Source organism: Kitasatospora sp. NPDC048722 (assembly GCF_040650235.1).
Lineage (GTDB): Bacteria > Actinomycetota > Actinomycetes > Streptomycetales > Streptomycetaceae > Kitasatospora.
Genome location: NZ_JBEZGX010000049.1, coordinates 6,305 through 63,056, shown reverse-complemented (window position 1 = coordinate 63,056; position 56,752 = coordinate 6,305). Strand labels below are relative to the sequence as shown.

Genomic DNA, 56,752 nt, shown 5'->3' with positions numbered 1-56,752 from the left:
CGCCGCGCGCGGGCCCGGGCACGACGACCTCGACGAACTGGCCGGGCTGCGGACCGTCCCGGCCCGGCACCCCTGGCGGCTCGTCGCCGGGCTCGCCGCGGTCGTCGTCCTCGCCCAGTTCGTCCACGGCCTGGCCACCAACCCGGGCTGGGACTGGGGCACCTTCCGGCTCTACTTCACCGCCGACGTGATCGTCCGCGCGGTCGGCCGCACCCTCGAACTCACCGCCTACGGCACCGTCCTGGGCTTCCTGCTGGGCGCCGTCGTGGCCGCGATGCGGCTGTCGCACAGCCGGATCCTGCGGTCCATCGCGTGGGCGTACGTGTGGGCGTTCCGCTCGATCCCGCTGATCGTCCAGCTGGTGTTCTGGTTCAACCTCTCCTACCTCTACAAGCGGTTCGGCTTCGGCATCCCGTTCGGCCCGACCTTCGGCGGCTTCGAGACGATGAACGTGCTCAGCGCGCTCGGGGCCGCCGTGCTCGGCCTCGGGCTGCACCAGGCCGCGTTCGCCGCCGAGATCATCCGCGGCGGCATCATCGCCGTCGACGCCGGCCAGCGCGAGGCCGCCGCCGCGCTCGGCATCCCGCGCCGGCGCCAGGCCTGGCGGATCGTCCTGCCGCAGGCCATGCGCGGCATCCTGCCGTCCGCCGCCAACGAGGTGATCTCGCTGCTCAAGGGCACCTCGGTGGTCTACGTGATGGCCATCGGCGAGCTCTTCTACCAGGCCCAGGTGGTCTACGGGCGGACCGGCCGGGTGGTGCCGCTGCTGATGGTCGCCACCGTCTGGTACGTCCTGCTGACCACCGTCCTGTCGATCGGCCAGTACTACGTCGAGCGCCACTTCGCCCGCGGCGCCGAGCGCACCCCGCCGCCCACCCCGCTCCAGCGCGCCCGGACGTTCCTCCGGGGCCCCGGCGCGGCCCGCAGCCCGGAAGGACAGTCGTGACCACCCTGACCGAGACCGAGCCGACCGGCACCGCCGAGGCGGCCCCCATGGTGCAGGTCCGCGGCCTGCACAAGAGCTTCGGCCCGCTCGCGGTCCTGCGCGGCGTGGACCTGGACGTCCCGGCCGGATCGGTGACCGTCGTCCTGGGCCCCTCCGGTTCCGGCAAGTCCACGCTGCTGCGCTCGATCAACCACCTGGAGAAGCTGGACCGCGGCTTCGTCGCCATCGACGGCGAGCTGATCGGCTACCGGCGCTCCGGCGACCGGCTGCACGAACTCAGGGAGCGCGAGGTGCTGCGCCAGCGCACCCACATCGGCTTCGTGTTCCAGGGCTTCAACCTGTTCCCGCACCTCACCGTGCTGGAGAACCTGGTCGAGGCGCCGGTCAGCGCCCTGCGCAGGCCGAAGGCCGAGGCCAGGGCGGCAGCGCTGCGGCTGCTGGAGCGGGTCGGGCTGGCCGACAAGGCGGACGCCTACCCGCGGCAGCTCTCCGGCGGGCAGCAGCAGCGGGTGGCGATCGCCCGGGCGCTGGCCCTGGAGCCCAAGGTGCTGCTGTTCGACGAGCCGACCTCGGCGCTGGACCCGGAGCTGGTCGGCGAGGTGCTCGACGTGATCAAGGACCTCGCCCGCAGCGGCACCACGATGATCGTCGTCACCCACGAGATCGGCTTCGCCCGCGAGGTCGCCGACACCGTCGTCTTCATGGACGGCGGCGTGGTGGTCGAGCAGGGCCCGCCGGCCGTGGTCCTGGACCGCCCCCGGCAGGAGCGCACCAAGGCGTTCCTCGCCAAGGTCCTCTGAACCCGAACCTCTCCCGAAACCCATCACCCGTACAGGAGTTCCGCCATGTCCCTGCCTCGCCGCGCCCTCGTCGCCGCCGTCGCCACCGTCTCCCTCCTCGGCCTGGCCGCGTGCGGTGGCCCCGCGGGTGCCGAGGCGGAGCTCGCCCCGGCCAAGGGCAGCACCGCGCCGGACGGCACGACGGTCAACCTGACGGCCGACCAGAAGCGCGTCACCACGCCCAAGGTGGACGCCGTCGCGGCGCTCGTCCCGGAGGAGATCCGCAGACGCGGCACGCTGACCGTCGCCGACAACCTCGGCACCACCCCGCCACTGGAGTTCTACGCCAACGACGACAGGACCGTCATCGGCGTCGAGCCGGACATCGCCTCGCTCATAGGCAACGTGCTCGGCCTCAAGGTCGAGTTCAACCCGGTGTCCTGGGAGAACATCTTCGTCGGCCTGGACGCCGGCAAGTACGACGTCGGCCTGTCCAACATCACCGTCACCGAGGCCCGCAAGGAGAAGTACGACTTCGCCACCTACCGGCTCGACATCCTCGGCTTCGAGGCCAAGAAGGGCAGCGGCCTGAAGGTGACGGGCGCCAAGGACCTCGCGGGCCGGACGGTCGGCGTCTCCTCCGGCACCAACCAGGAGAAGCTGCTGATCGCCTGGAGCGAGGAGGACGTGCGCAACGGCCTCAAGCCCATCGACATCAAGTACTTCCAGGGCGTCGAGTTCTACCTCGCGCTCTCCTCCGGCCGGATCGACGCCTACGTCGGCCCCAACCCCAGCCTGTCCTTCCACGCCAAGCAGAGCGGCGAGACCGAGGTCGTCGGCACCTACTCGGGCGGCGGCGCCGACGTCCTCGGCAAGATCGCGGCGACCACCAAGAAGGACAACGGGCTGGTCAAGGCGCTCAACGCGGCGATCGAGGAGACCATCAGGAACGGCACCTACGCGCAGGTGCTCAAGCGCTGGGGCCTCACCAACGAGGCCGTGCAGAGCTCCGAGATCAACCCGCCCGGCCTGCCGAAGACCGCGTCCTGATCCGTTCACCCGTTCGCCTTCCCCCGCCGCTATGGTGGTCCGCCCGGCGGCGAACGCCGGGCGGAGGAAGCGGACTTGGGGGGAAGGCATGCAGGCGGGGGACCTACTCGACGGCCGCTACCGGTTGGTGGCGGAGCTCGGCCGGGGTGGCTTCGGCTCGGTCTGGCTGGCCACCGACGAGCGGATGGGCCGCAAGGTCGCGGTGAAGGTGCTGCTGGAGGAGCACGCCGCCGACCGGGAGGCCGTGAGCCGGTTCATCCGCGAGGCCCGGACAGCGGGCGGCCTCGCCAGCCCGCACATCGTGACGGTGCACGACTTCGGCCGGGTGCCGACCGGTTCCGGTTCCGGCGCCGGATCCGGGGAGACGCACTACCTCGTCATGGAGTACGTCCGTGGCCGCTCGCTCGCCGACGTCCTCAAGAAGGACGGCCCGCCGGAGCAGCCCGACGCCCTGCGCTGGGCGCGCCACGTGTGCCGGGCGCTGGACGCCGCGCACCGCGAGGGCATCGTCCACCGGGACATCAAGCCCGAGAACGTCATGATCGCGAAGGACACCGGCAAGGCCAAGGTGCTCGACTTCGGCATCGCCCGCCTGCTCACCCAGAGCGCCGTGCTCACCTCCACCGGCAACATCGTCGGCACCGTGCCCTACCTGGCCCCCGAGGTCTGGTCGGGCGCCGGTGCGGACAGCCGGGCCGACCTCTACGCGCTCGGCGTCATGCTGTACCAGCTGTGCACCGGCCGGCGGCCGTTCCAGGCGTCCTCGGCCGCCGAGTACATGTACAAGCACCTGGAGGAGGTCCCGGCGAGGGTCCGCACCGCCGACCCGGCGCTCGCCGACCTCATCGCCCAGCTCCTCGCCAAGGACCCCGCCGACCGGCCCGCCGACGCCGCCGAGGTGCACCGCCGGCTGCGCGACGTGCGCCCCGGCGTGCTCGGGCACGGCGATCCCCACCCCGATCGGCTTCGCCGGGACGCCGACCAGGCCTGGCGACTCGGCGCGGGCGGCGTGCCCGGGGAGGCCGTGGCCGTGCTGCCCGGGATCATCCGCGACCTCGCCCGGATCTGCGGCCCGGCCGACCTCCGCACCCTGCGCACCTGCCACGACCTGGCGGTCTTCCTCGCCCGCGACGGCAGCAGGGCCGCCGCCGTCGCGCTGCTGCGCGAGCTCGTCCCGGCCCTCGCCGCCGCCCCGGAGGCCCGGGCCGACGTGCTGCGCGACCTCGACCACTGGGAGCGCGAGCTCGCCACCGAAGGCCCGGGCGAGCCGCGGGCCGTGATCCTCGACGACCTGCTCACCGGCGGCCCGCGGAGCGGCTGAGGCACCAGCGGGGCGAAGGGTGTCAACCGTGCGGGACGCCGATTCGGGCGTTCCCCCGGTTGTGGGAATTGATAGGAATTCGCCCACGGGGACCGTCTGGATCGCCCGCGGAGCCGTTGATATACCTCGTTGCCAGACTCGGGACCGGTGTGCGGCCGGCCCGGTGACCTGCGACGAAATGGTGGTGACGGATCGATGAAGCTCCTCCGTGTCGGACCCCCGGGCGCCGAGCGCCCGGTCGTGCTGGGGCAGGACGGCACCGGTTACGACCTCTCCGGCCGGGCCCGGGACATCGACGGGTCCTTCCTGGCCGCACTGGACGCGGCCGCGCTCGCCCGGGACGTGGCGGCGGGCCTGCTGCCCGAGGTCGACCTCGCCGGGCAGCGCGTCGGCGCCCCGGTGGCGCGGCCGGGCAAGGTGGTCGGGATCGGGCTCAACTACCGCGACCACGCGGCCGAGGCCGGGGCCGCGATCCCGGAGGAGCCGGTGATCTTCCTCAAGCCGAGCTCGACCGTGGTCGGCCCCTACGACGAGGTGCTGGTGCCGCGCGGCGGCGACAAGACCGACTACGAGGCCGAGCTGGCCATCGTGATCGGGCGCCGGGCGAGCCACCTGGCCGGTCACGCCGAGGCGGCGCAGGTGATCGCGGGCTACACGATCGCCAACGACGTCACCGAGCGCGCGTTCCAGCTGGAGCGCGGCGGCCAGTGGGCCAAGGGCAAGTCGGCGGAGACGTTCACCCCGCTCGGCCCGTGGCTGGTCACCGCCGACGAGGTGGCCGACCCCCAGCGGCTGCCGCTGCGGCTCTGGGTCAACGGCGAGCTCCGGCAGGACGGCAGCACCGCGCACATGATCTTCCCGGTGCTCGAACTCATCTGCTACGTCAGCCAGTTCATGACTCTGGAGCCCGGCGACGTGATCGTCACCGGCACCCCGGCGGGCGTCACCCTGGGCCACCCGGGCGCGGCGTTCCTGGCCCCGGGCGATGTCGTCGAGATCGAGATCGACGGCCTCGGCCGCCAGCGCCAGGTGCTCGGCAAGGCCTGAGCACCCGCCGCCCGACCCCAGGCACGGGGGTCGGGAGGCCACCCCGGCTCCACCGCTCCACCGCGGCCCGCGCCCCCTACCGCCCGGCCGCCAGCACCGCCCGCAGCCGCTCGGCCCGCGGCGCGTCCGGCCCCTCCAGCGCGAGCAGCGCGGCCAGCACCTGCGCCGTCTGCGGATCGTGCAGCGCCGTCGCCGCCGCCATCGCCGTGAACTGGTCGACCAGCCAGTCGCGCAGCTCGGCCACCGGCAGCGCGCGCCCCTCGTCCAGCCAGCTGAGCGAGGCCCCCTCGACCACCGCGATCCACGACCGCACCAGCAGCGTGAGCCGCGGGCCCGCCTCCCGGACGCCCAGGTGCCGCAGCGTGCGCCGCAGCGCCGCCCGCCGGACGTCGTCGACGATCGCCGAGGTGCGGGCCGTCTCCACCACCGAACCGCCGCGCAGCAGCGCCGAGTAGCCGGCGTCGTGCTCGGCGACGAACGCGAAGTAGCCGTCCAGGACGGCCGACAGCTGCTCGGACGGCGTGCCGGTGAGCGGGACGGCGAAGCGGCTGGTCAGCTCGTCGGCGGCGGTGCGCAGCGCGGCCTCGTAGAGCTGCTGCTTGCCGCCCGCGAAGTAGCGGTAGACGAGCGGCCGGGAGGCCCCGGCGGCCTCGGCGACGTCGTCCAGGCCGACCTCCTCGGGCGCCCGGGAGGCGAACAGTTCCAGGGCCACCGCGATGAGCTGCTCGCGCCGCTGCTGGACCGGCAGCCGCCGGTAGCCGGTGCGGCGCGGCCGCGGCTCGGGGTCGGCCGGGCCGGATGCGGTGGCGGGGCGGGCATCCATGGCGCTCATGGCCGTCAGCGTAATGGGCGTCCGGACGATCGGATCCTGTCGCGCGCCGATGTTCTCGAACGGTCGTCTGCGGGTGTCTTCCGAACGGTTGTCGCGGCGCGCGGCCGGTCGCCGCCCTCCCGTGGGCCACCCGTACCGGGGGGCAAGGGGGTTGCATTCGGCCCGTGCCGCGAAATGATGTCCGAATGGTTGAAGAACTGATCACCTCCGACGGCCCCACCCCGCGCCGCATCGCCGACGGCTACGTCCGCGACCTCGCCGAGCTCGACCCGCTGACTGCGGTCTACCTGGGGCTGAACCCCGAGGACGACCGGCTCCCCGACCTGTCCCCGGCCGGCGCGGAGGCGGTCGCCGACCTCGCCCGCCGCACCCTGGACCGGCTGGCCGAGGCCGAGCGGGCCGGCGCCGCGGAGGACGAGGCCGAGCGCCGCTGCGCCCGGCTGCTGCGCGAGCGGCTGACCGCCGAACTCGCCGTCCACGACGCGGGGGAGGGCTACCGCGCGGTCCGCAACCTGGGCTCGCCGGTGCACAACACCCGTGACGTCTTCACCCTGATGGCCACCGAGACCGAGGAGCAGTGGGCGGTCGTCGGCCGCCGACTGGCCCGGGTGCCGGTGGCGCTGGCGCAGTACCGGGAGACGCTGGAGGGCGGCATCGAGCGCGGTCTGCTCTCCGGCCCCCGTCAGGTCGCCACCGTGGTCGGGCAGTTCGGCGAGTGGCTGGCCGGCGACGTGCCCGGCGGGTGGTTCGGACAGTTCGTGGCGCAAGCGCCGGAGGCCCTGCGCGAGGAGCTGTCGGCGCACGCCGTCGCCGCCGCGGGCGCGCTGGCCGAACTGCGCGACTGGCTGCGCGACGTCTACGGCCCGGCCGCCGCCGGCACCCCGGACACCGCGGGCCGCGAGCGCTACGGCCGATGGGTCCGCTTCTGGACCGGCTCCGACCTGGACCTCGACGAGGCCTACGCCTGGGCCTGGGGCGAGTTCCACCACCTGCTCGCCCAGATGGAGAGCGAGGCCGAGAAGGTCCGCCCGGGCGCCGGCCCGATGGAGGCGATGAAGTGGCTGGAGACGGACGGCGAGGGCATCACCGGGGCCGAGGCCACCCGTGAGTACCTCCAGGGCCTGATGGACCAGGCGATCAGCGACCTCCAGGGCACCCACTTCGACCTGGCCGAGCCGGTCACCCGGGTCGAGTCGATGATCGCCCCGCCCGGCAGCGCCGCCGCGCCGTACTACACCGCCCCTTCGCTGGACTTCACCCGCCCCGGACGGACCTGGCTGCCGCTGCTCGGCCGCGAGCGCTTCCCGGTGTGGGACCTGGTGTCGACCTGGTACCACGAGGGCGTACCCGGCCACCACCTGCAGCTCGCGCAGTGGAACTACGTCGCCGACCGGCTCTCCACCTACCAGGTCAGCCTCGGCGGCGTGAGCGCCAACATGGAGGGCTGGGCGCTGTACGCCGAGCGCCTGATGGACGAGCTCGGCTACCTGACCGACCCGGGCCACCGCCTGGGCTACCTCAACGCGCAGATGATGCGGGCGCTGCGGGTCATCGTCGACATCGGCATGCACGCCGGCTTCGACTTCCCCGCCGAGTCCCCGTACCGGCCGGGCGAGCCGGTGACCCCGGAGGCCGCCCGCGAGTTCTTCGGCCGCTACTGCGGCCTGTCCGCGGACTTCCTGGACAGCGAGCTGGTCCGCTACCTGGGCATGCCGGGTCAGGCGATCGGCTACAAGCTGGGCGAGCGCGCCTGGTTGCGCGGACGGGCGGCGGCGAAGGCGGCGCGCGAGGCGCGCGGCGAGGAGTTCGACCTCAAGGCCTGGCACATGGCCGCGCTGTCGCAGGGCTCGCTCGGCCTGGACGACCTGGTCGAGGAGTTGTCGGCGCTGTAGCGGCCGGGCCGTCCGGGCCCCGGTCCGCCGGGGCCCGGACGTAGGCCGACGGTCGCAGGGCCCCGGTCGTACGGCCTGGTCCTTTCGTCCGGAAAAGGTCGATTTGGTGAGGTTTTTCCTTGCCATTCGTCCGCATGAGCGTTTGGCTGGAAGGCGACTGCGTGACCTCTCCGTAAGCACTCCGGAAGGCTCGACCAGTGTCTGCGCAAACCGCCACCGGTCATGACGCCGCGGACAGCCGCCGCTGGTGGGCATTGGCGGTCATCGCCATCGCCCAGCTCATGATCGTCCTCGACATCACCATCGTGAACATCGCGCTGCCGTCCGCCCAGCGGGACCTCGGGATCTCGGACGCCGACCGGCAGTGGGTGATCACCGCCTACACGCTCGCCTTCGGCGGCCTGCTGCTGCTCGGCGGACGGCTGGGCGACCTCTTCGGCCGCAAGCGCGTCTTCACCATCGGTCTGCTGGGCTTCGCGCTCGCCTCCGCCCTCGGCGGAGCCTCGACCGGTCCGGCCATGCTCTTCGGCGCCCGTGCCCTGCAGGGCGCGTTCGGTGCCCTGCTCGCCCCGTCCGCACTGGGGCTGCTCTCGACCACGTTCACCAACCCGAAGGAACGCAGTACGGCCTTCGGGATCTTCGGCGCGATCGCCGGCAGCGGCGCCGCGATCGGCTTCATCGCCGGCGGCCTGCTGACCGAGTACCTGAACTGGCGCTGGTGCCTGTTCGTCAACACCCCGATCGCCGTCGCCACCGCCTTCGCCGCCTTCTACGTCCTGGACCGCGACCACATCGCCAAGGGGCGGCGGGTCAAGCTGGACCTGCCGGGCGCGGCTCTCGGCTGCACCGGTCTGCTCGCGATCGTCTTCGGCACCTCCGAGGCCGTCACCCGCGGCTGGAGCGACGGACTGGTGATCGGCTCGCTGGTCCTCGGCGTGGCGCTGCTCGCGGCGTTCGTCATGGTCGAGCGGCGCACCGCGCACGCGCTGCTGCCGATGCACATCGTCGCGGACCGCAACCGCGGCGGCGGCGCGCTCTCGGTGGGGCTGGCAATGGTCGGCATGTTCGGCCTGTTCCTCTTCCTCACCTACTACCTGCAGGTCATCAAGCACTTCTCGCCGGTGGTCACGGGCGTCTCCTTCCTGCCGATGACGGCCGCGATCGTGCTGAGCTCGACGGGCGTCGCTGCCCGGCTGATGACCCGGGTGCCGTCCCGGCTGCTGATCGGCCCGGGGCTGCTGCTCGCGGCGGCCGGCATGGCCTGGCTGACCCAGATGAAGGTGGACAGCCCGTGGGCCGCCATGGTGCTCCCGGCGGTGCTGCTGCTCGGCTTCGGCATGGGCCTGGTGTTCATGCCGTCGATGAGCCTGGCCACCCTCGGGGTCGCCCCGAACGAGGCCGGCGCCGCCTCGGCCACCATCAACTCGGCCCAGCAGGTGGGAGGTTCGTTCGGCACGGCGCTGCTGAACACGGTCGCGGCCAGTGCCACGGCGACGTACCTGTCCACCCGGCTCGTGCGGACGCCGCTGGTCCAGGCGCAGGGCGCGGTGCACGGCTACGTCATCGCGACCTGGGTGGCGATGGGCGTGCTGCTGCTGGCGGCGGTGATCGCGTTCCTGATGATCGACCACCGGCCGGCTCCCGGTGAGGCCACGGGCGTCCCGGGCGGCGCCGAGGCCGCCGAGGCCGCCGTCGTGGACGGGCAGCCCAGGGCCGAGGCGGGTGCGACCGCCCCGACGGAGCGCCAGCGCACCACCTGAAAGTTTCCGCAAGGTCTTGCAGTCGGCCTCCGGCGCCTGCTTGACTCCTGGCCACCGTCCAGGGATCGAGGAGGCGCCGCCGTGCTGCCCGAAGCTGATCCGGCCGTGTCCGGGCCGGCCGAGTTCGACCTGCTCGTCGTCGGCGGCGCCGGTGTGGACACCGTCGTCCGCGTCGACCAGCTGGCGATCCCTCCGGGGGACTCGCAGTACGTCGGCCCGGTGCGCGACCACGCCGGCCACACCGGCACCGGCGTCGCCCTCGGCGCCCACCACCTCGGCCTGCGCACCGCCTTCATCGACTTCCTCGGCGACGACCCCCAGGGCGAGCTGCTCCTGGAGTCGTTCGCGCGCCACGGCCTGCACTTCGCGCACCTGGTGAGCCCGCACGGCACCCCGCGCGGGGTCAACCTGGTGGACGCCGACGGCCGCCGGTTCTCCTTCTTCGACGGCCGCCACCCCGCCGACCTGCGGCTGCCGCGCGCCTTCTACCTCCCGTACGCCGAGCGCAGCCGGCACGTCCACCTGTCCATCACCGGCGTCAACCGCGACATGTACGGCGACCTGCGCCGACTCGGCCGCACCACGTCCACCGACCTGCACGACTGGGACGGCCGCAACCCGCACCACCGCGACTACGCCGTCGGGTCCGACCTCGTCTTCCTCTCCGTGGCCGGGTGCCGGGGCCGCCACGAGGAGGTGATGCGGGCGATCCTCGACGGTGGCCGGGCGTCCGTCGTGGTCGCCACCGCCGGCGCCGACGGCTGCTTCCTGCTCACCAGGGACGACCCGGCGCCGCGCCACCTCCCGGCCGTCGACCCGGGCCGCCCGGTGGTCGACACCAACGGCGCGGGGGACGCCTTCGTGTCCGGCTTCCTGTACGCGTGGTTCCGGGGCCGCCCGCCGCTGGACTGCGCCCGGGCCGGCGCCGTGGCGGGCGCGCACGCGTGCACCGCCGCGGGGACGCACACGGCCTTCGTCGGTGCGGAGGAACTGGAGCCGACCGCCGCCGGGTGACGGCTTTTCTCATGGAGCTTCAAGTCTCGGGTAACAACTTTTCCAGCCGGAGGCGTCATAGTCGGTGACCGGACAACGCCGCCTCCCTGGCAGGAGAGACTCGCATGGGCCAGCACAGCCGCCGCACGACCCCGCGACGCAGGTTCCTGGCCCCGACCCTGTTCACCGCGCTCTCGGCGCTGACGGTGGCCGCCGTGGTGACCGGCATGCACTCGCTGAGCCCGTCCGAGGCGACGGCCGCGAGCAGCCCCGCCCGCACCTCCCCGACGGTGACGGCACCCGCGTCGCCCTCGGCCACCGCGGCTCCCACGACCCCCGCCCCCGCGGCCCCCGCGTCGACGTCACCGCTCGCCGAGCCCACGCCGTCGAGCACCCCGACGCCGACCGCCGACACCCCGACGCCCACGCCGACCCCGACTCCGACGGCCACCGCCACCAAGGCCCCCGGCACCCGCACGGTGAGCCTCGGCACCACCGTGGCCGCCCCGGCGACCTCCGAATCGTCCACCGTCGGCGCGCTGTTCAGCGGTTCCGTCGCGGCCGGCAACCACTTCTGCACCGCCAGCGTGGTGCACAGCGCCACCGGCAACCTCCTGCTGACCGCCGCGCACTGCCTCACCAGCACCGACGGCGTGGTGTTCGTGCCGGGCTACCGCAACGGCACGGCCCCGTACGGCACGTGGCAGGTGACCGCGATCCACACCACCGCCGGCTGGTCCCAGAAGGGCGACGTGGACGAGGACTTCGCGATCCTGGAGACGGCCCCCAGCAACGGCCGCAAGGTCGAGGACGTGGTCGGCGCCAACCGCCTGGGCACCGACGAGTCGTTCGGCGCGACCGTCCGCCTCTACGGCTACCCGGCCGACTCCGAGTCCCCGAGCGTGTGCACCAACGCCACCGACAAGCAGAGCACCTACCAGCGCGTCATCGACTGCCCGAGCTACCCGGCCGGCACCAGCGGCGGCCCGTGGATCAACACCGCGACCGGGGACGTGGTGGGCGCGATCGGCGGCTACCAGCAGGGCGGGGACACCGACGACGTGTCCTACAGCGCCTACTTCGACCACACGATCGCGACGCTCTACTCCCAGGCCGAGGCCGCCGCCTCCGCCTCCTGAAGCCCGCCGCCCGACCGCCCACCCCGCGGCCGGGCGGCGTCTCCGCAGGGCGTTCCGGAAAAACGACAGAGGCCCAGATCCGTGGATCAACTCCACTGACCTGGGCCTCGGTTGCAAGTGCCCCCGGTAGGATTCGAACCTACGCACCCGCCTCCGGAGGGCGGTGCTCTATCCCCTGAGCTACGGGGGCCTGCTCTTGCCGTCGGGGCCTGCGCTCCGACGTGGAGAACACTACCAGGCTCCGGCCGTGGTCCGTGCACGGGTTTCGCACCGGGCCCGCCGGGCGGAAGTCGGGAAAGGCCGGACGGGGCGGCGGCCTCGCCGATACCCTCGGTGAGGTGTCGGGAGAGTCCGGGCGGGTCCTCGTGGTGGACGACAGCGAGGTGATCCGCCAGCTGATCAGGGTCAACCTGGAACTCGAGGGCTTCGAGGTGGTGACCGCCGCCGACGGCGCCGAGTGCCTGGAGGTGGTCCGCCGGGTGCGGCCGGACGTGGTGACGCTGGACGTGGTGATGCCGCGTCTGGACGGCCTGCGGACGGCGGCCCGGCTGCGCGCGGCGCCCGGCACCAGCGCGCTGCCGATCGCGATCGTGAGCGCCTGCACCCCGGCCGACCTGGACCTGGGGGAGACGGTCGGGGTGGACGGCTACCTCGGCAAGCCCTTCGACCCGGCGGACCTGGTGGCGCTGGTGCGCCGGCTGATGACCCTGGGCGGGCGGCCCGGTGGGTTTCGCCCTGAGCGAACAGAGCGCACCGATCGAGGCTGACACCGCCGCCGGGGCGCCGCACGGGCGTCTCAACCGGCAAACCGAGTGGCGGGCGGGCACCCCGTCTCGCCTACGCTTGGCGTCGTGACCCCCGCAGAGCTTTCCCAGGCAGTCCAGGCCGCAGTGAGCGCCGCCGTCGAGGCGGGCGAGCTGGCCGTCGCCGTGCCCGAGCACGTGACGGTCGAGCGGCCCAAGAACAGGGACCACGGCGACTACGCGACCAACGTGGCCCTCCAGCTCGCCAAGGCGGCCGGCAAGCCGCCGCGAGCCGTCGCCGAGGCGCTGGCCGACCGCCTGCGAGGGATCACCGGCGTCGCCAAGGTCGACATCGCCGGTCCGGGCTTCCTGAACATCACCCTGGACACCGCCACCGCCGGTGCGCTCGCCCGCACCGTCGTCGAGGCCGGCGAGGCCTACGGGCGCAACGAGGCCCTCAAGGGCCTGAAGATCAACCTGGAGTTCGTCTCCGCCAACCCGACCGGCCCGATCCACATCGGCGGCGTCCGCTGGGCGGCCGTCGGCGACTCGCTCGCGCGCGTCCTGCGGGCCTCCGGTGCCGACGTCACCACCGAGTACTACCTCAACGACGCCGGCGTGCAGATCACCAAGTTCGCCGCCTCGCTGCAGGCCGCCGCGAACGGCCGCGAGGTGCCCGAGGGCGGGTACGTCGGCGAGTACATCGTCGACATCGCCAAGGCGATCACCGAAGCCGTCCCGGGCCTGCTCGACCTGCCCGAGGCCGAGCAACTGCAGGTCTTCCGCACCGAGGGCCTCGAGCTCATGGTCGCCGAGATCAAGCGCTCGATGGACGAGTTCGGCACCCACTTCGACGTCTGGTTCTCGGAGAAGTCGCTGCACGACTCCGGCGCCGTCGAGGAGGCCATCACCCGGCTGCGCGAGCAGGGCCACGTCTTCGACCAGGACGGCGCGGTCTTCCTGCGCACCACCGACTTCGGCGACGACAAGGACCGCGTCCTGATCAAGGCCGACGGCGACACCACCTACTTCGCCGCCGACGCCGCCTACTACCTGTCCAAGCGCGACCGCGGCACCGACGTCGCGCTCTACATGCTGGGCGCCGACCACCACGGGTACGTCAACCGCCTCAAGGCCATCTCGGCCTGCGCGGGCGACGACATGAACCACAACATCGAGGTGAAGATCGGCCAGTTCGTGAAGATGCTTCGCGACGGCGAAGAGGTCCGCATGTCCAAGCGGGCCGGCAACATCATCACGATCGACGACGTCGTCGAGTGGATCGGCGTGGACGCGGCCCGCTACACGCTGGCGCGCTCCTCCACCGACTCGACGATCACGCTCGACATCAACCTCCTGACGAGCCAGACCAACGAGAACCCGGTCTTCTACGTCCAGTACGCCCACACCCGGATGTGCGGCGTGGCCCGCAAGGCCGCCGAGCTGGGCGTGGACAAGGGCACGGCCGAGCAGTTCAAACCCGAGCTGCTCGCCACCGAGTGGGAGTCCGACGTGCTCGGCCACCTCGCCGAGTTCCCGCGCGTGCTGGCCACGGCCGGCGAGCTGCGCGAGCCGCACCGGGTCGCGGTGTACCTGGAGAAGCTCGCGAGCAAGTACCACCGCCTGTACGAGAACTGCATGTTCCTGCCCAAGGGCGACGAGGAGCTCAACGACACGCACCGGGCCCGCCTCTGGCTGGTCGAGGCGACCCGTACGGTGCTCGCCAACGGTCTCACGCTCCTGGGCGTGACGGCGCCCGAGCGGATGTAGGCACCACCCCCAAGCGCACAGCGGGGGGCGGCTGACGGTCAACGGGGACCGTCGCCGCCCCTCGCCATAGGTCTCGAAGGACTTAGGACAGATGAGTCGTTCCGCACACCCCGCAGGCCCCCGGCACGGGGACGTGCTGCCCGAGGGCCACTACCAGGCCCCGCCGGCCGACCTGAACGCGCTCGACCCCAAGGTCTGGTCGCGCACCGTGGCCCGCAACGCCGAGGGCGTGGCCACCGTCGCCGGGATCGACGTCAAGGCGCTGGCGGCCGAGTTCGGCACCCCGGCCTACGTCATGGACGAGGAGGACTTCCGCACCCGGGCGCGCGCCTGGCGGGACGCCTTCGGCGCCGACGCGGACGTCTACTACGCCGGCAAGGCGTTCCTCTCCAAGGCGGTCGTGCGCTGGCTGCACGAGGAGGGCCTGAACCTCGACGTGTGCAGCGTCGGCGAGCTGGTGGTGGCGCTGGCCGCCGGGATGCCGGCCGAGCGGATCGCGCTGCACGGCAACAACAAGTCGGTGGACGAGCTGGAGCACGCCGTGAAGGCGGGCGTCGGCCACGTCGTCGTCGACTCCTACGAGGAGATCGAGCGGCTGGCCGCGATCGCCGCCCGGCACGGCGTCCGCCAGCCGGTGCTGATCCGGGTCACCGTCGGCGTCGAGGCGCACACCCACGAGTTCATCGCGACGGCGCACGAGGACCAGAAGTTCGGCCTGTCGCTGACCGGGGGAGCGGCCGCCGAGGCGGTGCGCCGGGTCCTCGCTCACCCGACGAGCCTGGAGCTGCGCGGCATCCACTCGCACATCGGCTCGCAGATCTTCGACATGGCCGGCTTCGAGGTGGCCGCCCGCCGGGTGGTCGGTCTGCTCGCGCGGATCCGCGACGAGCACGGCGTCCAGCTGCCCGAGATCGACCTGGGTGGCGGCCTGGGCATCGCCTACACCAGCGACGACGACCCCCGCGAGCCGGCCGAGATCGCCGCCGCGCTGGCCGACATCGTCCGCCGCGAGTGCCGGGCGGCCGAGCTGGACGTGCCGCGGCTGAGCGTGGAGCCGGGCCGGGCGATCGTCGGCCCGACCGCGTTCACGCTGTACGAGGTCGGCACCGTCAAGCCGCTGGAGGGTCTGCGCACCTACGTCAGCGTGGACGGCGGCATGTCCGACAACATCCGCACCGCGCTGTACGACGCCGAGTACTCGGTGGCGCTCGTGTCGCGCACCAGCGACGCCGAGCCGATGCTGGCCCGGGTGGTCGGCAAGCACTGCGAGTCCGGCGACATCGTCGTGCGGGACGCCTTCCTGCCGGCCGACCTCGTCCCGGGCGACCTGCTCGCGGTGCCCGCCACCGGCGCGTACTGCCGCTCGATGGCGAGCAACTACAACCACGCCCTGAAGCCTCCCGTGGTGGCCGTCAAGGACGGTGCGGCGCGGGTGATCGTCCGGCGCGAGACGGAGGAGGATCTCCTGCGACTGGATATCGGATGACGAAATTCTTGTCTCAGATCATGGAACGACCGTAGATCCGTGCGGAAAGTCCCCGAGACTGGTACGGACCGAAGTTCCCGGCGGCCCGAGATAACCGCCGGAATTACCGAAGCACGATGAATGCAGAGCGGAGTCGGATGATGCGTACGCGCCCGCTGAAGGTGGCGTTGCTGGGTTGTGGTGTGGTGGGCTCCGAGGTGGCGCGCATCATGACGACGACGGCCGACGACCTCGCCGCGCGCATCGGTGCCCCGGTCGAGCTCGCCGGCATCGCGGTCCGCCGGGCCGGCCGGGAACGCCCCGGCGTGCCCGCGCACCTGCTGACCACCGATGCCGAGGCCCTGATCAACCGCGGCGACATCGACGTGGTGATCGAGGTCGTGGGCGGCATCGAGCCGTCCAAACACCACATCCTGTCGGCGTTCAAGCAGGGCGCCTCGGTGGTCAGCGCCAACAAGGCGCTGCTCGCCCAGGACGGTGCCGAACTGCACGCGGTCGCCGCGGCGGCCGGGGTGGACCTGTACTACGAGGCCGCGGTGGCGGGGGCGATCCCGCTGCTGCGCCCGCTGCGCGAGTCCCTCGCCGGCGACAAGGTGAACCGGGTGCTCGGCATCGTCAACGGCACCACCAACTTCATCCTCGACAAGATGGACAGCACCGGCGCCGGCTACTCGGAGGCGCTGGAGGAGGCCACCGCGCTCGGCTACGCCGAGGCGGACCCCACCGCCGACGTCGAGGGCTTCGACGCCGCCGCGAAGGCCGCGATCCTGGCCGGGATCGCCTTCCACACCAAGGTGACCGCGGCGGACGTCTACCGCGAGGGCATCACCGAGGTGACCGCGGCCGACATCGCCTCGGCCAAGGCGATGGGCTGCGTCGTCAAGCTGCTCGCGATCTGCGAGCGGGCGGCCGACGGCGAGTCCGTCACCGCGCGCGTGCACCCGGCGATGATCCCGCTGTCGCACCCGTTGGCCTCCGTCCGCGAGGCGTACAACGCGGTGTTCGTCGAGGCCGAGGCGGCCGGGCGGCTGATGTTCTACGGCCCGGGCGCCGGCGGCTCGCCGACCGCCTCGGCGGTGCTCGGCGACCTGGTCGCGGTGTGCCGCAACAAGCTCAACGAGGCCACCGGACCCGGCGACTCGGTGTACACGCAGCTGCCGGCCAAGCCGATGGACGAGGTCGTCACCCGCTACCACGTCAGCCTGGACGTGGACGACCGCGCCGGTGTGCTCGCCCAGGTGGCCTCCGTGTTCGCCGAGCACGGCGTCTCCATCGACACCGTGCGCCAGCAGGGCCGCGACGGCGACGCCTCGCTCGTCGTGGTCACCCACCGTGCCACCGACGCCGCCCTGTCGGCGACGGTCGACAAGCTCCGCGCGCTGGACAGCGTGCGGGACGTGGCCAGCATCATGCGGGTCGAAGGGGAGTAAGGAACTAGCCATGAACGCCGTTGCCGAGAACGTCGTCCGAGGCGCGCACACCCACCAGTGGCGCGGCCTGATCGAGGAGTACCGCGACCGCCTGCCGGTCACCGCGGCCACTCCGGTGGTCACCCTGCTCGAAGGCGGCACGCCGCTGGTCCCCGCCCAGGTGCTGTCCGAGCGCACGGGCTGCGAGGTCTACCTGAAGGTCGAGGGCGCCAACCCGACCGGCTCCTTCAAGGACCGCGGGATGACGATGGCCATCTCCAAGGCCAAGGAGGAGGGCGCGCAGGCCGTCATCTGCGCCTCCACCGGCAACACCTCGGCCTCCGCCGCCGCGTACGCGGTGCGGGCCGGGATGGTGTCGGCGGTGCTCGTCCCGCAGGGCAAGATCGCGCTGGGCAAGATGGGCCAGGCGCTGGTGCACGGCGCCAAGATCCTCCAGGTGGACGGGAACTTCGACGACTGCCTGACGCTCGCGCGCGAACTGTCCGAGAAGTACCCGGTGGCGCTGGTGAACTCGGTGAACCCGGTGCGCATCGAGGGCCAGAAGACGGCCGCCTTCGAGATCGTCGACATGCTCGGCGACGCCCCGGACATCCACGTCCTCCCGGTCGGCAACGCGGGCAACATCACCGCGTACTGGAAGGGTTACCGCGAATACGCCACCGACGGCCTGGCCTCCCGCACCCCGCGGATGTGGGGCTTCCAGGCCTCCGGCTCGGCCCCGATCGTGGACGGCGCGCCGGTGCTCAAGCCGCAGACCATCGCCACCGCGATCCGGATCGGCAACCCGGCCTCCTGGGACTTCGCGCTCGCCGCGCGGGACGAGTCGGGCGGCCTCATCGACAAGGTGACGGATCGTCAGATCCTGGCCGCCTACCGGCTGTTGGCCTCGCAGGAGGGCGTCTTCGTGGAGCCCGCATCGGCCGCCTCGGTGGCCGGTCTGCTGGCCAAGGCGGAGGCCGGCCTGGTCGACCCGGGCCAGCGGATCGTCTGCACCGTGACCGGCAACGGCCTCAAGGACCCGGACTGGGCGGTGGCCGGCGCGCCGCAGCCGCAGGTCGTCCCGGTCGACCCGGAGGCGGCGGCCCGGCGCCTGGGCCTGCTCGACTGACCCGCCGGAACGGGCCCATCGGGCCCATCGGGCAAAAGGCCCGATGCCCCACCGGACCGCGACGGGCCGACCCTTTCGGGGGTCGGCCCGTCGAAGTTCTCCACTGACACTTTTGTGTCAATTCCGCTGCGCATTCCGAACCGATTCCACCCCTCCCTTTGACCGGGTGGGGTGTGCATTCCGGCCAGAAGCGGCAACACACCAGATCGAAGGCCCACGGGGTGTACCACTGGGGAACCTCTCTTCGATACTCTGGGTCCGGCCGTGTGGCACATGCCCCGGGTCCGGCCCCCTCGCGGGCCGCACCGACGACTGTGACCGCCCGCCCCGGTACGGGGCCCGCGGCCCGCCTCCCCACCCTCGCACCGACGCGCTCCGCGCCGCCCGATTTCCCCAGGAGAGTCCACCGCATGGCCGGTCCCGCGTTCCGTGCCGCCGCCGTCCGGGTCCGGGTCCCCGCGACCAGCGCCAACCTCGGTCCGGGCTTCGACGCCTTCGGACTCGCGCTGGGCCTGTACGACGACGTGGTCGTCCGGGTCGCCGACTCCGGCCTGTCCGTCGACATCGCCGGGGAGGGCGCCGACTCGCTGGCCCGCGACGAGCGCCACCTCGTCGTCCGCTCGATGCGCGCCGCCTTCGACCGCCTCGGCGGCCAGCCGCGCGGCCTCGAAGTGGTCTGCGCCAACCGGATACCGCACGGCCGGGGCCTCGGCTCCTCGTCGGCGGCCATCTGCGCGGGCCTCGTGGCCGCCCGCGCCGTCACCATCGGCGGCCCGTCCGCGCTGGACGACGACGCGCTGCTGGACCTCGCCTCCGAGCTGGAGGGTCACCCCGACAACGTCGCGGCCTGCCTGCGCGGCAACTTCACCGTCGCCTGGACCGACGAGGAGTCGGCCAAGGCGGTCGTCCTGGAGCCGTCCGAGCGGGTCGTGCCGGTCGTCTTCGTGCCCGCCACCGAGGTGCTCACCAAGACCGCCCGCGGCCTGCTGCCCAAGACCGTCCCGCTCGGCGACGCCGCGGTGAACGCGGGCCGCGCCGCGCTGATGGTCGAGGCGCTGACCCGGCGCCCCGAGCTGCTGCTCGCGGCCACCGAGGACCGGCTGCACCAGGACTACCGCGCCTCCGCGATGCCCGAGAGCGCCGGCCTGGTGGGTGCCCTGCGCGCGGAGGGCGTCCCCGCGGTCATCTCCGGGGCCGGCCCGACCGTCCTCGCGCTCACCGACGAGGCGGGCGCCGACAAGGTGCTCTCCTTCGCCGGGCACCACGGCCACGGCGGCGACCCGGCGTTCGCCGCGCACCGCCTGGAGCTCGACCGCACCGGCGCCACGGTGCTCCCGCTGGACGCCTGAGCAGCACGTTCGGGCGGTCCGCCCGGGCCCGGCAACGGCACGCCCGCAGCCGGGCCGTCCGGACACGATTGGCAAGCGCAAGGCTGGGGAATGTCTGAGGGGGTCGGTAGTGTTAACCTCATTGCTGCACCAGGTGCCCTCCGGGGCTCGGTGCGCCGCGTCCCGATCCCAGCACTCCGCTGCCGCGGAGTCCCGGCGATATTCGGGGCGACGATTCTCCGGGAGCCCACCGCAGCGCGTACGCAGCCTGCCTGCGCGACTTGCGGCCGCATCCCGAAGCCGTGACGGCACCTGACTCCCACCCGCGGCCTCCCACCTTGAGGCCAGGACGGGCGGAGCGCGGGCCACCGTCACGCGACGGGGGCCCGGGATTCGCAGGCAGCGTGGGGGTACGCCCTTCGGGGAGGTCGGCACACGGCCGGCCCACCGCGCCACTCGCACCACCGTGCTTCGTGCACCGCACCTCGCAGCTCTCCCTCGACGGGCTTCCGCCATTCGAGGGATCCCCGCCTCGGACCGACGCAGTCGAGCGTTGGTCAGGACAGCACAACCGGTCGCCGAGCCAGACAGGCCGACGTCCGCTCCAGGGAAGGACCCTTAGTGAGCGACACCACCGATCTGATGGGCGCGCGCCCGGACGCCGACGCGTCGGACGCCGCCGCCCCCGCTGCCCCGGCCCGGCGCCGCCGTTCGGCCGCCGCGGGCCTGGACGGGATGGTCCTGGCCGAGCTGCAGAAGCTCGCCGCGGACCTGGGCATCACCGGTACCGGACGCATGCGCAAGAGCCAGCTGATCGAGACCATCAAGGAGAAGAGCGGCGGCGACCCGCTGCTCGCCGCCGGTGGTGGCGCCCCGGCCGCCAAGCGCACCGCCGCCAAGGCGGACGCCGAGGCCCCGGCCGAGAAGCCGGCCCGCCGCACCAAGGCCGCCGCGGCCGCCGCCGCCCCGGCCGACGAGCCGCAGGCCCAGATCGAGATCCCGGTGCAGGCCGCCCCCGAGACCGCCGCGCCCGCCCGCGCCGAGCGCACCCGCCGCCGCGCCACCTCGGCCGCCGGCGCCCCGGTCGCCGAGACCGCCGCCGCCGAGCCGGCCGCCGTCGTCGTGGCCGAGCCGAAGCAGGCCGAGGCCCGCCCGGCCGAGACCCGCGCCTTCGAGGGCCGCGAGGAGGGCCGCCCCGAGTCCCGCCGCGACCGCCGCGAGCGCCGCGACCGCCGTGACGCCGGCGAGCGCACCGAGCGCCAGGAGGGCGGCGAGGTCCAGGCCGGCCAGGAAGGCGAGAGCCGCGAGTCGCGCCGCGACCGCCGCAACCGCCGTGAGCGCGCCGACCGCCAGGGCCAGCAGGGCGGCGGCCAGCAGCAGGGCACCCAGGGCGACGGCCAGGCCCGCCAGGGCGGTCAGCAGCAGACCCAGCAGCAGCCGCAGGCGCAGCAGGGCGGCTACGACGACGACGAGTTCGGCGACGGCCGCCGTGGCCGTCGCGGCCGCTACCGCGACCGCCGTGGCCGCGGCAGCCGCCGCGAGGGCTTCGAGACCGGCGCCCCCGAGCCGCAGATCGGCGAGGACGACGTCCTGATCCCGGTCGCGGGCATCCTGGACATCCTGGACAACTACGCGTTCGTGCGCACCTCCGGCTACCTGCCGGGCCAGAACGACGTCTACGTCTCGCTCGCCCAGGTCCGCAAGAACGGCCTGCGCAAGGGCGACGCCATCACCGGTGCCGTGCGTCAGCCGCGCGAGGGCGAGCGCCGCGAGAAGTTCAACGCCATGGTGCGCCTGGACTCCGTCAACGGCATGGACCCGGAGAGCGGCCGCGGCCGCCCCGAGTTCAACAAGCTCACCCCGCTGTACCCGCAGGAGCGGCTGCGCCTGGAGACCGACCCGGGCGTGCTGACCACCCGGATCATCGACCTCGTGTCGCCGATCGGCAAGGGCCAGCGCGGTCTGATCGTCGCGCCGCCGAAGACCGGCAAGACGATGGTGCTGCAGGCGGTCGCCAACGCCATCACGCACAACAACCCCGAGTGCCACCTGATGGTCGTCCTGGTGGACGAGCGTCCGGAGGAGGTCACCGACATGCAGCGGTCGGTGAAGGGCGAGGTCATCTCCTCGACCTTCGACCGCCCGGCGGAGGACCACACCACCGTCGCCGAGCTCGCGATCGAGCGCGCCAAGCGACTGGTGGAGCTCGGCCACGACGTCGTGATCCTGCTGGACTCGATCACCCGCCTCGGCCGCGCCTACAACCTGGCGGCGCCGGCCTCCGGCCGCATCCTGTCCGGTGGTGTCGACTCGACCGCGCTGTACCCGCCGAAGAAGTTCTTCGGTGCCGCGCGCAACATCGAGAACGGCGGCTCGCTGACCATCCTGGCCACCGCGCTGGTCGAGACCGGCTCGCGCATGGACGAGGTGATCTTCGAGGAGTTCAAGGGCACCGGCAACATGGAGCTCAAGCTCGACCGCAAGCTCTCGGACAAGCGCATCTTCCCGGCCGTCGACGTGGACGCCTCCAGCACCCGCAAGGAGGAGATCCTGCTCGGCAGCGAGGAGTTGGCCATCGTCTGGAAGCTGCGCCGGGTGCTGCACGCGCTCGACTCGCAGCAGGCGATCGAGCTGCTGCTGGACAAGATGAAGCAGACCAAGAGCAACGCCGAGTTCCTGATGCAGATCGCCAAGACGACCCCCGGGTCCGGCGACTGACCGCAGTCGCACGGCTCGGCCGTCATGGAACCCCGGATCGCGCGAGCGGTCCGGGGTTCCGGCGTTCCCGGGCCCGCCGTCGGGCCGGTTGTTCCAGAGTCGGTACATCTCGACCACATTGGTGACTCTTGTCCGATTTACCCTGGAGCGTATGGCCGAGCACAAGAGCGTCCCGAGCAGCCGCCGCAGAGTCCTGCGGGTGGTCGCCTGCGCGTCCGCCGCGATCGCCCTCCTCGGCGCCGGGGCCGCCGCGTGGGCCTACTTCACGCTCGACGGCAACATCAAGAGCGTCGACATCAACGCCCGGCTGGGCGACGCCCGGCCGCCGGCCGCCACCGACGGCTCGTTCAACATCCTCGTGCTGGGCTCCGACTCGCGGGCCGGCGCGAACGGCGGCCTGGCGGGCGGGGACACCGGTGACACCGCGCGCTCCGACACCGCGATGGTCGTGCACGTCAGCCAGGACCACTCGCGCGCGGAGGTCGTCTCGATCCCGCGCGACACCTTCGTCGACCGCCCCGACTGCACCGACGCGAGCGGCAAGCCCGTGCCGGCCCTCAAGCGCGCCATGTACAACAGCGCCTTCGAGGCCGGCGGCGCCGCCTGCGCGGTCAAGACCACCGAGCAGCTGACCGGGCTGCGGATGGACCACTACGTCCAGGTCGACTTCGCCGGGTTCGCCCGGGTCGTGGACGCGATAGGCGGGGCCACCGTGACCACCGCGGTGGCCATCCACGACAAGGACAGCGGGCTCGACCTCCCGGCCGGCGAGCACCGCCTCGACGGCCGGCAGGCGCTCGCCTTCGTCCGCACCCGGCACGGCGTCGGCGACGGCAGCGACCTCGGCCGGATCGAGCTGCAGAAGCAGATGGTGAAGTCGCTGCTCCGGCAGACCGGCGGGGCGGGCATGCTCACCGACCCGGTCAAGCTGTGGTCGATCGGCGACACCGTCACGAAGAGCATCACCACCGACTCGGCGCTCGGGTCGGTGAACGCGCTGGTGGGCCTCGCCCAGGAGCTCAAGGGCATCGGTCCGGACCAGCTGAGCATGGTGACCCTGCCGGTGGTCGCCGCCCCCGGCGACCCCAACCGCGTGGTCGAGCAGCAGCCCCAGGCGAACCAGGTCTGGGCGGCGCTCAAGGCCGACCTGCCGGTCCCGCAGGCGGTCGTCGCGGCCCAGCCCCAGAACCCCGCCGAGGCGGCCTCGACGGCCTCCCCGGCGGCCGCGGCGCGGCGCTGAGGGCGTCCGGAATAACCCGGGACACGACCCGGTTTGGGAAGATGCGGCCCGTCCTGGCAGACTGGACCGTCGGTCCCGGTTCACGAGCGGCATTCCAGCCGCCGACCCGGTGCCCTCCCGATACCTAGGAGAACCCCTTGAAGTCCAACGTTCACCCCGAGTACGTGGTCACCCGTGTGACCTGCACCTGCGGCGCCGAGTTCGTGACCCGCTCGACCGAGACCAGCGGCGAGATCCGCGCCGAGGTCTGCTCGCAGTGCCACCCGTTCTACACCGGCAAGCAGAAGATCCTCGACACCGGTGGCCGCGTGGCCCGCTTCGAGGCCCGCTTCGGCAAGCAGCACAGCGCGAAGGCCTAGCGCTCCCTCGGCGCCGGTTCCCGGTGCCCCCGTACTCGTTCCGGGGGCGCTGGGGACCGGCGCCGTTCGCGTCCCACCACTCCATCCGATCCCCGGGAAGAAGGCCACCCCCATGTTCGAGGCAGTCGAAGAGCTCCTCGTCGAGCACGCCGACCTCGAGAAGAGGCTGGCCGACCCGTCCGTCCACGCCGACCAGGCCAACGCCCGCAAGCTGGCCAAGCGGTACGCCGAGCTGACCCCGATCACCCGGGTCTACCGGGAGTGGCGACAGGCCGGCGAGGACATCGAGGCGGCGCGTGAACTCGCCGCCGAGGACCCGGAGTTCATCGCCGAGGTGAAGGACTCCGAGGCGCGCCGCGAGGAGCTCACGGAGGAGCTGCGGATGCTGCTCGTCCCGCGCGACCCGAGCGACGACAAGGACGTCATCCTGGAGATCAAGGCGGGCGAGGGCGGCGAGGAGTCCGCGCTGTTCGCCGGCGACCTGCTCCGGATGTACCTGCGCTTCGCCGAGCGGACCGGCTGGAAGACCGAGATCATCGACTCCAACGAGTCGGACCTCGGCGGCTACAAGGACGTCTCGGTCGCGGTCAAGACCAAGGGCAACGCCGAGCCCGGCCAGGGCGTCTGGGCCCGGCTGAAGTACGAGGGCGGCGTGCACCGCGTGCAGCGCGTGCCGGCCACCGAGTCGCAGGGCCGCATCCACACCTCCGCGGCGGGCGTGCTGGTCACCCCCGAGGCGGAGGAGGTCGAGGTCGAGATCCACGCCAACGACCTGCGGATCGACGTCTACCGCTCGTCCGGCCCCGGCGGCCAGTCGGTCAACACCACCGACTCCGCGGTCCGGATCACCCACCTGCCGACCGGTATCGTGGCGTCCTGCCAGAACGAGAAGAGCCAGCTGCAGAACAAGGAACAGGCGATGCGCATCCTGCGTTCGCGCCTGCTCGCCGCCGCGCAGGAGGAGGCCGAGCGGGAGGCCTCGGACGCGCGCCGCAGCCAGGTCCGCACGGTGGACCGCTCCGAGCGGATCCGCACGTACAACTACCCCGAGAACCGCATCTCGGACCACCGCACGGGCTTCAAGTCGTACAACCTGGACCAGGTCCTGGACGGCGAACTGAGCGCGGTGATCCAGTCCTGCGTCGACGCGGACGCGGCGGCCAAGCTCGCCGCGGCCCAACAGAACTGAGACCGGCGCCCCAGCGCCGGACAACCCCGCAGCCGGAGCGCAGAAACAAGAGGTCGTACGGATGAACCTGCTGCTCGCCGAGGTGGCCCAGGCCACCCAGCGGTTGGCCGCGGCCGGCGTGCCCTCGCCGCGCTTCGACGCGGAGGAACTCGCCGCCTACGTCCACAACGTCAAGCGCAGCCAGCTGCACACGGTGAAGGACGCCGACTTCGACGCCCGCTACTGGGAGGCGGTCTCCCGCCGCGAGGCGCGCGAGCCGCTCCAGCACATCACCGGGCGGGCGTTCTTCCGCTACCTGGAGCTGGAGGTCGGCCCCGGGGTGTTCGTGCCCCGGCCGGAGACCGAGAGCGTCGTCGAGTGGGCCATAGACGCCGTCCGCGACATGGACGTCGCCGAGCCGCTGGTCGTCGACCTGTGCTCCGGCTCGGGCGCCATCGCGCTCGCGCTCGCCCAGGAGCTGCCGCGCTCGACCGTGCACGCCTTCGAACTCGACGAGGGCGCGCTGGAGTACACCCGGCGCAACATCGACGCCAGCCCGGACCGGGCCCGCATCACCCTGCACGCCGGCGACGCCACCCAGGCCTTCGCCGACGACCGCTCCTGGGACGGCCGCTTCGACCTGGTCATCTCCAACCCGCCGTACATCCCGCTCACCGAGTGGGAGTACGTCGCCCCCGAGGCCCGCGACCACGACCCGCAGATGTCGCTGTTCTCGGGCGAGGACGGCCTGGACACCATCCGCGGCATCGAGCGCGTGGCCGCCCGGCTGCTGCGCCCGGGCGGCGCGGTGGTGATCGAGCACGCCGACCAGCAGGGGGGCCAGGTGCCCTGGATCTTCAACGAGGAACGCGGCTGGACGGACACCGCCGATCACCGCGACCTGAACAACCGGCCGCGCTTCACGACCGCCCGAAGGGTGTCGTTGTGAACGGTCGAGCACGGCACGACCGCGCGGCAGGCGCCGTCGTGACCCGCCCCGCGCCGTACCGCCGCGCGCAGTGCCGCGCCGTGAACGTCATGAGCCACTCCGGAAGGGGACCGCACCGATGAGCCGCCGCTACGACTGTGCCGATGCCGGGGACCGCGCCACCGGTCTGCGGGAGGCCGCCTCCTCGATCCGCCGCGGCGAACTCGTCGTGCTGCCCACCGACACCCTGTACGGCGTCGGCGCCGACGCGTTCTCGCCGGAGGCCGTGGCCGCGCTGCTGGCCGCCAAGGGCCGGGGCCGGAACATGCCCTCGCCCGTCCTCGTCGGCTCCCCGACCACCCTGCACGGCCTGGTCACCGACTTCTCCGAGCAGGCCTGGGAGCTCGTCGACGCCTTCTGGCCCGGTGGCCTCACCCTGGTCGCCAGGCACCAGCCCTCGCTGCGCTGGGACCTCGGCGAGACCCGCGGCACCGTCGCCGTCCGGATGCCGCTGCACCCGGTCGCCATCGAGCTGCTGAACGCCACCGGACCGCTGGCCGTCTCCAGTGCCAACAAGACCGGCGGTCCGTCCCCGGCCACCTGCGACGAGGCACAGGCGCAGCTCGGCGACGCCATCTCGGTCTACCTGGACGGCGGCCAGGCCGACCACGCGACCGCCTCCTCCATCGTCGACGTCACGGGCAAGGTCCCGGTCCTGCTGCGGGCGGGCGCGATCAGCGTCGAGCAGCTGAGGGAGGTCGTCCCCGACCTGGAGGCCGGAAGTTGACACCCACCGCCTCGCTCCACGCCGGTCCGGGCATAGCGCCGTACCTGAGCGTGGGACCCAGGCCGCTGGACCACTTCCGGATCCTGTACGTCTGCACCGGCAACATCTGCCGCTCGCCGATCGCCGAGCGGCTGACCCGGCGTGAGCTCGACACCCGGCTCAGCCCCAGGGTGGCCGGGCGGATCCTGGTGGAGAGCGCCGGCACCTGGGGCCACGTGGGCGCGCCGATGGAGGACCACGCCGCGACCGTGCTCGACGAGTACGGCGCCGACAGCGGCGGTTTCACCGGCCGGGAGCTGCTGGACGAGCACGTGGTCGAGGCCGACCTCGTGCTCACCGCGACCCTGGACCACCGCGCCCAGGTCATCTCGATGGGCCACGAGGCGGGGCTGCGGACCTTCACGCTGAAGGAGTTCACCCGGCTGGTGCGGACGATAGACCCCGGCACCCTGCCGGATCCGCGCCGCGGCGCGGACGTCACCGAGCGCGCCCGCGCGCTGGTCCGGGCCGCCGCCGCGCTGCGCGGCTGGCTGCTGGCCGCCACCCCGGAGTCCGACGAGGTGGACGACCCGTACGGGGCGCCGATCGGCATGTTCCGCAACTGCGGCGAGGAGATATTCCACGCGGTCGACCCGGTGGTCACCGCGCTCACCGGGGTGCCCGCGCACCCCTGAGCGCCCGCGTCCGCAGGGCCCTCCGCGCGCCCGCCCGGGTGCACCCGGCCCGCGTCGGCGAGCCACCCGGGGGGCCCGGTCCTACGCTGGAGGGACCGACCCCCGTAGCGCCCGGGAGCACCGCCATGACCGTCACCGACGCCGCGTCCGGCACCACCACGACGACGGGGCGCCCCTGGGCGTCCGAGGCGCTGCACCGGGCCGATCCCCAGCTGGCCGACCTGCTGGCCGCGGAGGCCGAGCGGCGGGCCGAGACGGTCCAGCTGCTGGCGGGGGAGAACCTGACCTCACCGGCCGTCCTGGCGGCTCTGGGCGGCCCGCTGATCGACAAGTACGCCGAGGGGTACCCCGGACGCCGCCACCACACGGGCTGCGCCCTCGCGGACGCCGCGGAGCTGCTCGCGATCGACCGGGCGCGCGAGCTGTTCGCCGCGCCCCACGCCAACGTCCAGCCCCGCTCGGCGACTTCGGCGATGCTGGCGGCGTACGCGGCGCTGCTGCGGCCCGGTGACGGCGTGCTGGCGATGTCGCTGGAGCACGGCGGGCACCTCAGCTGCGGCTCGCGGGCGAACTTCTCCGGCCGGTGGTTCGCCTTCACCGGCTACGGCGTGCGCGAGGACGACGGGCTGATCGACCTCGACCAGGTGCGCGAACTCGCCCACCAGGTGCGGCCGAAGGCCATCGTGGCGGGCTCGATCTCCCACCCCAGGCACCCGGACTGGGCCGCGTTCCGGGAGATCGCCGACGAGGTGGACGCGTACCTCATCGCCTCCGCCGCGCAGACCACCGGCCTGATCGCGGCCGGTGCGGCGCCCTCCCCGGTGCCGTACGCGGACGTCACGGTGGCGGCCACCCACAAGCTGCTGCGCGGCCCGCGCGGCGGCCTGCTGCTGTCCACCGCGGAGCTGGCCGAGCGGATCGACCGGGCGGTGTTCCCGTTCAGCCAGGGCGGCGCGGCGATGAACGAGGTGGCCGGAAAGGCCGTGGCGCTCGCGGAGGCGGCGACGCCCGCCTACCGGGAGTACGCGCGGCGGGCGGTCGCGGGGGCGCGCGCACTCGCAGAGGGGCTTGCGCAGGCCGGGTTGCGCCCGTTGACCGGCGGGACCGACACCCACCTCGTGACGGCCGACGTGCGCCCGCTCGGCGTCACCGGGGCCGAGGCGGAGCGGCGCTGCGCGGCGGCCGGGCTGCTGCTCGGCAAGAGCGCCCTGCCGTACGACCCCGCGCCGCCCTCCGAGTCCTCCGGGATCCGGCTCGGCACCGGCACGGTGACCACGCAGGGGATGGGGGAGCGGGAGCTCGCGGAGATCGCCGGGCTGATCGGCCGGCTGCTCGCCGGGGACGAGGTCGCGTCGGTCGGCGCACGGGTGCGGGAACTGGCCCTCTCCTTCGCGGACCACGGGTGAACGAGCGCGGCGGGAGAACGCATCGAGGGGTGCGCGTTCCGCGGAGCGACCGCCGAGCGCAGCGAGGTGGCCGCACAGCGACGTATCCGGATCTCCTACCCGGTAGGGCGAACCGCGATGCACGTCCCCGGCGTCCGACTCAATAAGGTGTGTGCCGTGGCGACGCACCTCGAACCCCGGACAGGCGCGGGAGTACTCTCGGTACCTTCCCGCAGGACAGTGACACAGGAGGCCAGTGGTGCGTGAGTATCTGCTGGTCCTGTTCACCACCGCGGCCGTCACCTACCTGCTGACCGGCCCGGTCCGGAAGTTCGCGATCGCGGCCGGCGCCATGCCGCCCGTCCGGGCCCGGGACGTGCACCGCGAGCCCACTCCGCGGCTCGGCGGCATCGCGATGTTCGGCGGCCTGTGCGCGGGCATCCTGGTCGCCTCCCAACTCGACAACCTGAGCAAGGTGTTCACGCAGGGCACCGACATCCGCGCGCTGCTCTCCGGCGCCGGGATCATGTGGCTGCTCGGCGTGCTCGACGACAAGTGGGGCGTGGACGCGCTGGTCAAGCTCGGCGGCCAGATGATCGCCGCCGGTGTGATGGTCTGGCAGGGGGTCACGGTGATCACCCTCCCGGTGCCCGGTGTCGGAGCGGTCGCGGTCAGCCCCACCCAGGGCATGGTCATCTCGGTGACGCTGGTCGTCGTCATGGTCAACGCGGTGAACTTCATCGACGGCCTGGACGGCCTGGCCGGCGGCATGGTCTGCATCGCCGCGATGGCGTTCTTCCTGTACTCCTACCGGCTCTGGTACGGCTACGCGATCACCGACGCCGCTCCCGCCGTGCTGTTCAGCGTGCTGCTGATCGGCATGTGCCTGGGCTTCCTGGCGCACAACATGCACCCCGCGCGGATCTTCATGGGCGACTCCGGCTCGATGATGCTGGGCCTGATGCTGGCCGTCGCCGCGATCTCGATCACCGGCCGGGTCGACCCGGACCTGATCAACAACGAGACCGGGTCGCAGACCGCCACCGTCCACGCCCTCGTGCCGATCTACATCCCGCTGCTGCTGCCGCTGACCGTCATCGCGCTGCCGCTGGCGGACCTGCTGCTCGCCGTCGTCCGCCGCACCTGGGCGGGCCAGTCGCCGTTCGCCGCGGACAAGCGCCACCTGCACCACCGGCTGCTCCAGGTCGGGCACTCGCACAGCCGGGCCGTGCTGATCATGTACTTCTGGGCGGCGCTGATCGCCTTCGGCACGGTGGCCTTCTCGGTCACCAACACCGGCCGCACGGTGGTGCTGACGCTCGCCGGGCTCTGCCTGGTCGGCCTGGTCGTGCTCCTGACGCCGCGGTTCCGGCCGCGCGCCCCGCGCGCGGTGCAGGCCTTCGTGCCGCCGCGCTACCGCCGGCAGCCCTCCGGTCCGATGGCTGAACTGTCGGCCAAGGACAAGCAACTTCTGGGTGAAGCCAGCCAGGGCTCCTCGGCGTCCTCCGAACCCCATGGCCGGGCCACCGGGCGGCGCTGACACGGGACTTGACGCTCCGCCAGATGGGCTCACCCGATCGGCGGCACTCCTGCTCCGTCAGTGTGACAGGAGCCACACATTCATGGTAAAGCTCTCATCAAATAGTTTGTGATACCGTTCACGAGTACCGAGAACACGCCGAAAGACCTGACAGGTGGAGGACTTCCGTCCCCGGTCGGTCTCCCTCGACGGGCCCGCCGCTCCAGCGGGCGGCCCGGCGGCGGCCCCTCGGTCCGGTGCCACCCCACCGAGTGTTCTGCCCCGTCCCCGTAACACCGACATGCCGCCGGAGCTGCCGACATGCCGTCCACCGACGCCCGGATCCTCCGAGGCGCCGCGATTCCCACTGCGGTCGCCGGGATCATCGCCATGGCGATCTCGTTCCCCGTCGCCGGTGGGAAGGCTCTGCTCGGCGCCCTGTTCGGCGCGCTGCTCGTGATGGCCTTCTTCAGCTTCGGCCAGGTCGCGCTCGACCGCCTGACCAGGTCGAACCCGCACATCATGATGGCCGCGGCGCTGCTCGTGTACACCACCCAGATCCTGCTGGTGGGCATCGTCCTCGCGGTCTTCAAGAACACCGAACTCTTCAACCGGCAGGCGTTCGCCTTCACCCTGCTCGGCTGCGCCCTCGTCTGGACGGGCTTCCAGGTGCGCGGCGCGCTCAAGGCCAAGACCTTCTACGTCGTCCCCGACGCCTCCGAAAAGAAGGACGACAAGTCCTCCGGCTCGGGGCGTCAACAGTGACGAGGCCCTGCTGTCCCCCCAACGAGGGGGGCGGTGTTTATGCGCCACTGACGGGCTGCTATCGTCCGTCGCAACAACGGAGTAAGGGAAGAGGCCAGGTCTGTCCTGACAGTGGACGGATCGCCCCCCGGATCCGCGAAGTCTTCGATGATCCCGCGGCGGTGCAGCGCACCGCCGCGCAGGATCCGCGAGAAACCCATCAAGTTCCAGTGCCGCTCCGTGGTCGCAGGCCACGCCGACACACCGAGGTTGCCGTAACCATGCGTCACGACGAAGGAGTCCGTGGTGAGTGCTGAACCACTCATGTCCCTCGCCTCAGGCAGTTGCCACTTCGGGGACGCTGGTTGCGGCTTCCCGGCTCCGGGCCTGAACGAGTTCGACTTCAAGCCGATCTTCACGATCGGCAGCTTCTACTTCAACAAGCCGATGCTGCTGTCGATGATCGTCGCAGTGCTTGTTGTCGTCTTCTTCTGGGCCGCCTTCGCCAAGCCGCGCCTGGTCCCCGGCAAGATGCAGCTCGTCGCGGAGATCGGTTACGACTTCGTCAAGCGCTCCATCGTGCTGGAGACGATCGGCAAGAAGGGCGAGAAGTACGTCCCGATGCTGGTCTCGATGTTCTTCTTCATCTGGTTGATGAACATCATGTCGATCATCCCGTTCGCGCAGTTCCCCGTGACGGCGGCGATCGCGTTCCCGGCCGGCCTCGCGGCGGTCGTGTGGATCACCTACATGACGCTGACCTTCAAGAAGCACGGCTTCGTCGGCGGTTTCAAGAACCTCTGCTGGCCCTCGGGCATCCCCGGCTGGGTCATGTTCATCCTGGTGCCGATCGAGTTCTTCTCGAACATCTTCGTGCGCCCCTTCACGCTCGCGGTCCGAGCCTTCGCGAACATGTTCGCCGGCCACCTGCTGATCGTGATGTTCTCCATCGCCTCCTGGTACCTGCTCAGCCCGACCCTGGGCGCGCTGTACGGCTCGGCCTCGTTCGTCGTCGCCGTCGCCCTGACCGCCTTCGAGCTGCTGGTCCAGTTCCTGCAGGCCTACATCTTCGTGATGCTGGCCAGCAGCTACATCGCCGGTGCCCTCGAAGAGTCGCACTGAGCCAGGGGGCTTCGGCCCCGACCCGAACCACCTTCCGGATCGCCCGGTGGCCAATCACCACCGGTTCACCACCCCTGCAAAGGACAAACGTCAATGAGCTACATCGCTGAGGGCACTGTCTACGGTTCCGTCGCCTCCATCGGCTACGGCCTCGCGGCCATCGGCCCCGGCATCGGCGTCGGTCTGATCTTCGGTAACGGTGTCCAGGCCATGGCCCGTCAGCCCGAGGCTGCCGGTCTCATCCGTTCCAACATGTTCATCGGCTTCGCGCTGACCGAGGCGCTCGCCCTCATCGGCATCGTCATGCCGTTCGTCTTCGGCAACAAGTAATCCGCCGTAGACCCTTTCTGAGGAAGGTCCAGATATGAGCATGGCGATCGTCCAGCTCGCGGCCGAGGAGAAGATGAACCCCCTCCTCCCCGCGTGGCCCGAGATCATCATCGGCCTGCTCTGCTTCTTCATCGTCTTCGGTCTGCTCGGCAAGAAGCTCCTCCCCAGCATCGAGAAGGTGCTGTCGGAGCGCCGGGACGCGATCGAGGGCGGGATGGAGCGCGCCGAGGCCGCTCAGGCGGAGGCCCAGGCCCTGCTTGAGCAGTACCGCGCCGAGCTCGCCGAGGCGCGCCACGAGGCTGCCCGCATCGTCGAGCAGGCTCGCGAGCAGGGTGCCGCCCAGCTCGCCGAGATGCGCGAGGAGGGCCAGCGTCAGCGCGAGGCCATCGTCGCTGCCGGCCACGCCCAGATCGAGGCCGACAAGAAGCAGGCGACTGCCGCCCTGCGCCAGGACGTGGGTTCGCTGGCCTCCCAGCTGGCCTCCCGCATCGTGGGTGAGTCCCTCGAGGACCACGCCCGGCAGAGCGGCGTCATCGACCGCTTCCTGGACGAGCTGGAGGCCAAGGCCGCCGTTGCTCAGGGTGCGGCCAAGTGATCGGCGCAAGCCGTGAGGCCCTCGCCGCCGGGCGGCAGAACCTGGAGAGCCTGACCGACTCCACCTCGGTGGACGCGGTCAAGCTCGCCGAGGAGCTCACCGCCGTCACGGTCCTGCTGGACCGTGAGGTGTCGCTGCGCCGCGTCCTGACCGACCCGTCCCGGTCGGGCCAGGACAAGGCCCAGCTGGTCTCCTCGCTGCTGACCGGTCAGGTCTCCGGCGAGACCGCCGACCTGGTGGCCGGCCTGGTCCGCTCGCGCTGGTCCGGTTCGCGCGACCTGGTCGACGCGACCGAGCAGCTCGCCGCGTACGCCGAGGTCATCGCCGCCGACAAGGCGGGTGCGCTGGACGACGTCGAGGACGAGCTGTTCCGCTTCGGCCGCGTCGTGGCCGGCTCGCACGAGCTGCGCGCCGCGCTGACCGAGCCGAAGGCCGGCATCGCCGCCAAGGCGGAGCTGATCAAGAAGCTGCTCGGCGGCCGCGCCAACGCGGGCACCGTCCGGCTGGTCACCGCCCTCGTGAACGCGCCGCGTGGCCGTAGCCTGGAGCAGGGCCTGGAGTCCTACTCGAAGCTCGCCGCCGCGCGTCGCGGCCGGGTGGTGGCCCTGGTCACCACCGCGGTGCCGCTGTCGGACGCACAGAAGGAGCGCCTGTCCGGTGCTCTGGGCCGGATGTACGGCCGCCAGGTCCACCTGAACATCGACGTCGACCCCGAGGTCGTCGGCGGGGTCCGGGTGCAGATCGGCGCCGAGATCATCGAGGGCACCGTGTCGAGCCGCCTCGAAGGCGCTCGCCAGTCGCTCGAAGGCTGAGTACCGAAGCAGCACATCCGACCCTCGGTCGGGAAACCGGCTCCCAACGGAGCCGGCACATCGTACGGCCGGTTCGGCAGACCCGGCCGAGAGTCGAATACTTGCGGCCCTCAATGGCGGGCCGAGGATCGCAAACTAGGAGAGCAGGGAAGCCTGATGGCGGAGCTTACGATCCGTCCGGAGGAGATCCGGGACGCGCTGGCCGACTTTGTCCAGTCGTACCAGCCGGACGCCGCTTCTGTGGAAGAGGTCGGCACGGTCACTGACGCGGCGGACGGCATCGCCCATGTCGAGGGTCTCCCCTCGGTCATGGCGAACGAGCTGCTGAAGTTCGAGGACGGCACGCTCGGCCTCGCGCTGAACCTCGACACCCGCGAGATCGGTGTCGTCATCCTCGGCGAGTTCGGCGGCATCGAAGAGGGCCAGACCGTGCGCCGCACGGGCGAGGTCCTGTCGGTCCCGGTCGGCGACGGCTACCTCGGCCGCGTCGTGGACCCGCTGGGCAACCCGATCGACGGCCTGGGCGAGATCGCCTCCTCCGGCCGCCGCGCCCTGGAGCTGCAGGCCCCCGGCGTCATGGTCCGCAAGTCGGTCCACGAGCCGATGCAGACCGGCATCAAGGCCATCGACGCGATGACCCCGATCGGCCGCGGCCAGCGTCAGCTGATCATCGGCGACCGCCAGACCGGCAAGACCGCCGTGGCGATCGACACGATCATCAACCAGCGCGACAACTGGCGCTCGGGCGACCCGAAGAAGCAGGTCCGCTGCATCTACGTCGCCGTCGGCCAGAAGGGCTCCACCATCGCGTCCGTCCGCGGCGCCCTGGAGGAGGCCGGCGCGCTGGAGTACACCACGATCGTGGCCGCTCCCGCCTCCGACCCGGCCGGCTTCAAGTACCTCGCCCCGTACACCGGTTCGGCCATCGGCCAGGAGTGGATGTACGACGGCAAGCACGTCCTGATCATCTTCGACGACCTGTCGAAGCAGGCCGAGGCCTACCGCTCCGTCTCCCTGCTGCTGCGCCGCCCGCCGGGCCGCGAGGCCTACCCGGGTGACGTCTTCTACCTGCACTCCCGCCTGCTGGAGCGCTGCGCGAAGCTCTCCGACGAGCTGGGCGCCGGCTCGATGACCGGTCTGCCGATCATCGAGACCAAGGCCAACGACGTCTCGGCGTACATCCCGACCAACGTCATCTCCATCACCGACGGCCAGTGCTTCCTGGAGTCCGACCTGTTCAACGCCGGCATCCGCCCGGCCGTGAACGTCGGTATCTCGGTCTCCCGCGTCGGTGGCTCGGCCCAGATCAAGGCGATGAAGTCGGTCGCCGGCCGTCTGCGCCTGGACCTCGCCCAGTACCGCGAGCTGGAGGCCTTCGCCGGCTTCGGCTCCGACCTGGACGCGGCCTCCAAGGCCCAGCTGGAGCGCGGTGCGCGCATGGTCGAGCTGCTGAAGCAGGGCCAGTACCAGCCGTTCCCGGTCGAGGAGCAGGTCGTCTCCATCTGGGCCGGCACCACCGGCAAGCTGGACGACGTCCCGGTCGCGGACATCCGCCGCTTCGAGCGCGAGTTCCTGGACCACCTGCGCCTGCAGCACAAGGACCTGCTGGCCGGCATCGTCGAGACCAGCAAGCTGGAGGACGGCACCATCGACGCTCTCACCAGCGCGATCGCCGCCTTCAAGCAGGGCTTCACCACCGCCGACGGCAAGCTCCTCGGCGAGCAGGCCTGAGTCCGGTAGCGAGGGAAAGGACGTAACGACCCATGGGAGCACAGCTTCGGGTCTACAAGCGCCGGATCCGCTCTGTCACCGCGACGAAGAAGATCACCAAGGCGATGGAGATGATCTCCGCGGCGCGCATCGGCAAGGCGCAGCGCGCGGTGGCCGCCTCCACCCCGTACGCCGATGAGCTCACCCGGGCGGTGACGGCGGTGGCCACCCGGTCCAACGCCAAGCACCCGCTCACCACCGAGAACCCGAACGCCACCCGCGCCGCCGTCCTGCTGATCACGGCGGACCGCGGCCTGGCCGGCGGTTACTCGTCCAACGCCATCAAGGCCTCGATGGTGCTCTCCGAGCGCCTGCGCGGCGAGGGCAAGGACGTCGTGACCTACATCGTGGGCCGCAAGGGTCTGTCCTACTACACCTTCCGCAACCTCGCGGTGGGCCAGTCGTGGACGGGCTTCTCGGACAAGCCGAGCTACGGCGACGCGAAGGCCGTGGCGGCCGAGCTGATCGAGGCCTTCACGGCCGAGACCGGCGGCGTGGACGAGATCCACATCGTCTCCACCGAGTTCGTGTCCATGCTGACGCAGAACGCGGTCGAGGCGCGGCTGCTGCCGCTGAAGCTGGACGAGGTCCAGCGGGGCGAGCAGTCGGCCAAGGCGGAGATCTTCCCGCTGTACGACTTCGAGCCGTCGGCGGAGGGCGTCCTCGACGCGCTGCTGCCGCGGTACGTCGAGAGCCGGATCTACAGCGCGCTGCTGCAGTCCGCCGCCTCCGAGCACGCCGCACGCCGGCGCGCGATGAAGAGCGCGACGGACAACGCCGGCGAGCTCATCAAGTCGCTCACGCGGCTTGCCAACTCGGCCCGTCAGGCCGAGATCACCCAGGAAATCAGCGAGATCGTCGGTGGCGCCAACGCCCTCGCCGACGCTAGCCGCGGGAGCGAATGAGTATGACCACCACTGTTGAGCCGACCACGGCGACGGGCCGCGTCGCGCGGGTCATCGGCCCGGTCGTCGACGTGGAGTTCCCCGTCGACGCTATTCCGAACATGTTCAACGCCCTGCACGTCGAGGTGGACAACCCCGACGGCTCGGGCAAGAAGACCCTCACCCTCGAGGTCGCCCAGCACCTCGGCGACGGCCTGGTCCGCGGCATCTCGATGCAGCCGACCGACGGCCTGGTCCGTGGCGCGCAGGTCGTCGACACCGGTGCCGCCATCTCGGTGCCGGTCGGCCAGATCACCAAGGGCAAGGTGTTCAACGCCCTCGGTGAGGTGCTGAACGTCGACAAGGCCGAGTTCGACTCGCAGGTCGAGGTTCGCTGGCCGATCCACCGCAAGGCCCCGAACTTCTCCGAGCTCGAGTCGAAGACCGAGATGTTCGAGACCGGCATCAAGGTCATCGACCTCCTCACCCCGTACGTCCAGGGTGGCAAGATCGGTCTGTTCGGTGGTGCCGGTGTCGGCAAGACCGTTCTGATCCAGGAGATGATCTACCGCGTCGCCGAGAACTTCGGTGGTGTGTCGGTGTTCGCCGGCGTCGGCGAGCGCACCCGTGAGGGCAACGACCTCATCCACGAGATGGTCGACTCGGGCGTTCTGGACAAGACCGCGCTGGTCTTCGGCCAGATGGACGAGCCGCCGGGCACCCGTCTGCGCGTCGCGCTCTCCGCGCTGACGATGGCGGAGTACTTCCGTGACGTCGAGAAGCAGGACGTGCTCCTCTTCATCGACAACATCTTCCGGTTCACCCAGGCCGGTTCCGAGGTGTCGACCCTGCTCGGCCGCATGCCCTCCGCGGTGGGTTACCAGCCGAACCTGGCCGACGAGATGGGTCTCCTGCAGGAGCGCATCACCTCGACCCGCGGTCACTCGATCACCTCGATGCAGGCGATCTACGTCCCCGCGGACGACCTGACCGACCCGGCCCCGGCCACCACCTTCGCCCACCTGGACGCGACCACCGTTCTGTCGCGCCCGATCTCGGAGAAGGGCATCTACCCGGCCGTCGACCCGCTGGACTCCACGTCCCGCATCCTCGACCCGCGGTACATCGCGCAGAACCACTACGACACGGCCGTCCGCGTCAAGGGGATCCTGCAGAAGTACAAGGACCTGCAGGACATCATCGCCATCCTCGGTATGGACGAGCTGTCCGAGGAAGACAAGATCACGGTGCACCGCGCCCGTCGCATCGAGCGCTTCCTCTCGCAGAACACCTACGTGGCCAAGCAGTTCACCGGCGTCGACGGCTCGACCGTTCCGCTGTCGGAGACCATCGAGGCGTTCAACGCGATCGCGGACGGCAAGTACGACACCGTCCCGGAGCAGGCCTTCTTCATGTGCGGTGGCATCGAGGACCTCGAGAAGAACGCCGCCGAGCTGGCCAAGAAGTAATCGCGGCCGGTAGCAGCTGAGTGACCGTGAGGGGTGGGCCCCAACCCTGGGACCCACCCCTCGCGTCGCATCGGCTGTGATTCCGGTCAAATCCGTGCCGCCGGTTTCATGCCGGAGGCACGGGGCCGTTATTCTTACCGAAACTCCCGAGTAATCGGGGGTTGCATGAGCCTAGGAGCCCACGTTGGCTGAGCTGCACGTCGAGCTGGTCGCAGCCGACCGCAAGGTGTGGTCCGGTGCGGCCACCATCGTCGTCGCCCGTACGGCCTCCGGTGACACCGGCATCATGCCGGGTCACACCCCGGTGCTGAGCGTGCTGGAGACCGGCCCGGTCACCATCCGCACGGTGGACGGCGGCACCGTCGTCGCCGCGGTGCACGGCGGCTTCATCTCCTTCGCCGACAACAAGCTGTCTCTGCTCGCGGAGATCGCCGAGCTGGCGGACGAGATCGACGTCGCTCGCGCCGAGCGCGCGCTGGAGCAGGCCAAGTCCGACCTGGACGCGCACGCCGAGCGCCGCGCCGAGGTCCGCCTGTTCGCGGCGCGCGGCCTCAAGGCGCACGTCTGAGAACGCCGGACCCCGCCTCGGCGGGGTCGACCGACGGTCCCGGGGACGCGCGAGCGTGACCCCGGGACTGTCGTCTCAGTTGGTAGGTCAACGCGGTCGCCTTGTACGACCGATACGGGGAACGCGGGTAGCGAGGAGGTAGGTGAGCATGGTCCTCGCCCTCGTGGTGTGTGCGGCGGTCGTGGCACTCGGTGTGATCGGCCTGGTCGCGTTCGCGGTACGGCGCCGCCTCATCCAGCGGGTGGGCGGCACCTTCGACTGCAGCTACCGGCTCAAAATGCCCGCCGACGCCTCGACGCAGCCCGACCTCGACGAGAACGGCAAACCCACCTCGGCCCCGGTCCCACAGACCGACGGCAAGGGGTGGGTTTTTGGTATCGGCCGGTACAGCGGCGACTCGATCGAGTGGTTCCGGGTCTTCTCGTACGCCCCGCGCCCGCGCAAGGTGCTCCCGCGCCGGGAGATCGAGGTGCTCGGCCGGCGCTACCCGGAGGGTCAGGAGGAGCTCGCCCTGCTCTCCGGCTCGGTGGTGCTGCGCTGCCTGCACAACGGTGCCCCGCTGGAGCTCGCGATGAGCGAGGACGCGCTCACCGGCTTCCTCGCCTGGCTGGAGGCGGCTCCCCCCGGGCAGAGGGTCAACGTCGCTTAACCGGCCCGGCTAGTCTGGCCGCATGGTCAATCTGACGCGCATCTACACCCGTACCGGCGACGACGGCACCACCGCGCTCGGCGACATGAGCCGGACCACCAAGACCGACCCGCGACTGGTCGCGTACGCCGACACCAACGAGGCGAACGCGGCGATCGGCGTGGCCATCGCCGCCGGGGCGCTGGCGGAGGACGTCGTCGCGGTGCTCACCCGGATCCAGAACGACCTGTTCGACGTCGGCGCGGACCTCGCGACGCCCGTGGTCGAGAACCCGGAGTACCCGCCGCTGCGGGTCCTGCAGTCCTACATCGACCGGCTCGAAGGCGACTGCGACCACTACCTGGAGCAGTTGGAGAAGCTGCGCAGCTTCATCCTCCCCGGCGGCACGGCCGGCGCGGCCCACCTGCACCTGGCCTGCACGGTGGTGCGGCGGGCCGAGCGGGCCACCTGGACGGCGATCGAGACGCACGGGGACACCGTCAACCCGCTGACCGCCAAGTACCTCAACCGGCTCTCGGACCTGCTGTTCATCCTGGCCCGGGCGGCCAACAAGGAGCGCGGCGACGTCCTGTGGGTGCCGGGGGAGAACCGCTAGCGCCGGGCTATGGCAGCGGGGCCTTCTCCGGGGCGGGCTGCTCGACCGGCCGGCCGTCGACGACCGTCACGCCGGCCGGGGCCTCCTTGGGCCACTTCGAGTAGCAGCCGGCCACGACGACGTTGACGACGGCCGCGATGCCCAGCTTCCAGTACCACTGGGCGAAGGTGCCGAAGTGGGCGCTGCCCGCGGAGAGCGGGACGAGGAGGCTGATCAGGCCCAGGGTGATCGCGGCCGAGACGACCGTGCGCCAGGCGATCCGCCACTCGTGCCGGGTCCGCTCCGGGCCGTACTTGGGGGCGGGCAGCGGTTTGGGGCCGCCGGCGAAGCGGTGCAGGAAGTGCCGGTCGGCCCAGGCGACCAGCGAGGGCCCGTAACCGACCGAGAAGCCGGCGTAGCTCGCCGCCAGTGCGTGCATCCAGCTCGCCTCGGCGCCGCCCCGCAGGTTCAGGACGGTGAGCGCGTACAGCGCGAGGTCCACCACCGGGAGGCCGATCAGCAGCGCGGTGCTGGTGCGGCGCAGGCGCAGCAGGTAGCGGGCGCTGAGGGCGAGACCGAGCACGATCCACCAGGAGATCTCGGCCGCGACGATGAGGGTGACGATCACGTTCTGCTCCCGGACTGGTCGGCGGTGGTACCAGCCTCGTGTGCGGGCGCCCTCGCGTCCTCGTCGTGGAGTGCCGTCCTCGCGTGCATCTTTCGATGTAGCCGGATCCTCCGTGGACCGGAGGGGCGTGGTCCGCCGGGATGGTGAGATGGGAGGGTGCTCCGTCCGTCCCTCTCACCGCGCGCGCTGGACCGGCTGATCGCCCTCTGCGGGCTGTTCGGCGGTGCGGTGCTGATCGCCTTCAAGGTGTACGACCGGTCCGACGACATCCCGCGCTGGGCCGTGGTGGCGCCGCTGCTGGTGATGGCCGCGCTGGAGCTGGTGCGGCGGAGCAGGCCGGTGCTGGCGGTCTCCCTCGGCGGGCTCGCCTTCGCGGGCGGCATCCTCGCGGGCAGCCTTCTGGCCACGACCATCATGTACACCGACCTGCTGTACGCGGCGGTGATCTACGGCACCGCGCGCATGTCGCGCGTGCTGCACCTGACCGGTGGGGCCACCGTGCTGGTGCTCTCCACGCTGGCGCTGATCTACAGCGGGCCGTCGGCCGGGCTGCTGATCGTCGTGGTCAGTTCGCTGGTGTTCCTGGCACCGGTGTGGACCGGGGACGTGGTGCGCAAGCACCGGCAGGAGGCGGAGACCGAGCGGCTGCGCGCCGAACAGACCGCGCTGCTCTCCGAGATGGACCGCCGCGAGGCCATCGTCACCGAACGGGCCCGGATGGCAAGGGAGTTGCACGACGTCGTGGCCAATCACCTGTCGGCGATCGCGATCCACGCGACCGGCGCGCAGTCCGTCGCCCGGCGCCAGCGGCGAGCCGAGGACGACCCGCTCGTCGAGGTGCTCGCGGTGATCCGGGAGAACAGCGTCCAAGGATTGGCCGAAATGCGTCGCATGATCGGACTGCTCCGGGACAGCGGTGGGGGCGAGGCCGACGAGTCGTACGCCGCACCCGACCTCTCCGCGGTGGACGCGCTGCTGACGAAGGCCCGCGCGGCCGGCCGGGACGTGGGGCTGGAGTTCGAGCTGAGCGAGCACGGCGAGCGCGGCGAGGTGCCGGTGCCGGTCGGCCTGGCCGCGTACCGCATCGTGCAGGAGTCGCTGACCAACGCGCTCAAGCACGCCGGGCCCGGCCTGGTGCGGCTGCGGCTGGACTTCGGGGCGGGGGAGCTGCGGATCGCCGTCGACAGCCCGTACCGCGCCGAGGAGGGTCGCGGGCTGCCCGGGGCACGGGCCGGGCTGGTGGGCATGTCGGAGCGGGCCGGGCTGCTCGGTGGCAGTTTCGAGGCGGGGCCGCGGGACGGGAACTGGAGCGTGCGCGCGGTGCTGCCGCACGGCCGGGGGAGCGAAGGGAACGAGGGACGCGCGTGACGATTCGGGTGCTGGTGGCCGAGGACCAGGCCGCCGTGCGGGCGGCGCTGGTGATGATCCTGCGGGCCGAGCCGGACGTCGAGGTGGTCGGACAGGCCGCCGACGGCGAGGAGGCCGTCCGGCTGGCCCTGGAGCTGCGGCCGGACGTCGTGCTGATGGACGTGCAGATGCCGCGCCTGGACGGCGTCTCGGCGACCCGCGAGGTGGTGGCCGCCGGGGCGGCCCAGGTGCTCGTGCTGACCACCTTCGATCTGGACGAGTACGTGTACGGCGCGCTGCGGGCCGGCGCGGCCGGCTTCCTGCTCAAGGACCTGGAGGCGGACACCCTCGTCGAGGGCATCCGGACGGTGGCGCGCGGGGACGGCATGCTGGCGCCCTCGGTGACCAGGCGGCTGATCGGCACCTTCGCCCGGCCGGACCGGGCGGTGGGGCCCGACACCCGGGAGGCGGTGGCCGGGCTCACCCCGCGCGAGCGCGAGGTGCTGGCCTGCATCGGCGCGGGGCTGTCGAACGGGGAGATCGCCGCCCGGCTCGCGATGGCGGAGGCGACGACGAAGACGCACGTCAGCCGCATCCTCGCGAAGCTTCGGCTGCGCAGCCGGGTGCAGGCGGCGATCCTGGCGCAGGATCTCGGGCTGACGATCTGACCGTCGCACCGACGACCGGCCGGGCCGGTTGGTTCACCTGACCAGGTCGGTTGCAGATCACACTCCCGATTGCTATTGCACGGACGAATTGGGCATTAGAGTCCCCGCGTGAGCGAGCGGAGCGAGTGAACCGATCAAGGGGCGCGCTTCGCCGGAGCGACCGCCGAGCGCGAGCGAGGCGGGAGAATTGAGCATCGCGGCTCTACGGCGGTGACCCCTGCCCTGAGCCGCTTTCAGGGCCCGCCCGCGAGGCGGCGACGGCATCGGGAGACCCGCCATGAGCAATGCGTCCAGCAAGCAGATCGCCGTGATCGGTGCCGGCCTGATGGGGGCCGGCATCGCCCAGGTGTCGGCCCAGGCCGGCCACCCGGTGGTGCTGCGGGACGTCACCGACGAGGCGCTGCAGCGCGGCCTCGCCGGCATCCGCGCCTCGTACGAGAAGTTCGTCGCCAAGGGCCGGATGAGCGCGGAGGACGCCGAGGCCGCCCTCGGCCGGATCACCACCACCACCGACCTGGGCGCCGTCGCCGGGGCCGACATCGTGGTGGAGGCCGTGTTCGAGAAGCTGGAGGTCAAGGAGGCCGTCTTCCGCGAGCTCGACAAGCTCGCCAAGGACGGCGCGGTGCTCGCCTCCAACACCTCCGCCATCCCGATCACCCGGATCGCCGCCGCCACCCAGCGCCCGGAGTCCGTCATCGGCGTGCACTTCTTCTCGCCGGTGCCGCTGATGAAGCTGGTCGAGCTGGTGCGCGGCTACAAGACCAGTGACGAGACGCTGGCCACCGCCCGCGCCTTCGCCGAGGGCGTCGGCAAGGAGGTCGTGGTGGTCAACCGCGACGTGGCCGGCTTCGTCACCACCCGCCTGATCACCGCCCTGGTCGTCGAGGCCGCCAAGCTGTACGAGACGGGCGTGGCGACCGCCGAGGACATCGACAAGGCCTGCCGTCTCGGCTTCGGCCACCCGATGGGCCCGCTGGAGACCGCCGACCTGACCGGCGTCGACATCCTGCTGCACGCCGCCCGCAACATCTACGAGGAGACCCAGGACGAGAAGTTCGCCGCCCCGGAGGTCATGGCCCGCATGGTCACCGCCGGCGACCTCGGCCGCAAGAGCGGCCGCGGCTTCTACGGGCACGAGGGCAGGTAACCCACAGGCCGCGGGGCCGGGCGGGCCGGGCGATCGGAGCATCGTGCGAGCCGCCCCGCTCTGCGCGGGTGAGTTTCCTCACGCCGGGTGCCGCAGACGGGTGATTTGGGCGGTAATCGAGCGTAGGTGTGGAGACTACCTGCGTATATTCCCTCGGACGAGTGAAGTTGCTTCAGATCTGACCGCAACCAGCAACCTGCGGTGCTGGTTCGCCGTCAGATGAGGGGGAACCCGGCCCGGGCGCGCGGCGCATCGCCGTTCGGCGCAGCAGCCGGGCCTCCGGGCGAGGGGCCACGGCCCGCCCGGGCGGCCACCCCGCTCCCCGGCCCGGCACGGCGGGGGCGGACCCACACCCCCGACACCACGACCGGCCAGGCGAAGGAGGAGAGCATGCGCATCACCGGCGACCACAGGGCGCTGGCCATCGAGGGCCGCCTCGACGTGCGCACCGCCGCCGACGCGCGGGCCCGGCTCCACCAGGCCGTCGACACCGGCCTCGGCGACCTCGTGCTCGACCTCGCCCGCCTGGAGTTCTGGGACGCCACCGGCCTCGGCGTCATCATGGGCACCCACCGCCGGGCCGGCCGGATCGGCCGCCGGCTCGTGCTGCGCTCCGTCCCGGCCCAGCTCCAGCGCCTGCTGGTGGCCACCAAGCTGCACCGCATCCTCGCCGTGGACGGCGGCATCGCCGAGGCACACGGGGTCGGTCTCTGAAGGACGCCGAAAGGCGCTCCGGGGGCGCGCCGAAGGGGCTTCGAACGCCCTCCGGAAAGCGCTCCGGGGGCGCACGAGGCCCTCGTGGGGCGCGTGTGACGGGACGGCGCTGCACGCGCGGGGCCGGATGTGCGAGAGTCTGCCCGTCAGAAGACGGCCGCCGGAGCCGGGCCATGCCCGCCCGGTCCCCGCACGGCCGCGACCGAGACGTCAGCCGGCCGGCGCGGCACGCCGGCGGCCGAGCACGATGCGGAGCAGAACGTGGCACAGCCAACCGGTGAGTTCCGGCAGGAGGCCGTCCGCGCCCGCAGTGGCGAACTGGTCTCCGGCGCTCTGCTGGTGGGCGTCGGCGCGCCCGACGGCTCCGAAGCCCGGCCCTGCCCCGAGGAGTGGCGCCCGCGCCCCCGCCGGGTGCTGCGCAGCGAGCCCGCCCGCGGACCCGTCGGCGGCGTCGAACGGGCGGTCGGCCCGCTCGCCCTCGGTGCCGGGCCCGCCGACCTGCCGCTGCTCGACCGCGAGGCGGACGTCGCCGAACTCCTCGGCCTGCTCGCCGAGGGCCGCTCGATACGCCTGGTCGGCCAGGCCGGCTCCGGTCGCAGCGCCCTGCTGTCGGCCGTCGCCGAGGCCGCCGCCGACCTCGCCCCCGGCGGCGTCGTCCAGCTCTGCGGCCACCGCCGCACCACCGCCGACGTGCTCCAGGAACTGTTCGCGGCGACCCACCACGCCCCCGGCTACCGCCCCGACCCGGGCCAGCTGGCCGCGCACCTCGCCGACGTCGGCGCGATCGTCGTGATCGACGGCGCCGAACCCTCCGGCACCGAGCTGGAGGAACTGCTCTCCGCCGCTCCCCGCTGCGCCTTCCTGATCTCGGTCGACCCCGCCGCCCCGCCGCTGCCGGCCGGCTCCCGGCTCCAGGACCACCCCGTCGCCGGGCTCTCCCGCGCCGCCTGCCTCGCGCTCGCCGCCCGGCTGGCCGGCCGGCCGCTGGACGTCGCCGAGAAGGCCTGGGCGGTCGACCTCTGGTTCGAGTCCGAGGGACTGCCGCTGCGCTTCGTCCAGGCCGCCGCGCTGCTGCGCCAGCGGGACGTGGCGGTGGACGCGCTGGTCGCCGCCGAGGAGGACCGGCTGGACGTCTTCGGCGCGGTCGACGGGCCCGTCCGCGACCCCGACCCGGCCGTCCGCGAGGACGCGCTGCGCCGGACCGTGCCGCTGCCGTCCGTCGCCGAGACCGCCTCGCCCGCCGTCCGGCTCGCCGAGGGGCTGAGCGAGCCCGCGCAGGCCGTGCTGCGGCTCGCCGTGGCGCTCGGCGGCGAGTGCCCGACCGCGCCGCACCTGCCCGCGCTGATCGACGTCGGCCAGGGCGAGAGCGCGCTCGCCGAACTCGCCGACGCAGGGCTCGCGGTGTCCATCGGCGGCCACCACCGGCTGACCGCCGGGGCGCTCGAACTGCTCCTCCCGCACTGGCCGGCGCGCGGCAGCGTCGACGGCGCGGCGCAGCACTTCGCCTGGTGGGTCGGGCACAGCTCGGTGTCGCTCGGGCAGATCGCGGCCGAGGCGGAGGTGGTGATCGGCGTCCTGCTGGCCGACCGCACCGCCGGGCGCCACGAGGCCGTCGTCCGGCTGGCCAGGGCCGCCGCTCCCGCGCTAGCCCTGTCGCTGCGCTGGGGGGCCTGGGAGCGGGCGCTCCAGCTGGGTCTGGAGGCCGCCCGGCGGACCGGCTCCAAGGCCGACGAGGCCTGGTTCCACCACGAGTTGGGCGTCTACGCGATCTGCGCGCAGGAACCGTCCCAGGCGATCGCGGAGTTGGAGACCGCGCTCACCCTGCGGGCCGTCGTCGGCGAGCAGCGCGGGGTCGCGGCGGCGCGCCGGATGCTCGACCTGCTGCGGGCCGAGGGCCGCCAACTGCCGGGCCCCCAGCCCGCTGCGGCGCCCGCACGCGGTCCGGTGATCCGCAAGATCGCGGCCAGGGTGCCGTCCGGGCTGCGGTCGAGCCGGCGGCGTCGGGTGGCCGTCGCGTCGGCGGCGGTGCTCACGCTCGGGGTGCTCAGCACGGCGGTGGCGATGAGCGTCACCGGGCCGGGGGAGCAGCGGCCCAACGATCCGCACAGCCGGCTCGACCAGGACGACACCGGGACCGGCGGGCAGGTCCCGCTTCCGCACTCCAGCACCGGCGCCGCCACGACGGCCGGTGCGGACGCGCCGGGCAGCAGCCCGGCGGCGAACGGGACCAGCCCGGAGCCCTCGGCCAGCGGCAGTGCGACGCACTCGCCGACCGCGTCGGCGTCGGCGAGTGCGTCGAAGAAGCCGAGCCGCTCGCCCGGCGCGTCCGGGTCGGACGCCCCGCAGCAGCCGCAGCCGCCCGCTCCGGGCGACCCGCAGCCGCCGACGCAGCAGCCGGGGCCGCCGCAGCCGCCCGCGACGCATCCGAGCCAGCCGCCGGTGCCGAGCCCGACGACGTCCTCGCCGTCGCCGACTCCGACCACCACGGGGACGCCTTCGGCCACCGCCACGGCGACGCCGTCGGGGTCGCCGAGCCCCCCCAAGGGGTGAGGCGTCAGAACAGCTTCAGCTTGTCGTCGTCGATGCCGCGCAGCTCGTCGTAGTCCAGGACCACGCAGCCGATCCCCCGGTCGGTGGCCAGCACGCGGGCCTGGGGCTTGATCTCCTGCGCGGCGAAGATGCCCTTGACCGGGGCCAGCAGCGGGTCCCGGTTGAGGAGTTCGAGGTAGCGGGTGAGCTGCTCGACGCCGTCGATCTCGCCGCGGCGCTTGATCTCGACGGCGACGGTCGTCCCGTCGGAGTCGCGGCACAGGATGTCGACCGGGCCGATCGCGGTCGGGTACTCGCGGCGGATCAGCGCCCAGCCGGCGCCGAGCACCTCCATGCGGTCCGCCAGCAGCTCCTGGAGGTGCGCCTCGACGCCGTCCTTGATCAGGCCCGGGTCGACCCCGAGCTCGTGGGACGAGTCGTGCAGCACCTCCTCCAGGGTGATGATGAGCCTCTCGCCGGCCTTGTTCTCCACCGTCCAGACCCCGTCGGCCTCCTTGAGGACGCACGGCGGGGACATCCAGTTGAGCGGCTTGTAGGCGCGGTCGTCGGCGTGGATGCTGACGCTGCCGTCGGCCTTGACCAGGACGAGCCTGGTGGCGGAGGGCAGATGGGCGGAGAGCCGACCGGCATAGTCGACTGAGCAGCGGGCAATTACGAGACGCACGGTCGACCACGCTAGCCCACCGGGGCCAGTTGATGCGATTCCGCGACGACGGGGTGAAGGAAGCGCGAACCCCGCGAACATGGAGGTTCGGCGGTTCCGGGGATGCCTCCCGCGGTCTGGCGCCCGTGCGCCGGGGTCGCTACCGTGTGTGACGGCATGCGTGCGGGACCGCTGTCAACGGGGACGGAGACTTCAGATGAACGATCCGACAGGATCCGGCCATTCTGGTGTACCACGGCGTATTTACGGAGCAATCCCCAGGAACCACCGGTCTGGCCCGCTGTTGACTGCCACGCTGTTCTGAAGCGGTCGGTGTCCGGGACGTTACGTCCAGTGGCGCCGCCGCACCCTTCGCACGGCGCCGGAAACAGCCGTTCCGTCGCTGTTCCGGACATCCCGTGCGATTTCGCCCACCCTCATTGTGAGCTTCGGACCACGCACCACCACCCGCGCGCCGCGCGCGGGTGGTCCGCGAGAGGAGAATCCATGTCGCTCGACGTCTCACCGGCCCTGCTCGAAAAGGCCGAGCGGGGCGAGGTCGACGAGCGGGAATTCGTCGACTGCGTCCGCGTCTCGCTGCCGTACGCCTGGAACCTGATCAGCTCGCTGGTCGCCCAGGCCAAGGTCGACGGCACCGACTTCGCCGACAACCAGGTACCGCCGCCCAGCGAGCAGGCCCGCGGCCAGCTCCTGCGGGCGCTCGCCAGCGACGCCATCCGGGGTGCCCTGCAGCGGCACTTCGGGGTCCGGCTGGCCTTCCAGAACTGTCACCGGGTGGCGGTGTTCCTGCCGTCCGACGCCAACGAGGCGCGGTTCGACCGCTTCACCTCCGTCCGGGAGCAGCTGCTCAACCAGTCCGAGGAACTGCGGGACTGCTGATCGACCCGCTCACGGCGGCGCCGGAACGCCGTCGGCCCCTCCCCCGGTGCGGGGGGAGGGGGCGGCGCGGTTCGGGCCGGCCGGTACGGCTCAGCCCAGTTGCGGGAGCACCTCCGAACCGAGCCGGGCGATGTTGTGCAGGGTCGCCTCGCGGTCGCCGCTGCCCTCGGCGAGCAGCGCGAAGCGGCGGATGCCGGTCCGCTCGGCGGTGGCCAGCAGACGGTCGGCGCACTGCTTCGGGGTGCCCACCGCGTGCAGGTCGCACAGGAGCTCGGTGTACTGGTGCGGGTCGCGCATCTTGCGCTCCCGGCCGTCCACGGTGCGGTGGGCGCCGAGCCCGTACTCGAACCAGCCCGGCATCGCGCTCAGCAGCGTGGCCCGCGCCGTCGAGGTGCGGTCGTCGACCTGGGCCACGCCGGCCGCGACGTGCCGGCGGTTGATCCGGCGCAGCTGCTCCTCGTCGCGTCCGGCGGCCAGCCAGGCGCTGCGGTACAGCTCCAGCATGTTCAGCTTGTCGTCGTCGCCCGAGTGCATGCCGAGCAGCATCGGCAGGCCGCGCTCGGCGGCCAGCCTGACCCCGGCCGGCGACGTGCACGCGACGACCACCGGCGGGCCGGACACCGGCCGTCCGGCGGCGGTGAGTTCGTCGCCCGGGCCGAGGCCCGCACCCGCTCCCTCGACGTCCTGGCGCTGACGCGGCAGCCGCACCCGGCCACCGGGTTCGCCGAGGCCCAGCCAGGCGCCCAGTCCGGGCCGGCGCAGTGGCTCGGTCGCCCGCGGGACGACGGCGACCTCGGGGAAGGCGAACTGCGGTCCGTCCGCGCCGACCCGGGACCCGCGCAGCCAGCGCAGCAACAGGTCCAGCCGCTCCGGGAAGCCGTTCTCGAAGGCGTCCACGCCGCTGCCGAACACGTCCAGGTCGATCCACGGGCCGCCGCGGCCCACCCCGAGCGTGAAGCGCCCGCCGGAGGTGAGGTGCAGCAGCGCGGCCTGCTCGCCGAGCGCCACCGGGTGGGCGGTGGACAGCACGCTGACGGCGGTGCCGACGCCGATCCGGCGGGTGCGGCCGAGGAGCAGGGCGGCGAGCGTGGCGGCGTTCGGGCAGACCCCGTACGGGACGAAGTGGTGCTCGGCCAGCCAGACGCTGTCCAGGCCCGCGCGTTCGGCCTCGACGGCGGCGCGCACGGTGCGGTCGAGCGCCTCCCCGTGGCTCTGTCCGGGGAACTGCGCGGAGAGCATGAAGGCGCCGACCCGGATCGGTGCGGTGTCCGCGGGGAACGCGGCGGCCCGCTGGGCGGCGGGCAGCGGATCGCCGGCGGCGGCCGTCACCGGGGGGACGGAGGCCAGCGCGGGCCCGGGGGCGGGCGGCCGGACCCCGACGGGCCGACGGGTCTCGGCGCGGGCGGTGGTCTTGGACATCGGTGGGCCTCCTCGGGTGCGCGCAGGGTCTGCGGGCCCCGCCTGTTCCCCTTGTGGGTATCGGATGTCATGTGCCAATGGCACGCCGAACCACGAATTTCGGGGAAGATCGGGTGGATCTCGCCGGAAACCCCGAACCGGCGCGTGATGCCGTGATAGAGGCTCTCGGGGGTCGCGCCCGGCCGTAGGCTGGAACGGTCCCGAGCCACCGGAGAGAGGTAGTCGCCGTGTCGCCCCGCCGCAACCGGATCAAGAGCGCCGCCGACCGGGCGGACGAACCGGCCGCCCCGCTGGGCGGTTCGCTGCGCCGCACCGAGAGCTACCAGGGCGACGACTGGGTGGTCCAGACGGTCGCCGGGACGTCCGGGCGCAACTACCGCTGCCCGGGCTGCGACCAGGAGATCCCGTCCGGGGTCGGCCACGTGGTGGCCTGGCCGATGCACGGCGCCGGGGTGGACGACCGGCGGCACTGGCACCGGGCGTGCTGGGGAGCGCGGGAGCGCCGGGCCTCCAACGTGTTGCGGGGCCGCGGCGCTCCGCGGTACTGAGTCCGTCGCTCCGGTCGGCGGGCAACCGCCCTACGCGTCGCGGTTCTTGAGCACGAGCGCGCCGCCGGCCAGGGCGGCCAGCGTCCAGGCCAGGCAGATCGCGAAACCGGCCCACGGCCCGTACGGCTGGCCTTGCTGCTGGTACACCAGCAGCATCCGCGAGCCCGCGTAGTCCGGGAAGTAGTGCGCGAGCGTCTTGACCTTCGGCACCGCCGAGAGGATCGGCGAGAGCAGGAAGAAGAACGGCACCAGCACGCCCAGCGCGAGCGTCTGGTTGTGCAGCATCGTCGTGACGCCGGCCGAGAACAGGCAGAGCATCGTCAGGTAGAGCGCGGCGCCGAACACCGCGCGCAGCACGTTCGGTTCGCCGAGGGAGGTGGAGTGCGAGCCGAGCAGCGACTGGCCGATGAAGAAGGCGACGAAGGCGGTCACGACCGACACGGCCAGGGCCAGCGAGCCGAGGACGACCGCCTTGCCGGTGAGCAGGGTGCCGCGCTGCGGGACGGCGGCCAGGCTGACCCGGACCATGCCGCTGCTGTACTCGTTGCCGATGGCCAGCACGCCGAAGACGATGATGGCGAGCTCGCCGAGCATGATGCCGGAGAAGGCCGTGCCGGTGGCGTCGAACGGGTTCCGGTCGCCCCGCCGGAACTCGTCGAAGTTGTTGTTGGTCAGCAGGGACAGCAGCGCGCCGATTCCGACCGTGACGACGAAGGTCAGCGCGAGGGTCCAGACCGTCGAGCGGACGCTGCGGATCTTCGTCCACTCGGAGCGCAGGACCGCCGGGAAGGACGCCATCTCAGTTCTCCTCCTGTCCGGCCGGGGCGGCCGTCCGTTCGCCGCGGGGCTGCCAGTCGGCGCCCCACACGCCGGGGGCGCCGTCCGCGTCCCGGCCCGGTCCGTCGCCGGCGTGGTACTCCACCGAGTCGGCCGTCATCTGCATGAAGGCCTCCTCCAACGAGGCTTGCTGGGGGCTGAGTTCGTGCAGGACGACGCCGTTCGCGGCGGCCAGGTCGCCGAGGCCGGCGAGGTCGCCGTCGACCACCTCGTAGGAGCCGTCCGGCCCGGTCTCGTGGCGGATCCCGGCGCCGGCCAGGACGTCGAGCAGGCGCTCGGGGCTCGGGGTGCGCAGCCGTACGGCGGAGCGGGAGTTGCGCCGGATGAACTCGGGCATCGGCAGGTCGGCGAGCAACCGGCCCCGGCCGATGACGACGAGGTGGTCGGCGGTGACGGCCATCTCGCTCATCAGGTGCGAGGAGACGAAGACGGTGCGGCCCTCGGCGGCGAGCCGCTTCATGAGGTTGCGGATCCAGAGGATGCCCTCCGGGTCCAGGCCGTTGACCGGTTCGTCGAACATGACGATCTCCGGGTCGCCGAGCAGCGCGGAGGCGATGCCCAGGCGCTGGCCCATGCCGAGCGAGAAGCCGCGGGCGCGCTTGCGGGCGACCGGGGTGAGGCCGACGAGGGCGAGCACCTCGTCGACCCGGCGCTCGGGGATCCGGTTGCTCTGGGCGAGCCAGAGCAGGTGGTCGCGGGCGGTGCGTCCGGGGTGGACGGCCTTGGCCTCCAGCAGGGCGCCGATGTACTTGAGCGGCTCGCTGAGCTGTCCGTATCTCCGGCCGTCGATGGTGACCCGGCCGGAGGTGGGTCTGTCGAGGTCGAGGATCATGCGCATGGTGGTGGACTTGCCCGCGCCGTTGGGGCCGAGGAAGCCGGTGACGACCCCCTGGGGCACCCGGAAGCTGAGCCGGTCCACCGCGAGGGTCTTGCCGTAACGTTTCGTCAGGTCGTGCAACTCGATCATTCGCGCTCCCTTACTCTCTGTCAGGCTAGGACAAAGCGGATATCGCGGCCCGCTGAGTGGGCCCGCCGGGCGCACCGGAATACGGTGGCCCCATGACCCAGCTCCCCTCAGCATTGTCGGTGCGCGAGAGCGGCACCGGAACGCCCCTCGTGCTCCTGCACGCCTTCCCGCTGAACGCCGCGATGTGGTCCGCCCAACTGGACGCGCTGCCCGGACTGACCGGGGACGAGGCCCGCGTGCTCGCCCCCGACCAGCGGGGCTTCGGAGGCACCGTGCTGGGCACCGACGAACCCTCGCTGGACCTGGTCGCGGACGACCTCGCGCTGCTGCTGGACGCGGCCGGGATCGACCGGGCGGTGGTCGGCGGTCTCTCCATGGGCGGCTACGTGGCGCTGGCCTTCGCCCGCCGTCACCCGGACCGGCTGGCCGGGTTGCTGCTGGCCAACACCCGCGCCACCGCCGACTCCGACGCCGTCCGTGCCAACCGGGAGCGCATCGCCGCCGCCGTCCTCGCCCGGGACAGCGTCCAGTTGCTGCTCGACGAGGAGGTGGCGGCAGGCCAGCTCGGGCCGCACTCGCAGCACCTGGTCGAGCGGGTGCAGGCGCTGGTCGCCGCCGCGCCGCCGGCCGCCGTCGCGTGGGCACAGCGGGCCATGGCGGCCCGGCCTGACTCCCGGGAGGTGCTCGCCGGGGTGCGGGTGCCGACCGCGGTCGTCGCGGGCGCCGAGGACGCCCTGGTGGCCGTCGAGGAGGCCGAGCTGATGGCGCGGCTGCGGCCGGACGCCGAACTGACCGTCATCCCCGGAGTGGGCCACCTGAGCGCCCTGGAGGCGCCGGAGGCGTTCGACGACGCCGTGCGCAAGCTGCTCGCCCGGGTGGCCGCCGGATGACCGAGGAGGAGGCCGGCTGGGACTTCTCGGCCCTGGAGGTGACCGGCCGGATGCCGCTGACGAACCGCGGCGAGGGGCTGCTGGAGCTGACGCTGGAGCCGCTCGGCGAGGACTACTGGATGCGCCCGGGGGAGACCTTCATCGTCACCTCGTACGGCGACCACGGCTCGGGCCACCCGTTCGAGGTGCAGTACTGGCCGGACTCGGTCTCGGTGTGGTGCACGTCGTGGTTCGGCACCGTCTCGGACGACGAGGGAAACCAGCTCAGCAGCGGGCACCAGCGGCCGGACGGGGCCTACCCGAGATGATGAGGCCGTGAACCACGGCGGGCCCTCACCCGGAAGGGTGAGGGCCCGCCGTGGTGCTGCGTCAGCGGCCCTGCTGGGCGGGCACGCCGATGGTGTCGTCGTTCGGCAGCGAGGCGGCGGCCACGGCCGCGCCGGTCAGCGTCGCCAGCATCTCGCGGACGTTGGTCAGCTGGGCGTTGATGCTGTCGCGGCGGTTGGTGAGCGCCGCCAGCTCGCGCTCGGATTCGCTGCGGATCCGGTCGGCCTTGGCGTTCGCGTCGGCCACGATGTCCTCGGACTGGCGCTGGGCCGTCTCGACGGTCTGGCGGGCGCGGCGCTCGGCGTCGGTGCGCAGCTTCTCGGCTTCCAGGCGCAGCTGCTCGGCGCGGTGCTCGATCTCGGCGAGGCGCTTCTCGGCCTTGGCCTGACGGGCGGCCAGGTCGCGCTCGGACTGCTCGCGGCGCTTGGCCAGGTTGGTCTCGAACTCCAGCGCGGCCTGGGCGGCCTTGGTGCGGGTCTCCTCGAAGAGGGCGTCCGCCTCCTCGCGCTTGTTCTGCGCGTCCTTGTTGGCCTCGGCGCGCAGCTGGGCCGCGTCGCTCTTGGCCTTGTCGACGATCCGCATGCCCTCGTCCTCCGCCTTGGCCTTGCGGTCCTTGGCGTAGTTCTCGGCCTCGGTGCGGACCTGCTGGGCGGCGGCCTCGGCGAGCTCGCGGTGCTGCTCGGCGGCGCGGTGCGCCTCGTCGCGCAGGTCCTTGGCCTCCTCCTCGGCGAGGCGCAGGATCTTCTCGACCCGGGCGCCGAGACCGGCGTACGACGGCTCCTGCTCGGCGACCGCCGCCTGGGCGGTCTGGGTCTCCAGGTGGAGCTCCTCGATGCGCTTCTCCAGCGCACTGATCCGGGTCAAGGCACTGTCACGGTCGGCCACCAGCTTGGTGATCCGCTCGTCGACCTGGGCACGCTCGTACCCACGGCGCACCAGGTCGAAGCCGTGAGGGGAGTGACTGTCGCTCATGGGGTTCTGGGCTTCCTGTCGTCAAACCGCTGAGGTGGTTGAGGGAATCCTGACACGGTACCGGAGTGTCGACGGCGAAATGCCGTTGTCTCGCGGACAATGTCCGCTCAATCGGGTGGTGCGTTCTTGGAGCGATTGCCACCCGACCGGGGGGAGCCAACTCCGGCACCGGCCTTGGCACCCCCGTCCTTCTTGCTGTTTCCCCCGTTGGTCTGTGCGACCGGTGCCGGTGCCTCAAAGGCCTCCAGGGCGGACAGGACGTCCTGGACCCGGGAGATCTCGGTGTTGATGTCCTTGCGACGGCGCACCAGTTCGTCGAGCTCGCGCCGGCCCTCGGTGGTGACGCGCTCCGCCTCGGCGCGCGCCTCCTCCAGCAGGCGCTCGGCCTCGGCCTTGGCCAGCTCGACCTGCTCGTCCGCCGCACGGTCGGCGGCCTGCAGCCGCTTCTCCGCCTCGGCGGACGCCTTCTCCAGGCGCTCCTCCGCCTCCTCCTGCGAGGACCGCAGCTTGGCCTCGGCCTTCTCGATCAGCGCCTCGGCCCGGTCGGTGGACGTGGAGAGCTTGGTCTCCGCCTCCTTGAGCAGGCCCTCGGCCTTGCGGACCGCCGACAGCCGGACCTTGCTCGCCTCGGCGGACGCCTCCGAGGTGAGCTCCCCGGCCCGCTCCTCGGCGGCGGCGATCAGGGCCGCCGCGCGCTCCTCGGCCTCGGCGACGGTGGCGACCGCCTGCTCCTCGGCCTCGGTGAGCTGCTCCTGGGCGGCCGTCACCAGCGCGTCGACGCGCTCGCCGGCCGACTTCATCGCCGCCGCGTTCTCCTTGCGGGCGCGCTCGTGCAGCGCCTCGACCTCGGCGTCGGTGCGCTCGCGCAGCTCCTCGGCGCGCTCGCGGATCGCGGTGGCGTCCCGGCGGGCCTCGGCGAGCAGCGCGTCCGCGTCGGCGCGGCCCTTCTCCACCTCGCGCTGGCCGGCCGCCTCGCCGGCGGCGACCAGCCGGTCGGCCTCCTTGCGGGCGGCGGCGACCATCGCGTCGGCCTGCTCCTCGGCGGCGGCGGTGGTGGCCAGCGCGGTGGTCTGGGCGTCCTCGCCGAGCGACTCGGCGTCCGCGAAGGCCCGCTCCAGGACGGACTTGGCCTGGTCGCGGGTGGCCTTGTCGAACTGCTCGGCGGCCTCCCGGGTCTCCGCGTCGTAGGCGTCGGCGCGGGCGTGGGTCGCGGAGTCGTACTCGTCGGCCAGGGTGCGGGTCGCGAGCGCGTACTCCTCGGCCTCCGAGCGCAGCGCGGCGGCCAGCTCCTCGGCCTCGGCGACCAGGCCGGCCGCGTGCTCCTCGGCGGCGGCGACCGTCCGGGCGGCCTGGGCCTCGGCGTCGGCGCGCAGCTGGTCGGCGGCCTCCTGGGCGGTGCGCAGCTCGTGGTCGGCCTCGGCGCGCAGCTGCTCGTCGTAGGCCTGGGCCTCGGCGTGCCGGCGGGCGAGCTCGGCCTCGGCGGCCTCGCGCTCGGCGGCGAGCTCCAGCTCGGTCTGCTCGCGCAGGGCGGCCGTCTCGGCCTCGGTGCGGGCGCGCAGGTCGGCGGTCTCGCGGTCGGTGAGCTCGCGCAGCTCCGCGGTCTCGCGGTCGGCGAGCTCGCGCAGCTCGGTGGTCTCCCGCTCGGCGTCGGCGCGCAGGTCGGCGGCGGCCTGTTCGGCCTGCTCGCGGACCTCGGCGGCCTCGCGCTCGGCGGTGGCGGTCAGCTCGGCGATCTGCTGGGAGGCGGCCTCGTGCAGGCCGGCCACCGACTGGCGGACCTCGGCGGCCTCGTCCTCGGCGGCCTCGACCAGCGCGGCGCACTCCGCCTTGGCGGCGGCGATCAGCTCGTCGCCGTCGGCGCGGGCCTGGTCCAGGACGGCACCGGCCTCGGCGCGGATGGTGTCGGCGGTGGCGCGGGCCTCGGACAGCTCGCGGCCGGCCTCGGCGCGGACCGTCTCGGCCTGCTCGGCGGCCAGCGCCAGGTCGGCGGCGGCCTTCTCGCGGACCTCCTTGGCGGCCTGGGCGGCCTCGGCCTTGCGCTGCTCGGCGGAGACGCGGGCGGCCTCCAGCAGCTCCTCGGCCTCGGTGCGCTGGGCGGCGGTCTCGGCTGCGGTGCGCTCGGTGAGGTCGGCCGCGGCCTGTTCGGCCTCCGTGCGCACGCGCTCGGCGTAGGCCTCGGCGTCGGTGCGCTGGGCGGCGGTCTCGGCTGCGGTGCGCTCGGTGAGGTCGGCCGCGGCCTGTTCGGCCTCCGTGCGCACGCGCTCGGCGTAGGCCTC

The 56,752-nt window shown here is 72.5% G+C and carries 51 protein-coding genes, 1 tRNA gene and 1 pseudogene (1 of these 53 only partly in view); 44 read left to right on the top strand and 9 right to left on the bottom strand.

Going from position 1 to position 56,752, the window contains the following annotated elements; genetic code table 11:
- The 5 genes from AB0C76_RS30365 to AB0C76_RS30345 all read left to right on the top strand — a co-directional run.
- A protein-coding gene (locus AB0C76_RS30365; protein WP_359971702.1) for an amino acid ABC transporter permease crosses the window boundary here: on the top strand, positions 1 to 946 show its 3' portion. It extends 41 nt beyond the left edge of the window; only the last 946 of its 987 coding nucleotides appear in the window; its start codon lies beyond the left edge, outside the window; it ends in the stop codon at positions 944 to 946.
- Between the two features lie 47 nt (positions 947 to 993).
- On the top strand, positions 994 to 1,746 hold the full coding sequence (locus tag AB0C76_RS30360; RefSeq protein WP_359971724.1) for an amino acid ABC transporter ATP-binding protein: 753 nt from the start codon (positions 994 to 996) through the stop codon (positions 1,744 to 1,746).
- A 45-nt stretch (positions 1,747 to 1,791) separates the two neighbouring features.
- A complete protein-coding gene (locus tag AB0C76_RS30355) occupies positions 1,792 to 2,775 on the top strand; it encodes an ABC transporter substrate-binding protein (protein ID WP_359971701.1) in 984 nt (327 codons plus the stop codon).
- An 88-nt stretch (positions 2,776 to 2,863) separates the two neighbouring features.
- The gene (locus AB0C76_RS30350) at positions 2,864 to 4,096 is read left to right on the top strand and encodes a serine/threonine-protein kinase (RefSeq protein WP_359971699.1); all 1,233 of its coding nucleotides are present in this window, start codon (positions 2,864 to 2,866) and stop codon (positions 4,094 to 4,096) included.
- Between the two features lie 195 nt (positions 4,097 to 4,291).
- Positions 4,292 to 5,143 (top strand): fumarylacetoacetate hydrolase family protein, encoded by an 852-nt coding sequence (locus AB0C76_RS30345; RefSeq protein ID WP_359971697.1) that lies wholly within the window; start codon positions 4,292 to 4,294, stop codon positions 5,141 to 5,143.
- Between the two features lie 76 nt (positions 5,144 to 5,219).
- Here AB0C76_RS30345 and AB0C76_RS30340 read toward each other — a convergent pair whose 3' ends face one another.
- Positions 5,220 to 5,966: a helix-turn-helix domain-containing protein gene (locus AB0C76_RS30340; protein WP_359971722.1), complete on the bottom strand. Its 747-nt coding sequence runs from the start codon at positions 5,964 to 5,966 to the stop codon at positions 5,220 to 5,222.
- A 194-nt stretch (positions 5,967 to 6,160) separates the two neighbouring features.
- Between AB0C76_RS30340 and AB0C76_RS30335 the strand changes: the two genes are divergently transcribed.
- The 4 genes from AB0C76_RS30335 to AB0C76_RS30320 all read left to right on the top strand — a co-directional run bounded on the left by AB0C76_RS30335 (position 6,161) and on the right by AB0C76_RS30320 (position 11,759).
- A complete protein-coding gene (locus AB0C76_RS30335) occupies positions 6,161 to 7,867 on the top strand; it encodes a DUF885 domain-containing protein (protein ID WP_359971695.1) in 1,707 nt (568 codons plus the stop codon).
- Positions 7,868 to 8,148: 281 nt separating this feature from the next.
- Entirely contained in the window at positions 8,149 to 9,627 is a 1,479-nt protein-coding gene (locus AB0C76_RS30330) for an MFS transporter (RefSeq protein ID WP_359971720.1), read from the top strand.
- A gap of 81 nt (positions 9,628 to 9,708) precedes the next feature.
- Positions 9,709 to 10,641, top strand: a complete 933-nt coding sequence (locus tag AB0C76_RS30325; protein ID WP_359971693.1) for a carbohydrate kinase family protein — start codon at positions 9,709 to 9,711, stop codon at positions 10,639 to 10,641.
- A 104-nt stretch (positions 10,642 to 10,745) separates the two neighbouring features.
- Positions 10,746 to 11,759, top strand: coding sequence for a serine protease (locus AB0C76_RS30320; protein WP_359971691.1), 1,014 nt, complete (start codon positions 10,746 to 10,748; stop codon positions 11,757 to 11,759).
- A 118-nt stretch (positions 11,760 to 11,877) separates the two neighbouring features.
- Here the strand turns inward: AB0C76_RS30320 and AB0C76_RS30315 are convergent.
- Positions 11,878 to 11,949 (bottom strand) — tRNA-Arg (locus tag AB0C76_RS30315).
- 148 nt (positions 11,950 to 12,097) lie between these two features.
- Here AB0C76_RS30315 and AB0C76_RS30310 point away from each other — a divergent pair.
- From AB0C76_RS30310 to AB0C76_RS30185, 26 genes are all read left to right on the top strand, one after another.
- Positions 12,098 to 12,526 carry a response regulator gene (locus AB0C76_RS30310; RefSeq protein WP_359971689.1) on the top strand — a complete coding sequence of 143 codons (429 nt, stop codon included), beginning with the start codon at positions 12,098 to 12,100 and terminating at the stop codon, positions 12,524 to 12,526.
- Between the two features lie 84 nt (positions 12,527 to 12,610).
- On the top strand, positions 12,611 to 14,272 hold the full coding sequence (gene argS, locus AB0C76_RS30305) for an arginine--tRNA ligase (protein WP_359971688.1): 1,662 nt from the start codon (positions 12,611 to 12,613) through the stop codon (positions 14,270 to 14,272).
- 91 nt (positions 14,273 to 14,363) lie between these two features.
- Positions 14,364 to 15,758 carry a diaminopimelate decarboxylase gene (gene lysA / locus AB0C76_RS30300; protein ID WP_359971686.1) on the top strand — a complete coding sequence of 465 codons (1,395 nt, stop codon included), beginning with the start codon at positions 14,364 to 14,366 and terminating at the stop codon, positions 15,756 to 15,758.
- Positions 15,759 to 15,895: 137 nt separating this feature from the next.
- Complete coding sequence (locus AB0C76_RS30295) at positions 15,896 to 17,188, top strand: homoserine dehydrogenase (RefSeq protein WP_359971684.1); 1,293 nt, start codon at positions 15,896 to 15,898, stop codon at positions 17,186 to 17,188.
- A gap of 10 nt (positions 17,189 to 17,198) precedes the next feature.
- Positions 17,199 to 18,296 carry a threonine synthase gene (thrC, locus tag AB0C76_RS30290; RefSeq protein ID WP_359971682.1) on the top strand — a complete coding sequence of 366 codons (1,098 nt, stop codon included), beginning with the start codon at positions 17,199 to 17,201 and terminating at the stop codon, positions 18,294 to 18,296.
- A gap of 410 nt (positions 18,297 to 18,706) precedes the next feature.
- Positions 18,707 to 19,645 (top strand): homoserine kinase, encoded by a 939-nt coding sequence (gene thrB, locus AB0C76_RS30285; RefSeq protein ID WP_359971680.1) that lies wholly within the window; start codon positions 18,707 to 18,709, stop codon positions 19,643 to 19,645.
- A gap of 600 nt (positions 19,646 to 20,245) precedes the next feature.
- Positions 20,246 to 22,342 carry a transcription termination factor Rho gene (gene rho / locus AB0C76_RS30280; protein ID WP_359971678.1) on the top strand — a complete coding sequence of 699 codons (2,097 nt, stop codon included), beginning with the start codon at positions 20,246 to 20,248 and terminating at the stop codon, positions 22,340 to 22,342.
- A 151-nt stretch (positions 22,343 to 22,493) separates the two neighbouring features.
- Positions 22,494 to 23,582, top strand: coding sequence for an LCP family protein (locus tag AB0C76_RS30275; RefSeq protein WP_359971676.1), 1,089 nt, complete (start codon positions 22,494 to 22,496; stop codon positions 23,580 to 23,582).
- 137 nt (positions 23,583 to 23,719) lie between these two features.
- Positions 23,720 to 23,941, top strand: a complete 222-nt coding sequence (gene rpmE / locus AB0C76_RS30270) for a 50S ribosomal protein L31 (protein ID WP_329927982.1) — start codon at positions 23,720 to 23,722, stop codon at positions 23,939 to 23,941.
- 112 nt (positions 23,942 to 24,053) lie between these two features.
- Complete coding sequence (gene prfA / locus AB0C76_RS30265) at positions 24,054 to 25,130, top strand: peptide chain release factor 1 (RefSeq protein WP_359971674.1); 1,077 nt, start codon at positions 24,054 to 24,056, stop codon at positions 25,128 to 25,130.
- Positions 25,131 to 25,191: 61 nt separating this feature from the next.
- Positions 25,192 to 26,058, top strand: coding sequence for a peptide chain release factor N(5)-glutamine methyltransferase (gene prmC, locus AB0C76_RS30260; protein WP_359971672.1), 867 nt, complete (start codon positions 25,192 to 25,194; stop codon positions 26,056 to 26,058).
- A 118-nt stretch (positions 26,059 to 26,176) separates the two neighbouring features.
- Positions 26,177 to 26,824, top strand: a complete 648-nt coding sequence (locus AB0C76_RS30255; RefSeq protein WP_359971670.1) for an L-threonylcarbamoyladenylate synthase — start codon at positions 26,177 to 26,179, stop codon at positions 26,822 to 26,824.
- 32 nt (positions 26,825 to 26,856) lie between these two features.
- Positions 26,857 to 27,498, top strand: coding sequence for a protein-tyrosine-phosphatase (locus tag AB0C76_RS30250; RefSeq protein ID WP_359971718.1), 642 nt, complete (start codon positions 26,857 to 26,859; stop codon positions 27,496 to 27,498).
- Between the two features lie 125 nt (positions 27,499 to 27,623).
- Positions 27,624 to 28,904 (top strand): serine hydroxymethyltransferase, encoded by a 1,281-nt coding sequence (locus tag AB0C76_RS30245; RefSeq protein ID WP_359971668.1) that lies wholly within the window; start codon positions 27,624 to 27,626, stop codon positions 28,902 to 28,904.
- 238 nt (positions 28,905 to 29,142) lie between these two features.
- Positions 29,143 to 30,423, top strand: a complete 1,281-nt coding sequence (locus tag AB0C76_RS30240; RefSeq protein WP_359971666.1) for an MraY family glycosyltransferase — start codon at positions 29,143 to 29,145, stop codon at positions 30,421 to 30,423.
- Between the two features lie 300 nt (positions 30,424 to 30,723).
- Positions 30,724 to 31,167 carry a hypothetical protein gene (locus tag AB0C76_RS30235; RefSeq protein ID WP_359971664.1) on the top strand — a complete coding sequence of 148 codons (444 nt, stop codon included), beginning with the start codon at positions 30,724 to 30,726 and terminating at the stop codon, positions 31,165 to 31,167.
- A gap of 303 nt (positions 31,168 to 31,470) precedes the next feature.
- Positions 31,471 to 32,268, top strand: a complete 798-nt coding sequence (gene atpB / locus AB0C76_RS30230; protein ID WP_359971716.1) for a F0F1 ATP synthase subunit A — start codon at positions 31,471 to 31,473, stop codon at positions 32,266 to 32,268.
- Positions 32,269 to 32,361: 93 nt separating this feature from the next.
- Complete coding sequence (gene atpE, locus AB0C76_RS30225; protein WP_359971662.1) at positions 32,362 to 32,598, top strand: ATP synthase F0 subunit C; 237 nt, start codon at positions 32,362 to 32,364, stop codon at positions 32,596 to 32,598.
- A gap of 34 nt (positions 32,599 to 32,632) precedes the next feature.
- Entirely contained in the window at positions 32,633 to 33,193 is a 561-nt protein-coding gene (locus AB0C76_RS30220) for a F0F1 ATP synthase subunit B (RefSeq protein ID WP_329927974.1), read from the top strand.
- Positions 33,190 to 34,005 (top strand): F0F1 ATP synthase subunit delta, encoded by an 816-nt coding sequence (locus AB0C76_RS30215; protein WP_359971660.1) that lies wholly within the window; start codon positions 33,190 to 33,192, stop codon positions 34,003 to 34,005. Before AB0C76_RS30220 ends, AB0C76_RS30215 begins: the two co-directional genes overlap by 4 nt.
- A 156-nt stretch (positions 34,006 to 34,161) precedes the next feature.
- Positions 34,162 to 35,736, top strand: a complete 1,575-nt coding sequence (gene atpA, locus AB0C76_RS30210; protein WP_359971658.1) for a F0F1 ATP synthase subunit alpha — start codon at positions 34,162 to 34,164, stop codon at positions 35,734 to 35,736.
- A gap of 32 nt (positions 35,737 to 35,768) precedes the next feature.
- Positions 35,769 to 36,680, top strand: coding sequence for a F0F1 ATP synthase subunit gamma (locus AB0C76_RS30205; protein ID WP_359971656.1), 912 nt, complete (start codon positions 35,769 to 35,771; stop codon positions 36,678 to 36,680).
- 2 nt (positions 36,681 to 36,682) lie between these two features.
- Positions 36,683 to 38,128 (top strand): F0F1 ATP synthase subunit beta, encoded by a 1,446-nt coding sequence (gene atpD / locus AB0C76_RS30200; protein ID WP_359971654.1) that lies wholly within the window; start codon positions 36,683 to 36,685, stop codon positions 38,126 to 38,128.
- A gap of 184 nt (positions 38,129 to 38,312) precedes the next feature.
- Positions 38,313 to 38,696: a F0F1 ATP synthase subunit epsilon gene (locus tag AB0C76_RS30195; protein WP_329927969.1), complete on the top strand. Its 384-nt coding sequence runs from the start codon at positions 38,313 to 38,315 to the stop codon at positions 38,694 to 38,696.
- 148 nt (positions 38,697 to 38,844) lie between these two features.
- A complete protein-coding gene (locus AB0C76_RS30190; RefSeq protein WP_218201846.1) occupies positions 38,845 to 39,345 on the top strand; it encodes a DUF2550 domain-containing protein in 501 nt (166 codons plus the stop codon).
- A gap of 22 nt (positions 39,346 to 39,367) precedes the next feature.
- Positions 39,368 to 39,940, top strand: coding sequence for a cob(I)yrinic acid a,c-diamide adenosyltransferase (locus tag AB0C76_RS30185; RefSeq protein ID WP_359971652.1), 573 nt, complete (start codon positions 39,368 to 39,370; stop codon positions 39,938 to 39,940).
- A gap of 7 nt (positions 39,941 to 39,947) precedes the next feature.
- On the opposite strand, the gene AB0C76_RS30180 is transcribed toward AB0C76_RS30185, so the two are convergent.
- Positions 39,948 to 40,547, bottom strand: coding sequence for a hypothetical protein (locus AB0C76_RS30180; protein WP_359971650.1), 600 nt, complete (start codon positions 40,545 to 40,547; stop codon positions 39,948 to 39,950).
- A gap of 156 nt (positions 40,548 to 40,703) precedes the next feature.
- Between AB0C76_RS30180 and AB0C76_RS30175 the strand changes: the two genes are divergently transcribed.
- The 5 genes from AB0C76_RS30175 to AB0C76_RS30155 all read left to right on the top strand — a co-directional run bounded on the left by AB0C76_RS30175 (position 40,704) and on the right by AB0C76_RS30155 (position 46,973).
- Positions 40,704 to 41,915 carry a histidine kinase gene (locus AB0C76_RS30175; RefSeq protein ID WP_359971648.1) on the top strand — a complete coding sequence of 404 codons (1,212 nt, stop codon included), beginning with the start codon at positions 40,704 to 40,706 and terminating at the stop codon, positions 41,913 to 41,915.
- Positions 41,912 to 42,562, top strand: coding sequence for a response regulator transcription factor (locus tag AB0C76_RS30170; protein WP_359971647.1), 651 nt, complete (start codon positions 41,912 to 41,914; stop codon positions 42,560 to 42,562). The genes AB0C76_RS30175 and AB0C76_RS30170 overlap by 4 nt, the downstream gene beginning before the upstream one ends.
- Positions 42,563 to 42,839: 277 nt before the next feature.
- Positions 42,840 to 43,709: a 3-hydroxyacyl-CoA dehydrogenase family protein gene (locus AB0C76_RS30165; RefSeq protein WP_359971645.1), complete on the top strand. Its 870-nt coding sequence runs from the start codon at positions 42,840 to 42,842 to the stop codon at positions 43,707 to 43,709.
- Positions 43,710 to 44,099: 390 nt separating this feature from the next.
- Entirely contained in the window at positions 44,100 to 44,423 is a 324-nt protein-coding gene (locus tag AB0C76_RS30160) for an STAS domain-containing protein (RefSeq protein WP_359971643.1), read from the top strand.
- A gap of 261 nt (positions 44,424 to 44,684) precedes the next feature.
- The gene (locus tag AB0C76_RS30155; protein WP_359971641.1) at positions 44,685 to 46,973 is read left to right on the top strand and encodes an ATP-binding protein; all 2,289 of its coding nucleotides are present in this window, start codon (positions 44,685 to 44,687) and stop codon (positions 46,971 to 46,973) included.
- Between the two features lie 4 nt (positions 46,974 to 46,977).
- On the opposite strand, the gene nucS is transcribed toward AB0C76_RS30155, so the two are convergent.
- Positions 46,978 to 47,637 (bottom strand): endonuclease NucS, encoded by a 660-nt coding sequence (nucS, locus tag AB0C76_RS30150; protein ID WP_359971639.1) that lies wholly within the window; start codon positions 47,635 to 47,637, stop codon positions 46,978 to 46,980.
- A 486-nt stretch (positions 47,638 to 48,123) separates the two neighbouring features.
- Here nucS and AB0C76_RS30145 point away from each other — a divergent pair, with 486 nt between their 5' ends.
- Positions 48,124 to 48,516 carry an SCO5389 family protein gene (locus AB0C76_RS30145; RefSeq protein WP_329927961.1) on the top strand — a complete coding sequence of 131 codons (393 nt, stop codon included), beginning with the start codon at positions 48,124 to 48,126 and terminating at the stop codon, positions 48,514 to 48,516.
- Positions 48,517 to 48,606: 90 nt separating this feature from the next.
- Here the strand turns inward: AB0C76_RS30145 and AB0C76_RS30140 are convergent, their stop codons facing one another.
- Entirely contained in the window at positions 48,607 to 49,773 is a 1,167-nt protein-coding gene (locus AB0C76_RS30140) for an LLM class flavin-dependent oxidoreductase (RefSeq protein WP_359971714.1), read from the bottom strand.
- 389 nt (positions 49,774 to 50,162) lie between these two features.
- Here AB0C76_RS30140 and AB0C76_RS30135 point away from each other — a divergent pair, with 389 nt between their 5' ends.
- Positions 50,163 to 50,483, top strand: coding sequence for an ATP/GTP-binding protein (locus AB0C76_RS30135; RefSeq protein ID WP_359971637.1), 321 nt, complete (start codon positions 50,163 to 50,165; stop codon positions 50,481 to 50,483).
- Between the two features lie 30 nt (positions 50,484 to 50,513).
- Here the strand turns inward: AB0C76_RS30135 and AB0C76_RS30130 are convergent, their stop codons facing one another.
- Positions 50,514 to 51,281, bottom strand: coding sequence for an ABC transporter permease subunit (locus AB0C76_RS30130; protein WP_359971635.1), 768 nt, complete (start codon positions 51,279 to 51,281; stop codon positions 50,514 to 50,516).
- Position 51,282: 1 nt separating this feature from the next.
- A complete protein-coding gene (locus tag AB0C76_RS30125) occupies positions 51,283 to 52,287 on the bottom strand; it encodes an ABC transporter ATP-binding protein (protein ID WP_359971633.1) in 1,005 nt (334 codons plus the stop codon).
- 92 nt (positions 52,288 to 52,379) lie between these two features.
- Here AB0C76_RS30125 and AB0C76_RS30120 point away from each other — a divergent pair, with 92 nt between their 5' ends.
- Both AB0C76_RS30120 and AB0C76_RS30115 read left to right on the top strand, forming a co-directional pair.
- Entirely contained in the window at positions 52,380 to 53,177 is a 798-nt protein-coding gene (locus AB0C76_RS30120) for an alpha/beta hydrolase (protein WP_359971631.1), read from the top strand.
- Complete coding sequence (locus tag AB0C76_RS30115; RefSeq protein ID WP_329927956.1) at positions 53,174 to 53,485, top strand: hypothetical protein; 312 nt, start codon at positions 53,174 to 53,176, stop codon at positions 53,483 to 53,485. The genes AB0C76_RS30120 and AB0C76_RS30115 overlap by 4 nt, the downstream gene beginning before the upstream one ends.
- Before the next feature lie 61 nt (positions 53,486 to 53,546).
- On the opposite strand, the gene AB0C76_RS30110 is transcribed toward AB0C76_RS30115, so the two are convergent.
- Together AB0C76_RS30110 and AB0C76_RS30105 are read right to left on the bottom strand one after the other, a co-directional pair.
- Entirely contained in the window at positions 53,547 to 54,476 is a 930-nt protein-coding gene (locus AB0C76_RS30110; RefSeq protein ID WP_329927955.1) for a cellulose-binding protein, read from the bottom strand.
- A gap of 107 nt (positions 54,477 to 54,583) precedes the next feature.
- Positions 54,584 to 56,752, bottom strand: a pseudogene (locus tag AB0C76_RS30105) (hypothetical protein); the annotation flags it as partial.

Excerpts from the sequence above, each read along its gene's own strand:
- AB0C76_RS30145 (WP_329927961.1), top strand. The coding sequence starts at position 48,124 with ATGTCGCTCGACGTCTCACCGGCCCTGCTCGAAAAGGCCGAGCGGGGC.
- AB0C76_RS30220 (WP_329927974.1), top strand. The coding sequence starts at position 32,633 with ATGAGCATGGCGATCGTCCAGCTCGCGGCCGAGGAGAAGATGAACCCC.
- prfA (WP_359971674.1), top strand. The coding sequence starts at position 24,054 with ATGTTCGAGGCAGTCGAAGAGCTCCTCGTCGAGCACGCCGACCTCGAG.
- AB0C76_RS30355 (WP_359971701.1), top strand. The coding sequence starts at position 1,792 with ATGTCCCTGCCTCGCCGCGCCCTCGTCGCCGCCGTCGCCACCGTCTCC.
- AB0C76_RS30360 (WP_359971724.1), top strand. The coding sequence starts at position 994 with ATGGTGCAGGTCCGCGGCCTGCACAAGAGCTTCGGCCCGCTCGCGGTC.
- AB0C76_RS30125 (WP_359971633.1), bottom strand. The coding sequence starts at position 52,287 with ATGATCGAGTTGCACGACCTGACGAAACGTTACGGCAAGACCCTCGCG.
- lysA (WP_359971686.1), top strand. The coding sequence starts at position 14,364 with ATGAGTCGTTCCGCACACCCCGCAGGCCCCCGGCACGGGGACGTGCTG.
- AB0C76_RS30340 (WP_359971722.1), bottom strand. The coding sequence starts at position 5,966 with ATGGATGCCCGCCCCGCCACCGCATCCGGCCCGGCCGACCCCGAGCCG.
- atpB (WP_359971716.1), top strand. The coding sequence starts at position 31,471 with ATGTCCCTCGCCTCAGGCAGTTGCCACTTCGGGGACGCTGGTTGCGGC.
- AB0C76_RS30330 (WP_359971720.1), top strand. The coding sequence starts at position 8,149 with ATGATCGTCCTCGACATCACCATCGTGAACATCGCGCTGCCGTCCGCC.
- atpE (WP_359971662.1), top strand. The coding sequence starts at position 32,362 with ATGAGCTACATCGCTGAGGGCACTGTCTACGGTTCCGTCGCCTCCATC.
- AB0C76_RS30130 (WP_359971635.1), bottom strand. The coding sequence starts at position 51,281 with ATGGCGTCCTTCCCGGCGGTCCTGCGCTCCGAGTGGACGAAGATCCGC.
- AB0C76_RS30160 (WP_359971643.1), top strand. The coding sequence starts at position 44,100 with ATGCGCATCACCGGCGACCACAGGGCGCTGGCCATCGAGGGCCGCCTC.
- AB0C76_RS30295 (WP_359971684.1), top strand. The coding sequence starts at position 15,896 with ATGATGCGTACGCGCCCGCTGAAGGTGGCGTTGCTGGGTTGTGGTGTG.
- AB0C76_RS30115 (WP_329927956.1), top strand. The coding sequence starts at position 53,174 with ATGACCGAGGAGGAGGCCGGCTGGGACTTCTCGGCCCTGGAGGTGACC.
- thrC (WP_359971682.1), top strand. The coding sequence starts at position 17,199 with ATGAACGCCGTTGCCGAGAACGTCGTCCGAGGCGCGCACACCCACCAG.
- AB0C76_RS30110 (WP_329927955.1), bottom strand. The coding sequence starts at position 54,476 with ATGAGCGACAGTCACTCCCCTCACGGCTTCGACCTGGTGCGCCGTGGG.
- AB0C76_RS30205 (WP_359971656.1), top strand. The coding sequence starts at position 35,769 with ATGGGAGCACAGCTTCGGGTCTACAAGCGCCGGATCCGCTCTGTCACC.
- thrB (WP_359971680.1), top strand. The coding sequence starts at position 18,707 with ATGGCCGGTCCCGCGTTCCGTGCCGCCGCCGTCCGGGTCCGGGTCCCC.
- AB0C76_RS30335 (WP_359971695.1), top strand. The coding sequence starts at position 6,161 with ATGGTTGAAGAACTGATCACCTCCGACGGCCCCACCCCGCGCCGCATC.
- AB0C76_RS30165 (WP_359971645.1), top strand. The coding sequence starts at position 42,840 with ATGAGCAATGCGTCCAGCAAGCAGATCGCCGTGATCGGTGCCGGCCTG.
- atpD (WP_359971654.1), top strand. The coding sequence starts at position 36,683 with ATGACCACCACTGTTGAGCCGACCACGGCGACGGGCCGCGTCGCGCGG.
- AB0C76_RS30235 (WP_359971664.1), top strand. The coding sequence starts at position 30,724 with ATGCCGTCCACCGACGCCCGGATCCTCCGAGGCGCCGCGATTCCCACT.
- AB0C76_RS30255 (WP_359971670.1), top strand. The coding sequence starts at position 26,177 with ATGAGCCGCCGCTACGACTGTGCCGATGCCGGGGACCGCGCCACCGGT.
- AB0C76_RS30120 (WP_359971631.1), top strand. The coding sequence starts at position 52,380 with ATGACCCAGCTCCCCTCAGCATTGTCGGTGCGCGAGAGCGGCACCGGA.
- AB0C76_RS30320 (WP_359971691.1), top strand. The coding sequence starts at position 10,746 with ATGGGCCAGCACAGCCGCCGCACGACCCCGCGACGCAGGTTCCTGGCC.
- prmC (WP_359971672.1), top strand. The coding sequence starts at position 25,192 with ATGAACCTGCTGCTCGCCGAGGTGGCCCAGGCCACCCAGCGGTTGGCC.
- AB0C76_RS30345 (WP_359971697.1), top strand. The coding sequence starts at position 4,292 with ATGAAGCTCCTCCGTGTCGGACCCCCGGGCGCCGAGCGCCCGGTCGTG.
- AB0C76_RS30275 (WP_359971676.1), top strand. The coding sequence starts at position 22,494 with ATGGCCGAGCACAAGAGCGTCCCGAGCAGCCGCCGCAGAGTCCTGCGG.
- AB0C76_RS30350 (WP_359971699.1), top strand. The coding sequence starts at position 2,864 with ATGCAGGCGGGGGACCTACTCGACGGCCGCTACCGGTTGGTGGCGGAG.
- AB0C76_RS30245 (WP_359971668.1), top strand. The coding sequence starts at position 27,624 with ATGACCGTCACCGACGCCGCGTCCGGCACCACCACGACGACGGGGCGC.
- AB0C76_RS30190 (WP_218201846.1), top strand. The coding sequence starts at position 38,845 with ATGGTCCTCGCCCTCGTGGTGTGTGCGGCGGTCGTGGCACTCGGTGTG.
- AB0C76_RS30185 (WP_359971652.1), top strand. The coding sequence starts at position 39,368 with ATGGTCAATCTGACGCGCATCTACACCCGTACCGGCGACGACGGCACC.
- atpA (WP_359971658.1), top strand. The coding sequence starts at position 34,162 with ATGGCGGAGCTTACGATCCGTCCGGAGGAGATCCGGGACGCGCTGGCC.